At 64.2% G+C, this 51,583-nt stretch carries 56 protein-coding genes; 41 read left to right on the plus strand and 15 right to left on the minus strand.

Features of this window, described 5'->3' with window-relative positions:
• Nucleotides 1-103: 103 nt before the first annotated feature.
• Nucleotides 104-961 (minus strand): helix-turn-helix transcriptional regulator, encoded by an 858-nt coding sequence (locus tag AC1DVS_RS25935; RefSeq protein WP_478027394.1) that lies wholly within the window; start codon nucleotides 959-961, stop codon nucleotides 104-106.
• Between the two features lie 249 nt (nucleotides 962-1,210).
• Here AC1DVS_RS25935 and AC1DVS_RS25940 point away from each other — a divergent pair, with 249 nt between their 5' ends.
• The 3 genes from AC1DVS_RS25940 to AC1DVS_RS25950 all read left to right on the plus strand — a co-directional run bounded on the left by AC1DVS_RS25940 (nucleotide 1,211) and on the right by AC1DVS_RS25950 (nucleotide 5,855).
• Nucleotides 1,211-2,257: a quinone-dependent dihydroorotate dehydrogenase gene (locus AC1DVS_RS25940; protein WP_478027395.1), complete on the plus strand. Its 1,047-nt coding sequence runs from the start codon at nucleotides 1,211-1,213 to the stop codon at nucleotides 2,255-2,257.
• A 32-nt stretch (nucleotides 2,258-2,289) separates the two neighbouring features.
• Nucleotides 2,290-4,005 carry a gamma-glutamyltransferase gene (gene ggt / locus AC1DVS_RS25945; RefSeq protein WP_478027396.1) on the plus strand — a complete coding sequence of 572 codons (1,716 nt, stop codon included), beginning with the start codon at nucleotides 2,290-2,292 and terminating at the stop codon, nucleotides 4,003-4,005.
• A gap of 65 nt (nucleotides 4,006-4,070) precedes the next feature.
• Nucleotides 4,071-5,855, plus strand: coding sequence for an AMP-dependent synthetase/ligase (locus AC1DVS_RS25950; RefSeq protein WP_478027397.1), 1,785 nt, complete (start codon nucleotides 4,071-4,073; stop codon nucleotides 5,853-5,855).
• A 207-nt stretch (nucleotides 5,856-6,062) separates the two neighbouring features.
• Here the strand turns inward: AC1DVS_RS25950 and AC1DVS_RS25955 are convergent, their stop codons facing one another.
• Nucleotides 6,063-8,969, minus strand: coding sequence for a M16 family metallopeptidase (locus AC1DVS_RS25955; protein WP_478027398.1), 2,907 nt, complete (start codon nucleotides 8,967-8,969; stop codon nucleotides 6,063-6,065).
• A 237-nt stretch (nucleotides 8,970-9,206) separates the two neighbouring features.
• On the opposite strand from AC1DVS_RS25955, the gene AC1DVS_RS25960 reads away from it, so the two are divergent.
• Nucleotides 9,207-10,082, plus strand: a complete 876-nt coding sequence (locus AC1DVS_RS25960; RefSeq protein ID WP_478027399.1) for an aspartyl/asparaginyl beta-hydroxylase domain-containing protein — start codon at nucleotides 9,207-9,209, stop codon at nucleotides 10,080-10,082.
• 28 nt (nucleotides 10,083-10,110) lie between these two features.
• Here the strand turns inward: AC1DVS_RS25960 and AC1DVS_RS25965 are convergent, their stop codons facing one another.
• On the minus strand, nucleotides 10,111-10,626 hold the full coding sequence (locus AC1DVS_RS25965; protein WP_478027400.1) for a helix-turn-helix domain-containing protein: 516 nt from the start codon (nucleotides 10,624-10,626) through the stop codon (nucleotides 10,111-10,113).
• A gap of 343 nt (nucleotides 10,627-10,969) precedes the next feature.
• Between AC1DVS_RS25965 and AC1DVS_RS25970 the strand changes: the two genes are divergently transcribed.
• The 26 genes from AC1DVS_RS25970 to AC1DVS_RS26095 all read left to right on the plus strand — a co-directional run bounded on the left by AC1DVS_RS25970 (nucleotide 10,970) and on the right by AC1DVS_RS26095 (nucleotide 30,945).
• Complete coding sequence (locus AC1DVS_RS25970) at nucleotides 10,970-12,205, plus strand: trypsin-like serine peptidase (protein ID WP_478027401.1); 1,236 nt, start codon at nucleotides 10,970-10,972, stop codon at nucleotides 12,203-12,205.
• A 28-nt stretch (nucleotides 12,206-12,233) separates the two neighbouring features.
• Nucleotides 12,234-13,664: a hypothetical protein gene (locus AC1DVS_RS25975; protein WP_478027402.1), complete on the plus strand. Its 1,431-nt coding sequence runs from the start codon at nucleotides 12,234-12,236 to the stop codon at nucleotides 13,662-13,664.
• A 274-nt stretch (nucleotides 13,665-13,938) separates the two neighbouring features.
• Nucleotides 13,939-14,895, plus strand: a complete 957-nt coding sequence (locus AC1DVS_RS25980) for an SMP-30/gluconolactonase/LRE family protein (RefSeq protein WP_478027403.1) — start codon at nucleotides 13,939-13,941, stop codon at nucleotides 14,893-14,895.
• Nucleotides 14,896-15,371: 476 nt separating this feature from the next.
• Complete coding sequence (locus tag AC1DVS_RS25985; RefSeq protein WP_478027404.1) at nucleotides 15,372-15,896, plus strand: hypothetical protein; 525 nt, start codon at nucleotides 15,372-15,374, stop codon at nucleotides 15,894-15,896.
• Between the two features lie 14 nt (nucleotides 15,897-15,910).
• Entirely contained in the window at nucleotides 15,911-16,639 is a 729-nt protein-coding gene (locus AC1DVS_RS25990; RefSeq protein ID WP_478027405.1) for a hypothetical protein, read from the plus strand.
• On the plus strand, nucleotides 16,636-17,607 hold the full coding sequence (locus AC1DVS_RS25995; RefSeq protein WP_478027406.1) for an ATP-grasp domain-containing protein: 972 nt from the start codon (nucleotides 16,636-16,638) through the stop codon (nucleotides 17,605-17,607). Before AC1DVS_RS25990 ends, AC1DVS_RS25995 begins: the two co-directional genes overlap by 4 nt.
• Before the next feature lie 101 nt (nucleotides 17,608-17,708).
• The gene (locus tag AC1DVS_RS26000) at nucleotides 17,709-17,897 is read left to right on the plus strand and encodes a hypothetical protein (RefSeq protein ID WP_478027407.1); all 189 of its coding nucleotides are present in this window, start codon (nucleotides 17,709-17,711) and stop codon (nucleotides 17,895-17,897) included.
• Nucleotides 17,898-17,952: 55 nt separating this feature from the next.
• The gene (locus AC1DVS_RS26005) at nucleotides 17,953-18,159 is read left to right on the plus strand and encodes a hypothetical protein (protein ID WP_478027408.1); all 207 of its coding nucleotides are present in this window, start codon (nucleotides 17,953-17,955) and stop codon (nucleotides 18,157-18,159) included.
• Nucleotides 18,160-18,318: 159 nt separating this feature from the next.
• Nucleotides 18,319-18,894, plus strand: coding sequence for a NifU family protein (locus tag AC1DVS_RS26010; RefSeq protein ID WP_478027409.1), 576 nt, complete (start codon nucleotides 18,319-18,321; stop codon nucleotides 18,892-18,894).
• A 38-nt stretch (nucleotides 18,895-18,932) separates the two neighbouring features.
• Nucleotides 18,933-19,529 carry a malonic semialdehyde reductase gene (locus tag AC1DVS_RS26015; RefSeq protein WP_478027410.1) on the plus strand — a complete coding sequence of 199 codons (597 nt, stop codon included), beginning with the start codon at nucleotides 18,933-18,935 and terminating at the stop codon, nucleotides 19,527-19,529.
• A gap of 43 nt (nucleotides 19,530-19,572) precedes the next feature.
• Entirely contained in the window at nucleotides 19,573-20,196 is a 624-nt protein-coding gene (gene tsaB / locus AC1DVS_RS26020; RefSeq protein WP_478027411.1) for a tRNA (adenosine(37)-N6)-threonylcarbamoyltransferase complex dimerization subunit type 1 TsaB, read from the plus strand.
• Nucleotides 20,193-20,669 (plus strand): GNAT family N-acetyltransferase, encoded by a 477-nt coding sequence (locus AC1DVS_RS26025; protein WP_478027412.1) that lies wholly within the window; start codon nucleotides 20,193-20,195, stop codon nucleotides 20,667-20,669. The genes tsaB and AC1DVS_RS26025 overlap by 4 nt, the downstream gene beginning before the upstream one ends.
• 108 nt (nucleotides 20,670-20,777) lie before the next feature.
• Nucleotides 20,778-21,194: a Ros/MucR family transcriptional regulator gene (locus AC1DVS_RS26030; protein ID WP_478027413.1), complete on the plus strand. Its 417-nt coding sequence runs from the start codon at nucleotides 20,778-20,780 to the stop codon at nucleotides 21,192-21,194.
• A gap of 164 nt (nucleotides 21,195-21,358) precedes the next feature.
• Complete coding sequence (locus tag AC1DVS_RS26035; RefSeq protein WP_478027414.1) at nucleotides 21,359-21,781, plus strand: Fur family transcriptional regulator; 423 nt, start codon at nucleotides 21,359-21,361, stop codon at nucleotides 21,779-21,781.
• A gap of 3 nt (nucleotides 21,782-21,784) precedes the next feature.
• Complete coding sequence (locus AC1DVS_RS26040) at nucleotides 21,785-22,672, plus strand: lysophospholipid acyltransferase family protein (protein WP_478027415.1); 888 nt, start codon at nucleotides 21,785-21,787, stop codon at nucleotides 22,670-22,672.
• Between the two features lie 66 nt (nucleotides 22,673-22,738).
• Complete coding sequence (miaB, locus tag AC1DVS_RS26045; protein WP_478027416.1) at nucleotides 22,739-24,058, plus strand: tRNA (N6-isopentenyl adenosine(37)-C2)-methylthiotransferase MiaB; 1,320 nt, start codon at nucleotides 22,739-22,741, stop codon at nucleotides 24,056-24,058.
• A gap of 21 nt (nucleotides 24,059-24,079) precedes the next feature.
• On the plus strand, nucleotides 24,080-24,415 hold the full coding sequence (locus tag AC1DVS_RS26050) for a hypothetical protein (protein ID WP_478027417.1): 336 nt from the start codon (nucleotides 24,080-24,082) through the stop codon (nucleotides 24,413-24,415).
• A gap of 225 nt (nucleotides 24,416-24,640) precedes the next feature.
• Entirely contained in the window at nucleotides 24,641-25,639 is a 999-nt protein-coding gene (locus AC1DVS_RS26055; RefSeq protein ID WP_478027418.1) for a PhoH family protein, read from the plus strand.
• Nucleotides 25,640-25,813: 174 nt separating this feature from the next.
• Nucleotides 25,814-26,326: an rRNA maturation RNase YbeY gene (gene ybeY, locus AC1DVS_RS26060; protein ID WP_478027419.1), complete on the plus strand. Its 513-nt coding sequence runs from the start codon at nucleotides 25,814-25,816 to the stop codon at nucleotides 26,324-26,326.
• 9 nt (nucleotides 26,327-26,335) lie between these two features.
• Nucleotides 26,336-27,262, plus strand: a complete 927-nt coding sequence (locus AC1DVS_RS26065; RefSeq protein WP_478027420.1) for a hemolysin family protein — start codon at nucleotides 26,336-26,338, stop codon at nucleotides 27,260-27,262.
• A 122-nt stretch (nucleotides 27,263-27,384) separates the two neighbouring features.
• The gene (locus tag AC1DVS_RS26070) at nucleotides 27,385-27,720 is read left to right on the plus strand and encodes a hypothetical protein (protein WP_478027421.1); all 336 of its coding nucleotides are present in this window, start codon (nucleotides 27,385-27,387) and stop codon (nucleotides 27,718-27,720) included.
• A 625-nt stretch (nucleotides 27,721-28,345) separates the two neighbouring features.
• Complete coding sequence (locus AC1DVS_RS26075) at nucleotides 28,346-28,756, plus strand: low affinity iron permease family protein (protein WP_478027422.1); 411 nt, start codon at nucleotides 28,346-28,348, stop codon at nucleotides 28,754-28,756.
• Between the two features lie 2 nt (nucleotides 28,757-28,758).
• Complete coding sequence (locus tag AC1DVS_RS26080) at nucleotides 28,759-28,929, plus strand: hypothetical protein (RefSeq protein WP_478027423.1); 171 nt, start codon at nucleotides 28,759-28,761, stop codon at nucleotides 28,927-28,929.
• 354 nt (nucleotides 28,930-29,283) lie between these two features.
• On the plus strand, nucleotides 29,284-29,514 hold the full coding sequence (locus AC1DVS_RS26085; RefSeq protein WP_478027424.1) for a hypothetical protein: 231 nt from the start codon (nucleotides 29,284-29,286) through the stop codon (nucleotides 29,512-29,514).
• Nucleotides 29,511-30,728 (plus strand): radical SAM protein, encoded by a 1,218-nt coding sequence (locus AC1DVS_RS26090; protein WP_478027425.1) that lies wholly within the window; start codon nucleotides 29,511-29,513, stop codon nucleotides 30,726-30,728. Before AC1DVS_RS26085 ends, AC1DVS_RS26090 begins: the two co-directional genes overlap by 4 nt.
• Complete coding sequence (locus AC1DVS_RS26095) at nucleotides 30,706-30,945, plus strand: hypothetical protein (RefSeq protein WP_478027426.1); 240 nt, start codon at nucleotides 30,706-30,708, stop codon at nucleotides 30,943-30,945. The genes AC1DVS_RS26090 and AC1DVS_RS26095 overlap by 23 nt, the downstream gene beginning before the upstream one ends.
• Here AC1DVS_RS26095 and AC1DVS_RS26100 read toward each other — a convergent pair whose 3' ends face one another.
• Both AC1DVS_RS26100 and AC1DVS_RS26105 read right to left on the minus strand, forming a co-directional pair.
• The gene (locus tag AC1DVS_RS26100; RefSeq protein WP_478027427.1) at nucleotides 30,946-31,410 is read right to left on the minus strand and encodes an arsenate reductase/protein-tyrosine-phosphatase family protein; all 465 of its coding nucleotides are present in this window, start codon (nucleotides 31,408-31,410) and stop codon (nucleotides 30,946-30,948) included. It abuts the gene before it with no gap.
• Between the two features lie 275 nt (nucleotides 31,411-31,685).
• Nucleotides 31,686-32,609, minus strand: a complete 924-nt coding sequence (locus tag AC1DVS_RS26105) for a LysR substrate-binding domain-containing protein (protein ID WP_478027428.1) — start codon at nucleotides 32,607-32,609, stop codon at nucleotides 31,686-31,688.
• 112 nt (nucleotides 32,610-32,721) lie between these two features.
• On the opposite strand from AC1DVS_RS26105, the gene AC1DVS_RS26110 reads away from it, so the two are divergent.
• From AC1DVS_RS26110 to katG, 5 genes are all read left to right on the plus strand, one after another.
• Entirely contained in the window at nucleotides 32,722-33,051 is a 330-nt protein-coding gene (locus AC1DVS_RS26110; protein WP_478027429.1) for a UrcA family protein, read from the plus strand.
• 194 nt (nucleotides 33,052-33,245) lie between these two features.
• The gene (locus tag AC1DVS_RS26115) at nucleotides 33,246-34,034 is read left to right on the plus strand and encodes an isocitrate lyase/PEP mutase family protein (protein WP_478027430.1); all 789 of its coding nucleotides are present in this window, start codon (nucleotides 33,246-33,248) and stop codon (nucleotides 34,032-34,034) included.
• A 195-nt stretch (nucleotides 34,035-34,229) separates the two neighbouring features.
• A complete protein-coding gene (locus AC1DVS_RS26120) occupies nucleotides 34,230-34,745 on the plus strand; it encodes a hypothetical protein (RefSeq protein ID WP_478027431.1) in 516 nt (171 codons plus the stop codon).
• Between the two features lie 83 nt (nucleotides 34,746-34,828).
• The gene (locus AC1DVS_RS26125; RefSeq protein WP_478027432.1) at nucleotides 34,829-35,179 is read left to right on the plus strand and encodes a hypothetical protein; all 351 of its coding nucleotides are present in this window, start codon (nucleotides 34,829-34,831) and stop codon (nucleotides 35,177-35,179) included.
• A 302-nt stretch (nucleotides 35,180-35,481) separates the two neighbouring features.
• Nucleotides 35,482-37,707: a catalase/peroxidase HPI gene (gene katG, locus AC1DVS_RS26130; RefSeq protein WP_478027433.1), complete on the plus strand. Its 2,226-nt coding sequence runs from the start codon at nucleotides 35,482-35,484 to the stop codon at nucleotides 37,705-37,707.
• 94 nt (nucleotides 37,708-37,801) lie between these two features.
• Here the strand turns inward: katG and AC1DVS_RS26135 are convergent, their stop codons facing one another.
• From AC1DVS_RS26135 to AC1DVS_RS26165, 7 genes are all read right to left on the minus strand, one after another.
• Nucleotides 37,802-38,260 (minus strand): MaoC family dehydratase, encoded by a 459-nt coding sequence (locus AC1DVS_RS26135; RefSeq protein ID WP_478027434.1) that lies wholly within the window; start codon nucleotides 38,258-38,260, stop codon nucleotides 37,802-37,804.
• Nucleotides 38,260-39,039, minus strand: coding sequence for an SDR family oxidoreductase (locus AC1DVS_RS26140; protein ID WP_478027435.1), 780 nt, complete (start codon nucleotides 39,037-39,039; stop codon nucleotides 38,260-38,262). Before AC1DVS_RS26140 ends, AC1DVS_RS26135 begins: the two co-directional genes overlap by 1 nt.
• A gap of 11 nt (nucleotides 39,040-39,050) precedes the next feature.
• Nucleotides 39,051-39,518 (minus strand): N-acetyltransferase family protein, encoded by a 468-nt coding sequence (locus tag AC1DVS_RS26145; protein ID WP_478027436.1) that lies wholly within the window; start codon nucleotides 39,516-39,518, stop codon nucleotides 39,051-39,053.
• The gene (locus tag AC1DVS_RS26150; protein ID WP_478027437.1) at nucleotides 39,515-41,458 is read right to left on the minus strand and encodes an acetyl/propionyl/methylcrotonyl-CoA carboxylase subunit alpha; all 1,944 of its coding nucleotides are present in this window, start codon (nucleotides 41,456-41,458) and stop codon (nucleotides 39,515-39,517) included. The genes AC1DVS_RS26145 and AC1DVS_RS26150 overlap by 4 nt, the downstream gene beginning before the upstream one ends.
• Before the next feature lies 1 nt (nucleotide 41,459).
• On the minus strand, nucleotides 41,460-41,939 hold the full coding sequence (locus tag AC1DVS_RS26155) for a nuclear transport factor 2 family protein (protein WP_478027438.1): 480 nt from the start codon (nucleotides 41,937-41,939) through the stop codon (nucleotides 41,460-41,462).
• Nucleotides 41,930-42,358, minus strand: a complete 429-nt coding sequence (locus AC1DVS_RS26160) for an endonuclease domain-containing protein (protein WP_478027439.1) — start codon at nucleotides 42,356-42,358, stop codon at nucleotides 41,930-41,932. The genes AC1DVS_RS26155 and AC1DVS_RS26160 overlap by 10 nt, the downstream gene beginning before the upstream one ends.
• Nucleotides 42,359-42,434: 76 nt before the next feature.
• The gene (locus tag AC1DVS_RS26165; RefSeq protein WP_478027440.1) at nucleotides 42,435-44,036 is read right to left on the minus strand and encodes a carboxyl transferase domain-containing protein; all 1,602 of its coding nucleotides are present in this window, start codon (nucleotides 44,034-44,036) and stop codon (nucleotides 42,435-42,437) included.
• Nucleotides 44,037-44,203: 167 nt separating this feature from the next.
• Between AC1DVS_RS26165 and AC1DVS_RS26170 the strand changes: the two genes are divergently transcribed.
• The 6 genes from AC1DVS_RS26170 to AC1DVS_RS26195 all read left to right on the plus strand — a co-directional run bounded on the left by AC1DVS_RS26170 (nucleotide 44,204) and on the right by AC1DVS_RS26195 (nucleotide 49,770).
• A complete protein-coding gene (locus AC1DVS_RS26170; protein WP_478027441.1) occupies nucleotides 44,204-46,258 on the plus strand; it encodes a M13 family metallopeptidase in 2,055 nt (684 codons plus the stop codon).
• A gap of 19 nt (nucleotides 46,259-46,277) precedes the next feature.
• Nucleotides 46,278-46,913 carry a glutathione S-transferase family protein gene (locus AC1DVS_RS26175; protein WP_478027442.1) on the plus strand — a complete coding sequence of 212 codons (636 nt, stop codon included), beginning with the start codon at nucleotides 46,278-46,280 and terminating at the stop codon, nucleotides 46,911-46,913.
• 79 nt (nucleotides 46,914-46,992) lie between these two features.
• On the plus strand, nucleotides 46,993-47,415 hold the full coding sequence (locus tag AC1DVS_RS26180; RefSeq protein ID WP_478027443.1) for a hypothetical protein: 423 nt from the start codon (nucleotides 46,993-46,995) through the stop codon (nucleotides 47,413-47,415).
• A 73-nt stretch (nucleotides 47,416-47,488) separates the two neighbouring features.
• Nucleotides 47,489-48,379, plus strand: coding sequence for an alpha/beta fold hydrolase (locus tag AC1DVS_RS26185; RefSeq protein WP_478027444.1), 891 nt, complete (start codon nucleotides 47,489-47,491; stop codon nucleotides 48,377-48,379).
• 210 nt (nucleotides 48,380-48,589) lie between these two features.
• Nucleotides 48,590-48,892, plus strand: a complete 303-nt coding sequence (locus AC1DVS_RS26190) for a hypothetical protein (protein ID WP_478027445.1) — start codon at nucleotides 48,590-48,592, stop codon at nucleotides 48,890-48,892.
• A 92-nt stretch (nucleotides 48,893-48,984) separates the two neighbouring features.
• The gene (locus AC1DVS_RS26195) at nucleotides 48,985-49,770 is read left to right on the plus strand and encodes a hypothetical protein (RefSeq protein ID WP_478027446.1); all 786 of its coding nucleotides are present in this window, start codon (nucleotides 48,985-48,987) and stop codon (nucleotides 49,768-49,770) included.
• 16 nt (nucleotides 49,771-49,786) lie between these two features.
• Here AC1DVS_RS26195 and AC1DVS_RS26200 read toward each other — a convergent pair whose 3' ends face one another.
• The 3 genes from AC1DVS_RS26200 to AC1DVS_RS26210 form a co-directional block, all read right to left on the minus strand.
• On the minus strand, nucleotides 49,787-49,975 hold the full coding sequence (locus AC1DVS_RS26200; protein ID WP_478027447.1) for a hypothetical protein: 189 nt from the start codon (nucleotides 49,973-49,975) through the stop codon (nucleotides 49,787-49,789).
• Between the two features lie 33 nt (nucleotides 49,976-50,008).
• The gene (locus tag AC1DVS_RS26205) at nucleotides 50,009-51,082 is read right to left on the minus strand and encodes a hemerythrin domain-containing protein (protein WP_478027448.1); all 1,074 of its coding nucleotides are present in this window, start codon (nucleotides 51,080-51,082) and stop codon (nucleotides 50,009-50,011) included.
• Nucleotides 51,083-51,163: 81 nt separating this feature from the next.
• Nucleotides 51,164-51,583: M10 family metallopeptidase C-terminal domain-containing protein (locus tag AC1DVS_RS26210; RefSeq protein WP_478027449.1), on the minus strand; the 420-nt coding region annotated here is incomplete at its 5' end.

A 51,583-nucleotide genomic window follows, 5' to 3' on the forward strand; every position in this document is an offset into this window, starting at 1 on the left:
CGGCACGGTTGCCTCGCTCCGGCACGGTTGCCTCGCTCCAAGCCCCTCCACCATTCGCCGGAAGAGGCGAATGGTCCCCCTCCCCGTTCCGGGGAGGAATGAGTCAGGTATCGCTGATCAGCGGGCTTACCATTCCGCCGAGCGCCGCTCGGCGCTCGATCGTCAGTTGCGAGAGCAGCGACGGTTCGGCCTTGATCTGGCGGGGTGTGTGGCCGGTGAATTGCTTCACTTCGCGGATCAGGTGCGACTGGTCGTAAAAGCCGCGGGCGATGAGATCGTCCACTGATTCGCTGTCGGTGACGAGGGCGACCGCTGCTCGCAAGGCGCGGTATTTGCGGGCGAGCAGCTTGGGCGGCGCGCCGTACAGTGCCTTGCACTTGCGCTCGACCTGGCGGCGGGAGAGTCCGGTCGCGTCGACCAATTCCTCCATCTCGGGCGACGGACTGCCGGCGAGCCACGCATCGACCTTGCGGACAAAAGCTGTCGCGCCGCGATCGCCGCCTCCGATCAGCTCGCGGATCAATTCCTCGGCGACTGCCACACGCTCGGTGAGATTGGAGGCCATACGCAAGGCGCTGGCCGCCGCGCGCAGCCGCGGCGCGCCGAACAGGCCGCTCGCATCGATCACCCGGTTGAGCATGCTCGACGCGTCGATGCCGATCAAAGCGGACCAGCCCGGTGGCGTGAGCCCCATGCCGAACACCATGACCGGCCCCTGGCATCGAGTCCGCACCGCGCCGCTGGTCGGCCCGACGATGTGAGTCTCGGCCGCCTGCTGCAGATTGCCATCGGGGAAACAATAGTCTGAACCGCCCGGCGAGAGGCGGAACCGGAACTGCGCGTGGTCGGCGCGCTCGGTATCCTCAAACAGAGGTATATTTGCGCGGAAGTCGTAGAAAAGCGTGACGTATTCGCCCAAGTCCGCGGCCGGGACCGCGTAGTCCAGCTGGATATCCGACAATGTGCGCGCCCCTTGTTCTCTTTCGGAACGGGCAAGGGGTACCCCGTTGGCGCGACAAATAAAAGGGGCCCGAACGGCGTGCCGCTCGGGCCCAAGTGAAAGAGACCCCTGTAAGGAGCTCTTCGGGTCGCGAGGAGGCTTACAGCATTCAATGCGCGCCGTGTATTGGATGAATGCGCCAGATTGGACCGATTTGGATATATTCTGGCTTTTTTTGACCGCTGCGCGACGCAATGCCAAAGCGTGGCGATGGTTTTCCCACTCCTCCGCCCCGCCCTGTTCGCCTTCGAGCCGGAGCGCGCGCACGAACTCACGATCGCAGCGCTCGATGCATGGGGTCGTGCCGGTGCGCCGCTGGCCGCGGGCACGGGCGATCCCAGCTTGAGGACTGATGTCGCGGGGCTCAACTTTGCCAACCCGGTCGGGCTGGCCGCCGGACTCGACAAGGACGGCCGGGCGATCCCCGGACTGTTCGGGCTCGGCTTTGGCAGCGTCGAGATCGGCACGCTCACGCCGCTGCCCCAGGCGGGCAATCCCCGGCCCCGCCTGTTCCGCCTCGCTGAGGATCGCGCGGTGATCAATCGGATGGGCTTCAACAATGGCGGGCTCGACGCGGCGCTGCCGCGCGCGATCGCGGCGAAGCGAAGGGGACTGCTCGGCATCAATGTCGGCGCGAACAAGGATGCTGCCGATCGCATCGCCGATTATGCGCATGGCGTCCGGCTGGCGGCCGACGTCGCCGATTATATCACCATCAATATCAGCTCGCCCAACACGCCGGGGCTGCGCGACCTGCAGCATGGCAGCGCGCTCGCCGAGCTGCTGGCCGCTGCCGATGAGGCGCGGCGCGGGCCGATCGCCCGCCCGCCCTTGTTCCTGAAGGTCGCGCCCGATCTCGAGCCGGCGGACGTGGACGCAATCGCCCGTGCCGCGATCGAAGCGCGGATCGGCGCGCTGATCGTCAGCAACACGACGATTTCGCGACCGGCATTGCGATCCGCGCATGCGGGGGAGACAGGCGGCCTGTCGGGTGCGCCGCTTGCAACACTCGCGCGCCAGCGACTCAGTGATTTTCGCGAGGCGACCGGCGGCGCGCTGCCGCTGATCTCGGTGGGGGGGATCGACGGCGCCGACGAAGCCTATGCGCGGATCCGCGCCGGGGCGAGCCTGGTCCAGATCTACAGCGCTCTGGTCTATGAGGGCCCAGGCCTGCCGCGCCGGATCACGCGCGGCCTTGCCCGGCTGCTCAAGCGCGACGGCATCGCCCATATCGCTGAAGCAGTCGGAGCCGGTTGACGTAGCGTCGCCCACCGTTACCGTCCCTCCCCATGAAAAAACTGCTCCTCGCCCTTTTCCTGCTCATTGGCCCCGCCGTCGCTTCGGCGCAGGGGATGGTATCCGCAGCCGATCCAAGAGCGGCCGCCGCCGGGGTCCAGATCCTGCGCGAGGGCGGGAGCGCGACCGATGCGGCGATCGCGACGATGCTGGCGCTGAATGTCGTCGAGCCGCAGAATTCCGGGATCGGCGGCGGCAGCTTTCTGGTCCATCACGATGCCAAAAGCGGCCGAACGGCGAGCTTCGATGGGCGCGAGACAGCGCCGATGGCAGCGGATCCACACTGGTTCTACGCAGCCGACGGCAATCCGTTGAAGCATTTCGCGGCTGTGCCCGGCGGGCGGAGTGTCGGCGTGCCGGGCAATCTGCGGATGATGGCGCTGGCGCATCGGCGTTACGGCCGGCTGCCCTGGGCCCGTCTGTTCGCGCCGGCGATCGCGCTGGCGCGCGACGGCTTCGCGGTCACGCCGAGATTGCATAACGGGCTGGTCAATGGCGGCAGCCATGTCGACGCCTGGGCGCGGGGCCATTTCTTCGGTGCGGACGGAAGCGCGGTTGCCGTCGGGGCGATCCTGAAGAGTCCCGAACAGGCGGCCTTGTTTGAACAGATCGCGAAGCTTGGCGCGGATTATTTCTATGTCGGCCCGCCGGCGCAGCGGCTGGTTGCCGCCGTCAATGGCGCTGCGCGCAACCCATCCAAAATGACGCTCGGCGATCTTGCCAGCTATGATGCCAAGGAACGGCCGCCGGTTTGCGGCACCTATCGCACCTATCGCATCTGTGGGATGGGCCCGCCTTCGTCCGGCGGGACGATGGTGCTGATGATCCTGAAGCAGCTCGAGCGCTTCGATATGGCGAAGCTCGGCAAGGACAGCCCGGTTGCCTGGCATCTCTTCGCTGAATCCGAGCGGCTCGCTTATGCCGATCGCGACATGTATCTGGCCGACAGCGACTATGTGAAGGTGCCGGTCCAGGGCCTGCTCGATCCATCCTATATCGCCGCGCGCTCGGCGCTGATCTCGCCGGACCACAGCATGGCGACGATCGCGCCGGGGGTGCCGAAGGGCGCGCCGCCGCGGATTCGGGTTGCGCCGAGCGAGGTTCCCGGCACCAGCGATCTGGTCGCGGTGGACCGGCAGGGCAATGTCGCCGAGGTCACGACCACCATCGAGGGCTATTTCGGCTCGGGCCTTTCGGTCGACGGGACGATGCTGAACAACGAGCTGACCGATTTCGACATCGTGCCGGAGCGCGATGGCTCTCTCGTCGCCAACCGGGTCGAGGGCGGCAAAAGGCCGCGCAGCTCGATGGCGCCGACCATCGTCTATGACGCGAAAGGCAAGGTACGGATTGCACTCGGCGCGGCCGGCGGATCGACGATCATCGCCCAGATCGCGAAGGCTCTGGTCGCGGTGCTCGACTGGCACATGCCGGCGCAGGACGCGATCGCGCTCGGCCTGCTCTATGCGCCTGGTCCTAACGCGATTGCCGAGAAAGGGACTCAGCTGGATGCGATGGTTCCGGCGCTCAAGGCGCTCGGCGAGCGGGTCCAGGTGGCGCCGCTCGGCCTGAAGGCGAATGCCATCGAGCGGGTGAATGGCCGCTGGGTCGGTGCGGCCGACCCGCGTAGCGAAGGCGTCGCGATGGGCGAGGATGGCAGCGTCACGCAGATCGTGCGGGCCGGCGCCGTGCAGCGGCCGCCCGAGTGATGCCTGGTCGAGATTTATCAACTGAATAACCACGCAGCCGAACACGGCGCGCCTCGGGAGAGACAATGCGAACGCTCGAACATTTCCCCAATCTCGTGACGATGTTCTTCACGCGTGCCCGCGAGAAAGGCGACAAGCCATTCCTGTGGCACAAGGAGGGCGGCGCCTGGGTGTCGCTCAGCTGGCGTGACAGCGCACAGAAGGTCGCGAGCCTCGCCACCGCGCTGAAGGCGATCGGCCTGGTGCCGGGCGACCGGGTGATGCTGGTGGCGGAGAACCGGCCGGAATGGTGCATCAGCGACCTTGCGATCATGGCCGCGGGCTGCATCACGGTGCCGACCTACACGACCAATACCGAGCGCGACCACACGCATATCATCGAGAATTCGGGGGCCAAGGCGGTGATCGTCTCGACCTCGAAGCTCGCCAAAACGCTGCTCCCGGCCGCGATCCGCGCCACCGAGGCGAAGATCGTGATCGGCATCGACGATATCCGGGTTGGCCAGTCGGGCGAACTCGAAGTCTATAGCTGGCCCAAGCTGATCGCCGATCACGCGACAGACCCGTCCGAGATGGTGATCACCGCGACCCGCGAGGACACTGCCTGCATCATCTACACCAGCGGCACCGGCGGCGCGCCGCGCGGCGTGAAGCAGCATCACGGCGCGATCCTCCACAATGTCGATGGCTGCTGCACCGTCATCAGCGAGGATTTCGGCTGGGAGGATGAGGTGTTCCTCTCCTTCCTTCCGTTGAGCCACGCCTATGAACATAGCGCCGGGCAGCATTTCCCGATCGGGCTCGGCGCCGAAATCTATTACTCCGAAGGCCTCGACAAGCTCGCCTCCAATATCGAGGAGACGCGGCCCACCATCATGGTCGTGGTGCCGCGGCTGTTCGAGGTGCTGCGGACGCGCATCTCCAAGACGATCGAGAAGCAGGGGAAGCTCTCGACCTATCTGCTCAACCGCAGCCAGCAGATCGGCACGCGCGAATATGAGAAGAAGCTCAGGCTGATCGACCAGCCGATGAACCTGATCCTGAAGGCGACGCTCAAGCCCAAGATCCAGCAGCGTTTCGGCGGACGGCTGAAGGCGATGGTGTCGGGCGGTGCGCCGCTCACGCCCGAGGTCGGCATCTTCTTCCATTCGCTCGGGCTGACCTTCCTGCAGGGTTACGGCCAGACAGAGGCGGCGCCGGTGATCTCGTGCAACAGACCGTCGGTCGGTCTCAGGATGGACACTGTCGGGCCGCCGCTGAAGAACACCGAGGTGCGCATCGCCGATGACGGCGAGATCCTGGTGCGTGGCGAGCTCGTCATGCACGGCTATTGGCGGAACGACGCCGAGACGGCGCGGGTGCTGAAGGACGGGTGGCTGCACACCGGCGATATCGGGCTGATCGACGACAAGGGCCGGATCAAGATCACCGACCGCAAGAAGGACATCATCGTCAACGACAAGGGCGACAATGTCGCGCCGCAGAAGATCGAGGGGATGCTGACGCTTCAGCCCGAGATCGTCCAGGCGATGATCTATGGCGACCGCAAGCCCTATATGGTCGCGGTGCTGGTGCCCGATCCGGAATGGACCCAGGAATGGTGCGCGAAGAATGGCGACGCCTGCGATTTCTCCCGGCTCGAGCAGAACAGCGAATATCGCACCGCGCTTGGGGCCGCGGTGGAGCGGGTGAACAAGGACCTTTCGGTGACCGAGCGGGTCAGGCGGTTCATCCTTGCCGATGGCGGTTTCACGATCGAGAATGAGCAGCTGACGCCTTCGCTGAAGATCCGTAGGCATGTGCTGAAGGAGGTTTACGGGCCTCGGCTGGATGCTTTGTACAAGGGGTAGCTTTTCACACAAACAGGCGACTTGTTGAATCACTTGTTCCTCCCCGGCACGGGGAGGGGGACCATTCGCCTCTTTCGGCGAATGGTGGAGGGGCTTGGAGCGCGGTGCAAGCGTTCCGCGCTCCAAGCCCCTCCACCACCCCGCTGAAGAAGCGGGGCGGTCCCCCTCCCCGTTCCGGGGAGGAACTAAGGAACTAGGAACTGAAGATTAGTTGGCCGCGATCGTACCGCTGGCGGCTTTCGGGACCACTTGCAGCGTCCAGTCCTTGTCGGGGCGGAGATATTTGCGGGCGGTTTCCTGGAGCTCGGCAGCCGTCATCGTCGCGATCGATGAATAGAGGCGGCGGAAGGCCTCGATCCGGCGGGGATCATAGCTCGCGCCGCCAAGCTGGATCAGCCAGAACTGGTCGCCGGTCGACTGGCGGATGATCGCCTGGGTCATCGGCCCGATCGTCCGCTTGAGCTCATCATCGCTGACCGGATTGGCGACCAGATCGGCCGCGATCTCGCGCGACAGGCGGAAGAACAGCGGCAGGTTGGCGGGCGCGACCTGGCCGATCGCTACCAATCGCCCGCCGCCAGACAGGCCGACCGGCCATTGGCTGGATACGCTCGGGCTGTAGCTTGCCCCGGAATCGGAGCGGAGCCGATCGAACAACCGGTCGCTGAAGATCGCAGCAAGCACGTCGAGCCGGCGGCTTTCCTGGATATTCTCGATGCCGCCACCAGTCGGCCAGGCGATCACCGCGGCGGCCTGGTTGGCGGGGCCGTCATGGGTGAGGACCATGGGCGTCGCATTATGCGCCGGGAAGCGGATCGGCGCCGGCGTCGGATCGACTGCCGCGCGCGGCTTGAGCGCGCCGAGGCTTTGCGTGACTGCCTTGATCGCAGCGTCAGTGCTGATGTCGCCGAACACCTGGACTTCGATCGGCCCGGTCGCGAGCAGCGGCTCCCAAAAGGCGCGGAACGCCTCGGGGGTTGTACCGCTGATCTGATCGCGGGTCGGCGTCCCCCAGCGCGGATCGCCACCGCGCAGCAGGCCATCGAGATCGCGCGAGATCACGCCGTCGGGCGACGCGTTGAGCCCGGCATAATTGGCAAGCACCAGCGTCTTGGCGCGCGCCAGCGGGCTCGGATCCCAGGCCGGCGCGGCGAGCTTGGCGGCCATCAGGCGGAGCTGATCGGGAAGATCGTGCGGCGAGGTCATCGCGGTCAGCTGAAAGGCATCGTCATCGACACCGAAATCGAGGCCGATCCGCCGCCCGGCGGTGAGCTGCTCGATATCCCCCTGGCGGAGCTGGCCGATGCCAGCCGCGACCAGCGCGAAATCGCCCGACCAGGCAGGCGTCGGCCGATCGGCCGGCAGCGCATTATAGCCGCCGCCGAACCGCACCCGGACATAGACCCGGTCAGCCTCCGATGTGGTCGAATAGACCATCAGCCGAACGCCGTTGGACAGGACGATCTTGTCGAGCCCGAATTCCGACACCTTCTCGCGGCTGACCACCGTGGCGGGCGGCCCCAGCTTGGGCAGCTTCGAGAAGCTGACCGCAGCCTGGGCGGTGCGCGCGCCGGCCAGACCCTTCACATCGCTGGAGAGCGCGGAGGCGAGCTTGGTCGCAGCGCCATCTTCGGGCTTTTGCGTGCTGACGATGGCGCGGGTGGCGACACCCTGGAAGATGCGCTTGGTCGACGCGAACACCCGCGCCGGCGAGAACATGCCCTTGCGCTTGGCGTCGAGGAAAACGCTCTGGATCACGGCCGCCGTGGTGGTCGTCTCGCGGATATCCACCGCCTGGACCATGTCGTCGGCAAGCTTGCTGCCGGCATCGGCGCGCGCGGTATCGACCATCGTCTTGTAGGTGACGGCCTGATCGGCGAGTTCGCGCTCGATCTCGGCCTGGGAGGGCGGGGTCGCCTGGGCGTCGGCGATCACGGCGCGGACATCCTTCAGCGCCGCCTGCCAATCGTCGCCGACCGGCATGACCTGCAGGAAGGTGCCGTTCGCCGATCGCGCCGGATCATCGAGATAGACTCGCGCCAGCACATAGCTGCCGCCAGCCCGCGCGCGGGTCTCGAGCCGGCGGTTGATCACCTGAGTCGCGATCATGTCGACCAGCCGCTGCTGGTTGAAGATCACGGTATCGTTGTTGAAATGCCAGGGGCGGAGCACCGCCATCTGAACCGAGGCGGGCATACCGGGCTCGACGATCGCAGCGGTGGTCGGCTGCTTGGGATCGGGAGCGCCGAAATCGGGCTCGGCCGGCGCCGGGCCGGTGCCGCGCCATTTGCCGAAATATTTGGCCACCAGCCGCTCGAAGATCGCCGGATCGAAATCGCCCGCGACGACAACTACGGCGCGTTCGGGGCGATACCAGCGATCGTGAAAGGCCTGGACGGTCGCAGGCGTCGCCGCCTCGAGCTCCTTGACGTGGCCGATCGGCGAGCGATCCGCAAAGGGCTGGCCGGCGAAGAACACAGCGCTGGTCGCATCGGCGAGGCGGACCTGCGGCCCGGGCTGCTCGCGCTGCTCGGCGAGGACCGCGGGGCGTTCGCCGTCGAGCGCGGCCTGGGTAATCTTCGGCTTGTCGGCCATCCCGGCAAGGATCTTCATCGCCTCGTCAAGGCTTGCCTCGGTGGCGGCGGGCAGATCGAGCTTGTAGACCGTCTGGGTCGGCGTGGTCTGGGCATTGCTGTCCGACCCGAAGGTCGCGCCGAGACGCTGCCAGATGCGCTTGGTCTCGCCGTCCGGCACATATTCGGAGCCGCGGAAGGAGAGGTGCTCGATGAGATGGGCATAGCCGCGCTCAGCATCAGTCTCCATCAGCGAGCCGGCATCGATCCGGATGCGGACCGAGACCTGGCCCGGCGGCACGCCATTCTTGCGCACCGCATAGCGCAGCCCGTTGGTGAGCGTGCCGAAATGCCAGGCCGCATCGGGGACAATGTCGCTGCCCTTGTACAGCCAGGCATCGCGACTTGCGATATTGCCCGCGGGCGAGGCGTCGGCAGCCGGGACATTCTGCCCGGTGGCCGTCTGCAGCCCGACCAGCGGCAGGCCGAGAATTAGGGGGAGGAGGAGCGAAAGGCGCACCGCGCGCGGGAAAGCATACATGTGTGTGATATTAGCGGCCAAATCCCGCCACCGCCAGCATTGCCGCGCCGTGCCGTTCTCCGGCGCAGGTTCAATGGTGCGCGTGCCTCGAAACCAAACGGCTGTCGCCATGTTTTTGACCCAGATTCGAAATAGCCGAGTCACGTGTCCACCTGGGAGAGCGGACAGATAGCCGCACCGCATCAAGGGCCAATCCGGCCCGGCAGCGCGGCATGGTTTGCGTAAACGGAGGGACATGTGCGCGTTGAGACTATGCCGGCCGAGGCTGATTTGCGGCAGGAATCGGGCAGTGCGCCCGGTCCGGCACGGGATTCGCGCGCCAGCCATACCTCCGCGCTGACGCTGATTCCGGGTACGCCGCCGCCCGGCGCGCCGTTGCAGGCGGAGCGCAACCGTCCTTTCGTCATCCGAGTCGGCAAGCATCTGCGCGGTTTTTTCGACCGGCTGATCGCATCCTCCTCGCTGGTCTCGAACGCGCCGGTGCTCGATATGCGCGATTTCGCCTGGACCGCTGTGCTGCGCGCCAATTGGCGAACGATCCGCGACGAGGCGATCGAGGTCGCGTTGCGCCGTGGGACAGCGCCGAGTCTCGCGGCGATCTCGCCCGACCACCGCGCGATTGCCGAGGTCGACAAATGGCGCTCCTTCTTCCTGTGGGGATACAGCTTCCCGATCGACGAGAATCTGGAGCGCTGCCCGAAGACGGCGGCGATCGTCGAGCAGATCCCGGGACTGAACAGCGCCTTTTTCTCGATCCTCGCGCCGGGCACGCACATCCCGGCGCATCGTGGAGTGACCAAGGGGCTGGTGACCTGCCATCTCGGGCTGATCGTGCCGCGCGACGGCGATGTGCGGATGCGCGTCGGCAACCGCGTGGTGCGCTGGGCCGAGGGCGAGACCCTGGTGTTCGACGACACCTATGACCATGAGGTGTGGAACGAGACGAGCGGCACGCGCGTGGTGCTGCTGATCCAGTTCGAGCGGCCGCTGCGCCGGCCGGGCAAATGGATCGCCGATGCGTTCCTGAAGGCGGTGCGGCGATCGGCTTTCGTTCAGGAAGCGCGGCGGAATATCCATATCTGGAACCAGACTATTCGTCAGATGGATGTCTGACGGCACGGGCGCGGTGGCTGGTTAGCGACTAGCCGGATCGGGCACGGGCGCGGGCCCTGTCTGGCTCATAGAAGGGCGCTGGCACTTTCGCCTTTGGGCGGAATGGGATCACCGGCGGCTGGTGATCAGCGACACGGGCAAGCGCTCTCTCGATCATCTCCTTGGCGGTCGGATCGCTTCTCTCCTCCTCGCGGATCCGCCATTTGCGCGGCTGGCGGACGCGGAGCCATTGCAGCGCTGCGTTGGGATCGGGTGCGAGCTGGTGCTTGTAGTGCGCATAGACCGGATCGGGGTCGCCGGCGTGCTTGAAGACCTTGGTGCGCTCTACGCTGCACCCGACGGCACGGGCATAGAGCGAGCGCTCCACGCGGGCATCCGCGTGTTCCTTGCCGCAGACGACCGCCTTGGCGAATTCCTCATGGGTATTGCGCCAGCGATAGATGGTGCGGACGCACACCTTGAAATGCTCGGCGAGCTCTTCGTCGGTGGCGCCCAGGCGGCAGAGTTCGGCTGCCTGCTCAGCATATTCGGGTTGGTAGATCATGGTGGCGGAATAGCGCGGGTGCGGGACGGTTTGAATCAACCTCGCGGGTCGTGCTGATCGCGGAGCGCGTGTTGGGAATGTCAGGAGGGTTCTGACTTTTCTGACGAAGCGAAGAACATGAATTCATGTATTATCATATAGTTATAGTGCTGCGCCAGGTTGAACAATTATTATATAAAACGGCTGAAAGTCTTTCCGAAATTTCTTTTCTCAGGAGTTCTGGCTATAATCCTACTCTCAGTCCAGTGCAATTGAAGCAAATCGGTTGTATATCGAGTTGACAATATTCCGAATGCAATAGCCTCTACGCTTGATGCGGTCTATCTGATGAGGGGGCTGACACGTGGAATTTAATCACATTGGCAAGTTCTCACTGTTGATTTTCCTGCTTGCAGTGCCTGCGCACGCGCAGGAGCTGGGTCAACGTGATCTCGAAACCACGTTCAGCTTACCAGGCCTGAAGAAGAACTTCGAACTACCCAAGAATCTTCAACTTCCACAGCCACACCCTTCCAAGGGAGGCTTGCTGGTTGAGCCAGAGGCGTTGATACCAAAGCTGGAGTCGGAGACCTTACTCGATGCCTTGAAGCGCAAACAGATTGAGGTCCAAATTCCCTCAGATCCGGAGGCAATCGCGACGGCGCTGACGATTCGAGCGAAGACGTACGGGCTGGATTGTCCAAAACGCGCTTATGCATGTGCACAACAAGATCAGTTAACTAAAGTCGCCGAAGGTTTGCGACTCGGCAGCTCAATGGCGATGGGCTGCGCGGCTGCCGCTCTTGAATTCCAGAAGAGCTACACGGACGGCGATCCACCTCCTGCGGTGGCGCGGAACTACGACATGGCTTGCCTCCGTAGCATTGAGCGTCGATCGGTCAACGGCGTGCCGGAGGAGCTGGTCGCTCCTCCGGCGCTGTTCGGGCCCGAGGTTCACGGCGCACTCTCTGCGATCGGCATCCTTGAGGAGAAAGGTAGCCGCCCTTTTTGCGGGGGTCTCATTCGAAATGACCGAACCGTCGTCACAGCCCATCACTGCTACGAAGGCAAACGACAAGCATTCCTTCAAGGTGCGATTACGGTTCGTCCAGCCGACGGGAGACATGGTCCGTGGAGACTTGCGGCCGAGCCAGTTGCAGAACCAGCCTCCCAAGGCGACGCGGTGAAAGACGACTGGGTCGTGCTGCGTATCGACACTCTCGACTCTATTGACGCGCACGAGGCTTCACTCCAGCCTTTATCGGCCTTGGGCGAGGTAACAGTTCTCGGCCACTACGCCTATTTTCCTGAGGTCGACTATGTGCCTGGTACCCCTGCCGAAAATTGGCGGCGAGGGCTTCGATATCCGAAACCCGGCCTCTGCCAAGCTGTGAAGGTGGTAGGGTATTGCCTCCAAATCGCTTGCCAGACGGTTCGCGGTTTCTCCGGCACTCCTGTTTTCAGCGCCTCCGCAAGCAAGCCAGACAGCCCGCTGCGAGTCGTCGGTTTTGTTAGTCAGCCAGACCAGGATGCGGGGCAGTGCAATGGGTTCGTTCTGAATGGATCCACCTACGCGGTGTCAGCGGATGCTGTGAAATAATAGAAACAAGTCAAAGGAGGTGAGTGCAATGCGGCAAGTAGTTACGACCGCAGCTTTGTTGAGCTTAGCGCTTTCACCGCTCTCGGCCGGTTCAGCTTATGCGGAAGAACGAGCAGAATCCACGAAGCTCGCGAGGATGTTTAGCGCGCCAGATTGTCCGATAACTCCGGACGGGGTGCTAAAAGGAGAGCAAGGCGCAACCAAGGAAATCCTTCCACTATTGATCGCTACACTTATCGCGGGTGTTGCCGGGCAGCTCGCAACTGGAGGAATTAATGCTGCGGGAGATGCGCTCGAGCAAGCCTCAAAGGAAAAGGGAATCGTCTCCGAGGGAACAACCAGCTTCTACATGTCGCGTCTAGTGCTAGCGGACAAAAAGTCGAAGGTCGCGCGCATCGAGCCTCAGGCGATTTGCCTGGTACTTTTCAGCGAAGGATCCGGTGATCTCGATGACCTCGTAAATGAGCGCGCGTTGATCAACCTCAAAGACGTGGCGATCGCTAGTGGCACGCCTCCGCTAAAGCTCTTTGGCAAAGACAGCGAACGGGAAGATGTCCTTGGCGTTCTCCGCAAGCACGGACTCGGCCATATCCCTTCAATCTACACTGAAGTGAGAATTCTCTCTACCGATGAAGGGCTCTACCTTCGCCCGGTCCTGATCTGGTATCGCGACAAATTGGCCGGAGCCCCGCCGGGCTCCGCAAACGCGGAATATCACCTGAACTTAGCGACGCCCGGTTCAGGAACGGGGGCTGGTGACATCGGAACAACGTTTGCTGGCGCTCGAATGATCCTGCCAAAGATACGCCCCGGCCAGATTCTGAGTTGGGTCGAGCTAAAGTCGGCTACGTCTGTAATGGTGCCACTTCGACCGTCAGCGGGCTTTGTGGATACGAAGCTTGCTGCAACCAACACGATCTACGCGCAATTCGCCACACGGAATAAGGAACTCGCTGTCGCGAACAGTGCGTTTCTAGCGGCTCAGACTAAGGACAAAGCCAAATCGACACCCGAGACACGCGATGCGCTCCGGACTACTGGCGAAGCATTGAAGGAGGCGACAGCTGAACAGAAGGCAGCGGCCGAGCAGGTAACCGCACTTACGGGAAGCGACGTGGGCGCGACAAATGCGAAAGGCCGATTTGTAGTGGTGAAAGACGCTAACCAGTTCGGCCTCGCGCTTGCCAAGGCGCTCAAGGGTCAAGCGGACGCCGCGGGCAAAGCGGTTACAAGCGCGTTGACGCCAGAGCCGACCTGGGCGGCGAGTGACACCGCATATGTAACCGCGAAATCCGATCTTGACGGGGCGCAGAGGGACTATGATGCCGCCTTAACTAGCGGAGACAGTGGGAACATCGCGAAGGCTGGCGACGCACTATTGTTGAAAAAGGCAAAGCTTAATGAAGCTGCTGCAGGTCTAAATCGAGCGCTCCCCTATCCGAATCTAATCAATCAATAGTAAAAGGCTGATCCTATCTGAGGGTGAATAGCCCAAAATGACAATGTGCATGTTTCTTTCAATCGAGCGTTAGTTTTCACCAACAACGAGCAGTGCGAATGCCGGGAAGCCGCTCCGGGGTGGACGGATCGTGCGAGTGCTGCGATGACAACGATATCATCAGCGAACCGGAGAGATCGCGACCGTGGCAGAGGAGCAAGTTCAGCAGTTGGCCGGTAGCGGTCCGGCGATCAGCCGTCGCGGGTTTATTGCTATGGCGGGCGCATGTGCTGTTGTGCCCAGTTGGGCAGCGGCTGCGGAGACGCCAGTCACGATCCGGATCCTGTCGCCCAAGGGCGCCGCGATGATCGATCCGGCGGCTGTGGTCGAGACGATCGCTACGGGCATCCAATGGGCCGAGGGGCCGGTTTGGGTGCCCAAGGCCAAGGCGCTGTTCTTTTCCGATCCGCCGGCCAATATCATGCGGCGCTGGTCGCGGAAGGACGGGGTTTCCGTTTTCCTGAAGCCTTCGGGCGCGGCGGTGTTCGATCCGAAGCTGGTGCGCGAGGCCGGTTCGAACGGGCTCGGCCTATCCGTCGATGGGGCGTTGCTGATCGCCGATAGCGGCAGCCGGGGGATCGAGCGGTTCGACCTCGCAACCCGGCAGCGAACCACGCTGGTCGATCGGTACCGCGGCAAAAGGTTCAACAGCCCGAACGACATGCATGTGGCGCGATCGGGCGCGATCTATTTCACGGATCCGCCTTATGGTTTTGCCGATGGCGATGCCTCGCCGCTCAAAGAGGTGGAGCAGAATGGCGTCTATCGCTGGACGCCCGGGGGGGAGGCAGTGCTGGTCGACGGCTCGCTGACGCGCCCCAATGGCGTTGCGCTCTCGCCCGATGAGCGGCGGCTCTATGTGTCGGTGTCGGACGAGAAGGCGCGGCGGATCATGGTCTATGATCTCGACGCGCGCGGCATGCCGCTGCGCAGTCGGGTGTTCTTCGACGCGGGCGCGCTGCAAGGCCCCGGCAATCCGGACGGCATGAAGGTGGCGGCCAATGGCACCCTGTTCTGCAGCGGGCCGGGGGGCATGTATCTGATGTCGCCCGAGGCCGAGCTGCTCGCGCTGATCTCGCATGGCGCGCCGATCGCCAATTGCGTGTTCGGCGAGGATGGCTCGACCCTGTTCATGACCGCGAACGACCGCGTGCTGCGGGTCCGGCTGCGGATCAATGGTTTGCACCGCTGAGGCGGGCTGCCGGTTCGATCGCGAATCTTCGATCCGGGGAATAGTCGCGCGCACCTGACTGCGGTCGCGGCAAGGCCCGGCCGCCTGCAGCGCGCGCACCGATAATTAAATATAGTGTCCCCGAAATAAGGATTGCCGCTGTCGGCCCTGAATCCTTGTCGGGCCGGTCGCGCGGGGACTCGGGCCCGTACGGCCGGCTTTCCGTTCGCCGTACGACGCGATGCACGGCATTTGCGACCAAGCGACCAAGTTAAGACCAAATCCACCCTGAAAACGCACCGAATGTCGGTTTCATGCAATGATCGACCGATCGACATTGCTAAATACGACTCACTCGATGCGCCTGAGAACGCAAAGCATATGGCATGCTATATGCTTTTGGGAGCTGTGCCTCGGCGAGATTTGAGTACAATCAGAACAATATTCCGGGCCGCGATGTTAGGAAACCTGACTCTTAATCTGACTGGAGACTTGAAATGGCACGCCCACCCAAACAAACCGACAAAAATGTTGATAAGACGATCGAAAAGCAGGTCGAGAAGACGCTGATCGCGGACAAGAATCATCATAAGGAATTCAAGATCGAGAAGATCGAGAAGCCCGAGGTCAAGGAACACAAGGACCTGAAGCACGAGAAGGTCGAGAAGAACGAAGCCAAGGAGCACAAGGACCACAAGATCGAGAAGCTCGAGAAGAACGAGGCGAAAGAGCACAAGGACCAGAAGGTCGAGAAGCTCGAGAAGAACGAAGCCAAGGAGCACAAGGACCACAAGTTCGAGAAGATCGAGCACAAGGAGCTCACCAAGGTCGAACATGGCGAGAAGCACATCGGCAAGGAGAAGGATGGCAAGGAGATCTTCGAGGGCCCGGGCGGCGACCCGCTCGGCGATCCGCTCGCCCAAGGCGCCGGCGGCGCCGCGCACTTCATCCAGCCCGAGGAACGCCCGGACCTGAGCCGCGGCGCACTTTCTGGCGAAGCTGACGCGAAGCCGAAGGGCTGATCTGACCCATGGTCATGATCCTGTGTGAAATCGGTGATGGTGCCGCGCTCTGGGCAGCCGGAAGGCTGCAGGAGCGCGGCATCCGCGCCGACCTGGTGACCGCCGCCGCGCTCGGCGCGGTGCGGCGCTGGGAACACCGCATCACCGGGACCGACGTCCGCACGTCCATCACGCTGCCCGACGGGCGCGTGCTGGACAGTGCGGGCGCCGAGCCCATCCTCAACCGGCTGAGCTATATCCCGACTGAAAGGCTGCGCGCCGTTTCGGGCGCGGATTACGGCTACGCGATGCAAGAGCTGTACGCGCTTTATCTGAGCTGGCTCGCGGGCTGGCCGGGGCGGGTGATCAATCGGCCGGTGCCGCAGGGGCTGTGCGGCAATTTCCGTCATCCGTCCGAATGGGCGACACTGGCGGCGCGCGCCGGGCTGCCCACCACGCCGTGGAAGCAGGGATCGGGCGACGCGCCGGATCAGGCCTGGCTGCCGCGGCCGGCCGAGCTCAGCGTCTATGTGTGCGGCGACGAGGTCGTGGCACCGATCGCGCTCTCCGACGCGTTGACTGAGGGGTGCCGGGCGCTGGCACGTCTTGCGAACTGCGACTTGCTCGGCGTGGATTTCGAGCGGGTCCCTAATGATGCGGCGAATGGCGGCGAGTGGCGCCTGACCGGTGCCTCGCCCCTTCCCGATCTGATCCGCGGCGGCGATGCGCTTGCCGACGCGCTGGCAAAGGCGTTCACGACATGATCCTGCTGGCTGGAATCCCCTCCGAAACCCCGCTCGCAATGGTCGGCGGGGCGCTCGACGCGCTCGGGGCTGACTATCGCTTCGTCAACCAGCGGCACGTCGCGAGCGCGGCGATCGACTGGACCTCCGACGAGACGGGCGTTTCGGGCACGCTGCGGATGGGGGACGAGACGATCGATCTCGCCACCGTGACCGGCGCTTATATGCGGCTGATGGACGACCGGATGCTGCCCGAGCTGGAGGGTCTCGCGCCCGACGATCCGGCGCGGACTCACTCGCGCGCGTTCCATGAGGCGTTGTTCCGGTGGAGCGAGGTCTCGCCCGCGCGGATCGTCAATCGTGCTGAACCGCAGGGGTCGAACGGATCGAAACCCTATCAGGCGCAGCTGATCGCGCGGCACGGGCTGTTGCCGCCGCCGACGCTGATCACCAACGATCCGGCGGCGGTGCTCGCCTTCCGGGAGGAGCATGGCACGATTATCTACAAATCGATCAGTGCCGTGCGATCGATCGTGAAGACGCTCGATGACGAGGATATGGCGCGGCTCGAGCGGATCGGCTGGTGCCCGGTCCAGTTCCAGGCGGCAATCCCGGGGACCAATATCCGGGTCCATGTCATCGGCGATGCGGTGTTTCCGACCTGGATCGAAAGCACGCATGTCGATTACCGTTATGCCAAGAGGCAGGGCGGATCGACTGAGCTGTCGGCGCATGAATTGCCCGAGGAGATCGCGGCGCGGTGCGTAAAGCTGACCGCCGATCTCGGCCTCGCCTTTGCCGGCATCGACCTGAAGCTGACGCCCGATGGCGATTATTATTGCTTCGAGGTGAATCCCTCGCCCGCCTTTTCCTATTTCGAGGCGAATACCGGTCAGCCGATTGCCGCCGCTGTGGCGCGCTATCTGGCGGGGATGGACCAGGCCGTGCCGAAAGCCAGGCGCGCGGCGGGGAAGAGAAGGAAGGGATGAGCGCGCGCCGGCCTATTCCGGGCTGACCGTTTTGGGTGCGCGGGGTTTTCGCTGCCTTGGGGGCTTCTCGGCGCCGGTGACCTCCTGCTTGGCCGCGCGGCGTGGCTTTTTTTCCGCTGCCGGAGCAGGCGGTTTCTGTGCCGCTGCCGGAGCGGGCGGTTTCTTTGCCGCTGCCGGAGCGGGCGGTTTCTTTGCCGCTGCCGGCCGGGGAGCCTTCTTTGCCGCTGACCGTGCGCGCGGTTTCTTTGCCTTCGGCGGGGACGCGTCGTCCTCCCGTTTTGGCCATGTGAATGGCTCCAGCGGCGGTTTGGGCGCAACGACGGGTTCGACCTTCGGTGGCGGCAGATGGTCGGCGATGGTCGCGAGCCGCCATCGCTCTCCGGGCTTCTGGATCATGTTGAGCTTGCAGCCGCGACACCGCGCGCGCTGATATTCGGGTGCGGGAATGCGCAGGCGGCCGCGTCGGTGAAAACCCAAACGGCAAAGCAGAGGCTGAAGTCGATCGAAATTCATCTGTCCGTCAATCTCTCCGCAACCGCCGGCCGGCGCTGACATCATCCTTGCGCACGCGCGTCAACCCGGCATTTTACGAAAAGATCCCCAAATCAGCTGGCCGGAATCACGTCGGCCGTGTCGATACCGGCGTTTCACAAGTGATCGGTTTCCACTTCACGGCTTGATCCGGGCGCCCGCCGGGGCCACATGCCCCTGATGCTGATCGAAACCGAAACCACGCCCAACCCCGCGACCMTTAAATTCCTGCCCGGACGGACAGTGATGGAGGCAGGCACGCGCGATTTCGCGACGCCCGAGGAGGCGGAAGCGTCTCCACTGGCCGAGGCGCTGTTCGGGCTGGGTGACGTGACCGGCGTGTTCTTCGGGCGCGACTTCATTTCGGTGACTGCGGCGCCGGGCGTGGCATGGGAGGGGCTGAAGCCCGACGTGCTCGGCCTGTTGCTTGACCATTTCAGCGCCAATATGCCGCTGTTCCGTGCCGGCAACGCCGGCGGGATCTCAGTGCCCTCGGACGACATGATGTTCGCCGAAGACCCGGAAGACGCCGATATCGTCGTCCAGATCAAGGATCTGATCGAGACGCGCGTCCGCCCGGCGGTTGCCAATGATGGCGGCGATATCGTTTATCGCGGCTTCGACAAGGGCAAGGTCTATCTGCAGATGCAGGGCGCCTGTTCGGGCTGCCCTTCGTCAGCTGCGACGCTGAAGAACGGCATCGAGCAGTTGCTCAAATATTATGTGCCTGAAGTCACCGAGGTCCGTGCGGTCTGAGGGCCGGCCGCCATCGTCCACATACAAGGGGTCCTGCCATGACCGAGAAGCTGTCCGACGCGGCGCTCGATACGATCTTCCGCGCCGCGCGCACCTATAATGGCTATACCAGCGAGCCCGTCTCGGAAGCCGAGCTGCGCGCGATCTGGGACCTGATGAAATGGGGCCCGACCTCGGCCAACCAGCTGCCGGCGCGCCTGATCTGGTGCGTGAGTGACGCCGCCAAGCAGAAGCTCGCCGCCTGCGCGAGCGCGCAGAATGCACCCAAGATCCTGGCGGCGCCCGTGTCGGTGATCATCGGCATGGACACCAATTTCCACGAGCATCTGCCCGAGCTGTTCCCGCACAACAAGACCGCGAAGAGCTGGTTCGACGGCAATGCCGAGCTGCGCGAAGCCTCGGCGATGCGCAATTCGTCGCTGCAGGGTGCCTATTTCATTATCGCCGCGCGCGCGCTCGGGCTCGATACCGGGCCGATGTCGGGCTTCGACAATGGCAAAGTGGACGCGGCCTTTTTCGCGGACACGCCTGCGGTGCGATCCAACTTCATCTCTACGCTCGGCCACGGCGATCCGAGTACGATCTTCGACCGCTCGCCGCGGCCCGAGTTCGAGAAGTTCAATCACATTGCCTAGCCTCTATTCTCTCCCGGCCTTTTTCCGAAAAGGGGAGGGGTAGGTGAGAACCTTGGTGATCGAAACCGCCACCGCCGCCTGTTCGGTCGCGCTGATCGACGGGGGCGTAGTGATTGCCGCAGCACATGAAGTGGTCGGGCGCGGCCATGCCGAGCGATTGGTGCCGATGATCGCCGAACTGCCCGAGGGTGGTCGCGCGCCGCGCATCCTGGTTGATTGCGGGCCTGGCAGTTTCACCGGCGTGCGGGTCGGCATTGCCGCCGCGCGCGGGCTGGCGCTTGGCTGGGGAGCGGAGGCTTGCGGCTTTTCTTCGCTGGCGCTGCTTGCCGCGAGCGGATTTGCCGCCAATCCCGGCTGGACCAGCCTTGCCGTCGTGCTGGAAGGCGGGCATGGCGAGGTCTTCATGCAGGCCTTTGACGCTCCGCTCACGCCGCTTGGCGCGCTCGCTTCGCTGAAGCCCGAAGCGGCGCTCGCTGGTCTCGCCGGCTGGCCGGCGATCGGCAACGGCGTTCGCTTCCTGAGATCGCTCGGCGGTGACGCATTGCTCACCGAAGCACTGCCTTGCGCAGCCGACGCGGTCCTGCTGCCGTCGGCGCTTGCCGCGCTGCCGCCACGCCCGATCTATGGCCGCGCGCCCGATGCCAGGCCGCTCGCGGCGCCAGTGTGAGTACAGTGCTGCAGATGATCGAGCTTCGTACCGGCGGTGTGGCCGACCTTGCCCTTGTCGATTCGATCATGAAGGCGGCGTTCGATCCCCGCTTCGGCGAGGCATGGACGCGCAATCAGTGCCTCGGCATTCTCGCCTTGCCGGGCGTGTCGCTGACGATGGCGGCGCTCGACGGGGTGCCTGCGGGATTCGCGCTCTGCCGACTCGTTGCCGACGAGGCAGAGCTCCTGCTGCTCGCGACAGTGCCCGCGCTGCGACGCCGCGGCGTCGCCTCTGCATTACTGCGATCCGTCATCGCCGATTCCATCGCCGAAGGTGCGCGCAAGCTCCATCTTGAGGTGCGTGAAGGCAATGATGCGATCAAGCTCTATCAGGGTACAGCTTTCATTAAGGTTGGCGAACGCCGCGATTACTATCGCGGCACGACGGGGCAGTCTTTTCACGCCTTCACCTATAGCCGCGAACTTCCCTAAAATCTCTCTTCACTGCAATTGTTACTTGCACGAGGCGAACCAAAGGACGATAGCGCGACGCATGGTTTGCTGGAAAAAGCAACCACAGTTAGGGTCGAAAGGAATATAATGGATACTCAAAGCGAGCTTCAGGAAACGCTGATCACGCTCACCGCCGATATTGTCGCCGCGCATGTCAGCAACAACAGCGTCGCGGTCTCTGATCTGCCGGTGTTGATCGCGAATGTTCATGGCGCGCTCAGCGGCCTTGGCGGCGCCCCGGTGGTGCCTGAGGTCAAGCAGGAGCCGGCGGTTTCGATCCGCTCTTCAATCAAGCCGGACTTCATTGTCTGTCTCGAGGACGGCAAGAAACTCAAGATGTTGAAGCGCCACCTGATGACCCATTATCAGATGACGCCGGAGCAGTACCGCGCCAAGTGGAACCTGCCTGCCGACTACCCGATGGTCGCACCCAACTATGCCGAGCAGCGCCGCACGCTCGCCAAGAAGATCGGTCTCGGCACGAAGCGCCGCAAGACGCGTTAATTCTATCGCGGTGCCGGCCCGCTCCCCCTCCCGACATCCCATTCAGTATAAATTCTGTGGGAGGCCGGGAGCGAGTGCGGGCCGGCGGCGCATGTCGCAAGCAATGCGCTTATTGCGAGTCGGTCGCTCTTTATCGATCGCCGCAAAGTCACTACATCGGCGCCATGGCGCGCAAGATAGACCTCGAAGCCCTTTGTAATGAAAGAGGCCTCCGTATCACCGACCAGCGTCGCGTGATCGCGCGAGTCCTGTCGGATGCAGAAGACCATCCCGATGTGGAGAAGGTCTATGCGCGGGCATCCGCGATCGACCCCGGCATTTCGATTGCAACGGTCTACCGCACTGTCCGGCTGTTCGAGGAAGCCGGTATTCTCGACCGGCATGATTTCGGCGATGGCCGCTCGCGCTACGAGCCTGCCCCCGAATCGCATCACGACCATCTGATCGACGTCGAGACCGGCAAGGTGATCGAATTCGTCGACCCCGAACTCGAGCAATTGCAGAAGGCGATCGCCGAGCGGCTCGGCTTCCGCCTCGTCGACCACCGCATGGAACTGTACGGCGTCGCGCTCGACCGCAAGGCTTAGGCCTTGGCCGACGCCGCCCAGAGGCGCGCCGACGCGGCGGCCGGCAAGCCGGCACCGATCGATACGCTGGGCTGGATGCGGATCGGCCTGCGCGCAACCGGGCTGATACTCGCGCTCCTCCTCACCGTGCCGCTCCATTATCTCTGGCGGCTGCTGCGGATCGGATCGCCCTGGCCGCGGATCTTCCTCGGTTGGGCGGCGCGGATTGTCGGGGCGAGAGTGGAGCGGATCGGTGTGCCGCTGAAGCGCGACGTCTTCTATATCTCCAACCATTTGAGCTGGATTGATATCCTCGCCATCGCCGGGAAGAGCGGCACCGCATTCGTCGCCAAGGAGGAGATCCGCGCGGCGCCGGTGGTCGGGTGGCTCTCGACGCTCAACCGCACCGTTTATGTGAAGCGCGAGAACCGGCTGGGCGTGGCCGAACAGATCAACCAGCTGCGCGATGCGCTGGCGGACAATTGGTCGGTCACCGTGTTTCCGGAAGGGACGACGACTGACGGCCAGTCGCTGCTGCCGTTCAAGACGCCGATGCTCCGCGTGCTCGAGCCGCCGCCGCCGGGCGTGATGGTGCAGCCGGTGCTGCTCGATTATGGCGCGGCCGCCGAGGAGATCGGCTGGGTCGGGGAGGAGAGCGGGATCGACAATGCCAAGCGGATATTGTCGCGACCCGGCTCTTTCCGGATGCGGGTGGAATTCCTCGAACCCTTTCTTCCGCAGGATTTCCCGGGGCGTAAGGCGATTGCCGCCGAGAGCCGGCGACGGATCGAGGAAGCGCTGGTCGCGCGGCTGGGCAGGCCGCTCAGGCACTTTGCCTATGATGTCGGATCGGTGCGGTATGAAGCGCCCGCTCCTGCACCCAATGGCGAGGAACCTCCGCCACCGGCGTAGTGCCTGTGGTCCCCTAAAGAACTGAGGTTTGTGCAGCAGCGCCCTTCCGCCTATAGGCGCGGCATCATGAAACCTGCCCCCAAAACCTTCCACGTCAAGTCGTTCGGCTGTCAGATGAACGTCTATGACGGCGACCGCATGAGCGAGCTGATGAGCGCGCAGGGGCTGACGCCGGCAGAGGCGGGCGAGGCTGATCTGGTCGTGCTCAATACCTGCCACATCCGCGAAAAGGCGACCGAGAAGGTCTATTCGGATATCGGGCGCCTCAGGAAACATGGCCGCGCGCCGATGATCGCCGTCGCCGGCTGCGTCGCGCAGGCCGAGGGCGCGGAGATCGTCCGGCGGGCGAAGGTGGATGTGGTGGTGGGCCCGCAGGCCTATCACAACCTGCCCGATCTGGTCGCGCGGGCGGCGCGGGGCGAATCGGCGCTCGATACCGATATGCCGGTGGAGACGAAATTCGGCGCCCTGCCCGCGCGTCGCCGGGTGCCGCCATCGGCTTTCCTGACCGTGCAGGAAGGCTGCGACAAGTTCTGCACCTATTGCGTGGTGCCCTATACCCGCGGCGCGGAGGTCTCGCGGCCGTGGAGCGCGATCGTCGATGAGGCGAAGGCGCTGGTCGATGCGGGCGCGAAGGAGATCACTCTGCTGGGTCAGAACGTCAACGCCTGGGAGGGCGAGGACATGGCCGGCAATGTGCAGGGGCTCGACGGGCTGATCCGTGCGCTCGACCGGATCGAGGGGCTTAAGCGGATCCGCTATACGACCAGCCACCCCAACGACATGCGCGAGGGGCTGATCGTGGCGCATGCCGAGGTCGAGAAGCTGATGCCCTTCCTGCATCTGCCGGTGCAATCGGGCAGCGACCGGATCCTCAAAGCCATGAACCGCAGCCACAGCCGCGATTCCTATCTGCGCATCCTCGACCGGGTGCGCGCAGCGCGGCCCGACATCGCGCTGTCGGGCGACTTCATCGTCGGCTTTCCCGGCGAGACCGAGGCGGACTTCGCCGATACGCTGAGCCTGGTCGACGCAGTCGGCTATGCCCAGGCCTTCACCTTCAACTACAGCCCGCGCCCCGGCACGCCGGCCGCCGATATGGCTGACCAGGTGTCGCGCGAGGTGATGGACGAGCGGCTGCAGCGGCTTCAGGCGGCGATCAATCGCGACCAGGAGGCGTTCAACGTGGCGAGCGTCGGACGGACCTGTGACATCTTGCTTGAGCGCAAGGGCAAGCTGCCCGGCCAGCTGATCGGGAAGAGCCCGTGGCTGCAATCGGTGCATCTGGTGGCGGACGCGGCGATCGGCGATATGGTAGAAGTCGAGATCGCGGCGGCGTGGCCGAACTCGGTTTCGGGCGTGGAGCGGGTGCGCGAAGCCGCCTGATATTGGGAAGGCGGGGACTTCATGGCTCTTTTGCTGCTGGCTCTTCAGATCATGGTGATGGCGCCGCCCGCCTCAGGTCCGGTGCCGGTGTGCCCTCATCATGATGGTCTGATCGATGGGCCTGTCGTTCCTACGGCCGAGGTTGCACGCGGGATCTTCGCTGCGGTGGCCAAGCCTTTGCAGAGTGAGCAGGCGGCGAGCAAATATGTGCTTACTATTGCCGATCAGGGTGCGGACTGGGCGGTCTATCAGGCGCTTCCGAAACCCCCGGGGACGATCACTGTGGGTGGTGGCGGGCTCGAGATGCGGATCGACAAATGCACCGGCGCGATCAGCGAGATGCATTATTCGCGCTGAGCGCATACCCCTGCGATTTGCCGGGTAAGGTTTGGAGGTGAGACGGAAGAGATAGCGGAAAGATCGGGAGTGTTGCCCGTTTCCCTCTGTCCTCTGCGCTTGGGACCTGCCATCTTGGCCTTGGATGCAGCAGACTCGCCCCTCCGCCGGAACACCGCCTCGCGCGGGCCGTTCGGGTGAATTGCTCTCCCTCCACGACATATCCCTCCTGCTCGAAGGAACCGCATGAGCCGCAAGCCTGTCCCAGCCCAGTCCGGTGATCGCAGCCGCGCCGAGGTCGTGTTCGACAAGCCCCAGCTCATGGCCCAGCTCTTCGGGGAGTATGACCAGAATTTGCTGCTGCTCGAGAACCGGCTCGGCGTGTACATCACCGCGCGGGGCAATCGGGTTGGCCTCGAAGGCAATGCCGAATCGGTCGCGGCGGCGCGGGATGTGCTACAGGGGCTGTACAACCGGATCGTGCGCGGCGAGCGGGTCGATCCCGGTCTCGTCGAGGCGGTGATCACCATGTCGTCCGAGCCGACGCTCGACGGGATCATCCGCGCCGACATCGCCGGCACGCCGCAGATCATGATCCGCACGCGCAAGAAGACGATCGTGCCGCGCACCCTCGCGCAACAGCATTATATGCGCGAGCTGCTCAACAACGACATCATCTTCGCGCTCGGGCCGGCAGGCACCGGCAAGACCTATATCGCGGTCGCGCAAGCCGTGGCGCAGCTGATCACCGGGAGCGTGCAGCGGCTGATCCTGTCGCGGCCGGCGGTGGAGGCGGGCGAGAAGCTCGGTTTCCTGCCCGGCGACATGAAGGACAAGGTCGATCCCTATCTGCGGCCGCTCTACGATGCGCTCAATGATTGCCTGCCGGCCGAGCAGGTCGAGCGGCGGATCCTGTCGGGCGAGATCGAGATCGCGCCGATCGCCTTCATGCGCGGGCGTACGCTGGCCGATGCCTTCATCATCCTCGACGAAGCGCAGAACACCACGCCGGCGCAGATGAAGATGTTCCTCACCCGCTTCGGCGAGAACAGCCGGATGGTGGTGTGCGGCGACCCCAAGCAGACCGACCTTCCCGGAGGGATGAATGCCTCGGGGTTGAACGATGCGGTCGGGCGGCTCGAGGGGATCGAGGGGATGTCGATCTGCCGTTTTGGTGCCGGGGATGTGGTGCGGCATCCGATCGTCGGGCGGATTGTCGAGGCTTATGAGGGCAAGGATGCTTAGTCGGGGCTTCAACCCCTCCCCTTTAGGGGAGGGGCAAGGGGTGGGGCAGCGACGAGCGGGGCTCGATGCCCCGATCGACGCTTCGGTGCTCGACGCCAGGAGTCTTTTTGAGCGTGCAGACGCACGCCCCCACCCCTTAGCCCCTCCCCTAAAGGGGAGGGGCGAGTAAGAAGCATGCTTGAGACCGCCCTTTCCGTTGAATCTCCCTGGCCGGACTCCACCGACTGGGAGGCGCTTGCTCACCGTGCAGCCACCGCCGCGATGGAGCGGACGCCGCATGGGGAGATGCTGACCTTCCCGTCGATGATCGAGATCTCGGTCCGGCTTGCGACCGATGACGAAGTCCAGACGCTCAACAAGCAGTATCGCCACAAGGACAAGCCGACCAACGTCCTCAGCTTCCCGATGGTGCAGGCCGATCTGCTCGACACGATCGACCAGAATTCGGACGATGGCGAAGTGTTGCTCGGCGATATCGTGCTCGCTTACGGGGTCTGTGCGCGCGAGGCCGAGGAACGGAATATTCCGATCGCCGACCATGCCACACATTTGATCGTGCATGGCACGCTCCACCTGCTAGGATATGATCACCTGGAGGAACGCGAGGCTGAAGCGATGGAGGCGATCGAGATCGATGCGCTCGCCTCGCTCGGCCTGGCAGACCCCTATCTGATACAAGAGGACTGAACGACCGCCATGGCCGACGGCCCCAGTACCACCGGCACCGGCTCGACCCATGCCGGCGCCGACAGCAATGAAGGGAGCATCTGGCGCTCCTTCCGCTCCTTCATCTTCGGCGGCCCGGGCGACGATTCGCTCCGCGCGCAGCTCGAGGAGGCGATCGATGCGCATGAGGACGATCCGGAGCCCGACGCGGCCGGCGACCTTTCGCCGCTCGAACGCCAGATGGTGCGCAACCTGCTCCATTTCGGCGAGCGCGACGCGGGCGATGTCGGCGTGCCGCGGGCGGACATCGTCGCGGTCGAGGAGCAGACCAGCTTCGCCGACCTCGTCACCCTGTTCGCCGAGGCCGGGCACAGCCGGCTGCCGGTGTACCGCGAGAAGCTCGATACGATTATCGGCATGGTCCACATCAAGGACGTGTTCGCCATCCTCGCGACCGCGGCGCCGCACCCGGAGACGCTAACCGCGCTGATCCGCGAGCCGCTGTACGTGCCGATGTCGCGCGGGGCGCTCGATCTGCTGGCCGACATGCGCCAGAAAAGAGTGCATCTCGCGATCGTGCTCGATGAATATTTCGGCACCGAGGGGCTCGTCACCATCGAGGACCTGATCGAGGAGATCGTCGGCGATATCGAGGACGAACATGACGACGCGCCCGAGGCGCTGCTCGTGCCGCTCGATGGCGGCGCCTGGGATGCGGATGCGCGCGCCGAGCTCGAGGATGTCGGCACGGAGATCGACGAGCGGCTGGCCGAGGTTGACGGCGATATCGACACGCTCGGCGGGCTCGCCGCGGTGCTGGCGGGCCATGTGCCGCAAAAGGGCGAGTGCATCGTCCATGAGAGCGGCTGGACGCTTGAGATCGTCGCGGCGGATTCGCGCCGGGTCGAACGGCTGCGGCTGCATCCGCCGGTGAAGCAGGCGGCTGAAGAGAGCTGAGCCTGGCCTGATTCCGGAACAGGTGGCCGCGCGGCAGATGGCGCCGGACGGGGCGTACGCGACCTGGCGGGCGCGGCGGAGCGGCAGCGCTTTCCGAGCTCACCCCATTTCTCCGGCCGGCGGTGGCGCAGCCAGAACATCGCCGCGCCGACATGGGCCGGCACCTCTTCGCGCCAGCTTACCGTGATCGGCACATCGGCATGGGCCGGGGTGAAGGCCCTGGTCCGCTTGCGCTGATAGCCGGTGGCGCGGCGATAGAGCGACTGTTCGACCCGGGCGTCAGCGATCCGGCTGCCCTTGGCGATGGCGGCTGCGAAATCGGGATAACGGCGGCGCCAGTCCTTGAGGGTTGCTATGTCGATCTCGAAGAAACCGGCGATATCGCGCGGCTCGGCACCGAGACAGCAGAGCTTGAGCGCCTGGGTGGCGAACACGGGGTCGTAGGATGGCGGGGCTGACTCTGCAGCGGCGGTCGCGGGAGCGGCGCTCGGCGGCGGAAATTCCCTGTTATCGGCCACTTTTATTTTTTTAGGGCCGTTCTCGGCCGTTTTGTACTGTTTTCCGGATTTAGAATCAGCGGCTTGCGGGCAAATTCCCTGATAATCCGGAACAGGGAATTCTCCGGTGCGGAACAGGGAATTCTGTTGGACGGAACAGGGAATTCGGCGTGGCCGGTTGCGGGCATTGACCGGAGCGAGCGCTCGGGCTGGCGCATCGCGCTCGGCCAGGCAGAGGGCAGCGTATAGCAGGGGGAGCGCGGACGCGAGTGCCTGCCAGACTATAGGGGTTTGGAGCAATGTCATTGGGGAACGGTAGCGTAGCTTCGGTTGCGGTTGAATCGCGCCCGCCTGGTGGAGTGGTGACCTCCAACTCAAGGGAAAGTCGCTGTAATTTTACGCTTCGTGCGTCGATCGAGATCGCTCGTTCGTTGTCCAGCCGAGCACCGGGAGGGCGCGCCGTGCCCCGCGAAAAGCGGGGCAGGAGTGATCGGGGAACATTGAGCCACGGTGAACGGCTGCTTCAGGCCATGGTCAAGTAACATGGATTAATTTGCCATGATAATAGACGGTTGAGGATGCTATCATGGACCGCTTGTTCACCAGTATTGCGTCGCGCAGCGCGAACATCATGGGGCAGCCCTGGGCTTTCCTCCTGTCCGTGTTCCTGTGTGTCGCCTGGGCCGTCAGCGGGCCGCTATTCCACTATTCGGACACGTGGCAGCTCGTCATCAACACAGCGACGACGGTGCTCACCTTCCTTGCCGTGTTCCTGATCCAGAACAGCCAGAACCGGGACGGCGCGGCGATCCAGGCCAAGCTCGACGAAGTGCTCCGTGCGCTGGTGGACGCGCGAGCCGAGTTCGTCGGCATCGAACATCTGACCGACGCGCAGATCTGCGCGATCCGCACCGCGCTCGAGCATGAAGTGAATGGCAGCGACGGCGAGGCGGAGAGCGCCGAAGAGAGCGTCGACGAGCTGCTGAGGCGTCGATGATCATGACCATTCAGGATGAGGAAGGGCCGCCGCTACCGCCGCCCGCCGCGCTGGGCGAGATCCTGCGGCGGGCCTATGAAGACGACTATCATGCCGATTTGCGGTTCGAGCTGATCAGCCTGTTGCTGGTGCTTGCGCATGATGCGCGGGAGGGGGAGCTGCGGCTGCTGTGAGGTGCGCGTGCGGACGATTGTGGTGTGGCGTCATGACGTCAGCAAGTTCGGGGGGAAAGGCGGAACTGCGTATCTCCTGAATTCTGATAGGAATTCAGGGCGCGCCACAAGTATCACCAAAACGGTGACATCAAAATTCATTACGATCCCGGAATAAACTTCGACATCATGTCAAGTTTTATGAAGTACAATTATTTCAGTCAATTACCAATTCCACTCTCTATCCAGCAATTGGCGTGCTCTTCCGCAACCCTTTGAGCGATTTGTGGATATTCGTCCCCAAACAACTTCTCGTGACCGTGAGCCTATAGTATGAAGGACTTGCGACTCGATGTCGCGAGTAGGAGACAATTGATGGCGATTCCAAAAGTGCAGCGCCAGGCGCTGACGCTCGAACGGCTCCACCTTTTGCTTGATCCGGGCCGCGTCTATTACCGGCCAGTCGTGTTCGACATCCTGCAGCGCGCCGATGTCGCCGAGCTCAAGGCGCTCGTGGTTGGCGCAAAGGAACTCAAGGCCGAATATGGCGACCTGGACGGCATCATCAAAGCTGCCGAAGGGGCGATGCGAAAAGCTTCGACGTGATCACCGAACGGGCCGATCTATCGCTGCCCGTTCGCTATTCCGGTCTCGACGACATCCTGAAGCGGGTTCCAGTGAGCGTGGTCTGGGAGATCACGCTCGCCTGCGACCTTGCCTGTCAGCATTGCGGCTCGCGCGCCGGTCGGCGGCGGCGCGATGAGCTGACGACGGCCGAGGCGCTCGATCTGGTCGATCAGATCGCCGAGCTTGGCGCGCGCAGTGTCGGCCTGATCGGCGGTGAGGCGTATCTCCGCAAGGACTGGCTGCAGATCATCGCTGCGATCCGCGCCGCCGGCATGGAGTGCGATCTCCAGACCGGCGGGCGCAACCTGAGCGACGAACGCGTGGCGCAAGCCGCCGCGGCTGGCCTTAACGCGGTCGGGATTTCCATCGACGGGATCGGCGCGACGCATGACCGGCTGCGCGGCGTTATCGGCTCGTTCGAGATGGCGCTCGCGGCGATGCGCAATGTTCGGGCGCATGGGCTCGAAGTCGGCGTCAACACCCAGATCAATGCGCTCACTCTGCACGAGTTGCGCCCGCTGATGGACATCATCATCGAAGCCGGCTGCCATAACTGGCAACTCGCAATCACTACGGCGATGGGCAATGCCGCCGATCATCCCGACATGCTGCTTCAGCCCTGGCAGATGATGGAGGTTTTGCCGCTGCTTGCCGAGCTTGCCAGCGAGGGCCGGGAGCGGGGGCTGTTCCTCCAGCCGGCGAGCAATATCGGCTATTTCGGGCCGCATGAATCCCGCCTTCGCAATGTGATGAACGAGGAAATCCATTTCCACGGCTGCAACGCCGGCGACACGGTGATGGGGATCGAGGCCGATGGCACGATCAAATCCTGCCCGGGCCTGCCGAGCCCCTATGCGGGCGGCAATATCCGCGACCGGCGGCTGCGCGACATCTGGGAGAATGCCGAGCCGATGGCGTTCAACCGGCGGCGCACGGTTGAGGATCTGTGGGGCTATTGCCGGACCTGCTATTATGCCGAGACGTGCCTGGCCGGTTGCACCTGGACGGCACATGCGTTGATGGGGCGCGCCGGCAACAACCCGATGTGCCACCATCGCGCCCTTGATTTCGACGCCCGCGGGCTGCGCGAGCGGCTGGTGAAGGTGAAGGACGCCGAGGGGCGATCCTTCGACCATGGCGAATTCGAAATCATTGTCGAGCCAGTCGACCATGCGGCGCTCGCCGATGGCTGAGGCTGGACGAATCCCGGTTCCGCTGCGCCTGTGTCGGGGGTGCCGCCACTTTGTCCGTATCGAAAACGAGCTGTGCGATTTCTGCGGTGGCGATCTGGCGGCGCTGGAAGCCGCCCATGCGGAGACCGTTGCCGAAATTCGCGCGGCGACGGCGGCGTTGCGCGCGGCGATCGCGGCGAAGAGGGTTGAGATGGGGGGCGCTGCCGAGGCGCGCTGATCATTGCTTCTTCGGCAGCTTCGCGATCTCATCGAGCAAAGCGTCGATGCGCCGCTCGAGCTCCGGTCGTGCGTTCGGATAGTCGTCGTTGACCGAAGGGGTCGCCTCCCAATCCCGTGTCGGCCGGGTTGCAAGCTTCACCGGCAGCGGATTGAAGATGACGACGATGTCAGCCTTTCGGAGATCCGCCGGCGCCAGTTTGCGCAGCGGATCGCGCGCGGGGTCGATGCCATCGGTGGTCATGCTCGCTCGCGCAGCTGCTGAAAGATGCTCGGCCGGTGTGATGCCGCGCGAGAATGCGATTGCCGGGATGTGCCGCTCCGCGGCGCGTTTGCGGAAAAGCTCCCGCGCGAGTGCGCTTTTGACTGTGCCATATTGGCAGACGAACAGCACCCGGACCGGCGCTGGTTGGACTTTCGCGCTGCTGCTGCTCGACAGGCCGGCAAGTGCCAGGACAATCAACAACTTCGAAGCAAGGCCACGGCGCGTGAGTGTCGAAGCGGATCGAGGCGATTTCGAAATGGGCATGCGGCGTCCTTGGGGAAAGCGGACGCGATACTTCGGCATGTCGCCTCATGGGGTGATCGCGGTCCCCATCGGGCGATACAATCGTCTTTGCGGTTCGCTGTCAACGATATCGCGGCTTGTGGGCACCCTCCTTCCCCACTCCTCTCAGGAGAGGGGCAAGCTGCGCAGCAGCGCGGGGTGAGGTTGAGGTGGGGACCGCTCGTGCTCGCGCTTTACGCCGCCGGCAGCGGCTCCAATATCCCATAAGGATCATCCCCCGCCGCGCGCCTGACTTCTTCGATCAGCCAGTCGCGGAAGGCGCGGACCTTGGGGAGGTTGCGCTTGTGCTCCGGGTAGACCAGCCAGAAGGCGTTGCCGTAGTTCGCCACGTGCTCAAAGGGCTGCACCAGAAGGCCGGCGTCGATCGCCGGCTGGAACATGGGCGGGCTGAGGATCGCGATGCCGTGGCCGGCGATCGCCGCGTGCCCGTCAAGCACCTGCGATTCGAAGCGGATTCCGGTGCGGGTGGGGCCGCGGCCGTCGACGGCCAGGGACTCGAACCAGAGATCCCACCAGTCATCCTCGGGCGAGATGCGGACGGCGGCGTGCAGATCGGCGGGGGCCTCGAGCTTGTGGGTCGCCAGGAAGCTGGGGTTCGCCAGCGGCGTCACCGGCATGCGCATGAGGAAATGCGACACCAGGCCAGGCGCCGGAGCGGCCAGGCCGCGAATGCCGACATCGAATTCGCTCGAGGCGAGATCGACCATCTGGTCGGTCACGTCGAGGCGCACGGCGAGATCGGGGCGAATGATGTGGAAATCGCCCAGCCTGCCGGCGAGCCAGTTGGTCGCGAAGGTGCGCGGCGCGGTGATGGCGAGCACCGAGGCATTCTCGGCCCGCGCGATGGCGAAGGCTTCGCCGAGCGCGGCGAACGCATCCGTGACTCGCGGCGCGATGCGGCGGCCGAGATCGGTCAGCTCCATGCAGCGCCCTTTCCGGATGAACAAGGGCGCGCCCAGACGCTCCTCGAGCAGCTTCATCTGATAGCTCACCCCGGCCTGGGTCATGCCCAGCTCCTCGGCGGCGCGGCTGAAATTCTCATGGCGCGCGGCTGCCTCAAAAGCGCGGACGGCAGATAGCGGTGGGATCGGTGGCATGGGCAATATATAAGTACAGCTTGTAAGTTGCGTCCATCGCTTTGTTGGTAACTCAGGCCGCGCCGCGTCAAAAAAGCGTTGTCGATCCCGACAAGCAAAGGATGCCAAGGCCATGTTGAAATTGATGATCCCCGCGCTTCTGCTGAGCGCTTTTGTTCCGACCGTCGCGGTTGCGCAGGAGAAGGGCGACGTCGCTATCCACGTCGCCTATCGCGACCTCGACCTGCGGAGCCCGGCCGGCGTGAAGCAGCTGGACCGGCGACTCCAGCACGCCATTGCCGAGGTCTGCCCCGACTACCCCATGACCGACCTGACCCGCCAGCGCGTGGTCGAGACGTGCCGGGCGGAGAAATGGGCGGCCGTCGCGGATCAGCGCGCCACGGTGTTGCTGTATAGCGGGCGCGGCGATGCCCAAGCGGCAACGATAAGCGCCGCCCGATAATGATTGGAGGACGCGCGACCCTGCGGACGGGCTTGTTACCCGGACGCGGGTCGTCGCTCCAAACCGCAAGCCAGGCTGATATATGGCGAGGCCGCCCGGCTGGCCTGGAAGGCTCTGCCGGCAGGCGGGCCGGTTCAAATCGGGCGCGGGATGGTTTAGCCGCCGCGAGCCTGACCCCCAACAGGAGAAGCAATATGCCCAGCACAGCGGAAAAGCGCGCCAGTTTTCGTGCGCTCCATGCCCAAGGGTTTTTCATCCTTCCCAACGCTTGGGACGGCGGGAGCACGCGGCGCCTGACCGCGCTCGGCTTCAAGGCGATCGCCTCGACCAGCGCCGGTGCGGCATGGGCAGCGGGCGTGAACGATGGCGAGCTCAGCCGCGACGCGGTGCTGGAGCATCTTCGCCTGCTCGTCGCGGCAACCGATCTGCCGATCAATGCGGATTTCGAGAATGGTTTCGCCGATGCGCCCGAGCAGGTCGCCGCCAATGTCGCACTGGCGATCGATACCGGCGTTGCTGGCATCTCGATCGAGGACTGGTCCGGTAGTGCGATGTACGACACAAGCCTTTCGGTCGAGCGCCTGGCGGCTGCCCGTGCGGCGATCGACGCGGTCGACCCCGCCGTGATGCTGATCGGCCGCAACGAGAATTTCCGCGTGCCCGACATGCCGGTCGCGGAGAGTATCAGGCGGGCGGTCGCCTATGCCGAGGCCGGTGCGGACTGCCTGTTCGTCCCCTTCATCCTCGACCGCGGCGCCGTGGCCGAGCTGGTCGCGGCGGTGGCACCCAAGCCGGTGAACGTGGTGGTGCATCGCTATGACGAGAGCATCGCTGAGTATGCGGCGCTGGGGGTGAGGCGGTGCAGCCTTGGTGGGAGTTTGGCGAAGATTGTGTGGGATGCTTTTGATGTGGCGGCGCGGGCGGTGAAGGCTTGCGAGAGCGGTGCCGCGGCCATGACCGCAGTGATATCCGAAGACAAATAGACTCGACGAAGTTCCAGCCGGATCGTGCCAAGCTTCCATTGGCGTGGCGGCCCAAGAACCGGTTGCGACCGTCCATGACCGGAGTAGAGTCCACGTGATGAATGAAGCTCGATTATCCTGGTCCAGCCACCACGTTGCGCTGGAACGCCTGTTCTCCTGTACCGAGCCCCTCAACGCAGTGGCCCGCGGGAGGTGTTGATTGGCCTGATCCTGTTGCCGCAGGCCATTCAGGTAGCGCAAATGCCTCGGTTCATGCCGCCCGTGACACAAAGCATCAGATGTTTGGGGGTGGACGAGCACGATCGCCCACAGACGCTGATTCTCGTCTCACGATGGATTGAAGCTGAGGACCGGACGGCGGTTTTCGTCCAGGAGGATTCGAGTGGGACGTTGAAAGAGGGTGACTGGATCGAGAACCAGAGTTCAGCCTACAAGGATAGCGACCGCAAATACGGGATCGCCTTGGCTTGGGACGACACCCAATTTTCCAAGCATGTCGGCGACCAATATGTCCGTATTACTCTTCAAGAGCATGGGATCGATTCAGCTTCTGTGCTTTATGTATCCCGTCGTTATTCKGATTACGAGCAGACGACCGAGCGATATTCCAATAAGGGTTTTATCAATTTAGTGGGGCACTGCACTTTGTTCGTTGGCAGCGAAAAGCGAAATTCCCAGAATATGCCGCAATTGGGCCCTGTGCCTAGGTAAGTCGGATATCGTGGCATTTCCGTTGGAGCCCGACGCCCACATCATGCGATTGTAGACGATCGGGAAGCAGGGGGACGACACGCATGCTGAAGACAATCGATCGCAGCCTGGCAGGCCTGCTTCTCCTCGGCGCTATAGGCCACACCTTCGGGGTGATGCAGTTCTATGCGGGGCAGCCGATGATCCTGTTCTGGTCGCTCGCGGCCGGCGCACTCACCTTCCTGCTTGCGGCGCTGAATTTCCTGCGCGCGGGGCGGCCCGGGGATCGGGCGCTCGCCTGGGTGACGCTGACGGGGACGCTTTGCCAGTTGGTGATCACGCTTCGGTTCGGGGTGTTGATCGGCGACATGCTCGATCCGCGGGTGATCTTCTTTTCGGTCGTGTGTGTTGGGTTGGGGGTGTTCGGGTTGCGGAGTGCGTTCGGGCGGGCGTGAGTGTGGCTGCCGTGCCTGCCGTGTCGGGATTGGTGGTGATCGAGATGGCATCGGTGGGGCCAGGGCTTCCCGCTCCAAGCCCCTCTACCACCCGCTGAAGAAGCGGGCGGTCCCCCTCCCCGAGCGAGCTCGGGGAGGAACTGGAAGGATCGCGGCTGCGCCTCTCTCGCGATGCCAGGAGGAAGGCGCCCAACCCGTCGCAAATATCACCCGATCGATCACTGATCGCGGTTTAATGCATTTCCTCGATTTGAGTGGGCGTGGCATGAAGCGCCAACACCAAAAAGCGAGGAGATACTGAAATGGACGCAAAGACGAGCGGCGATCCGCTGAGCTGCCCGATGAAGGACCCCGCTGCGCTCCGATCGCTGCTTGGGCGGACCAATCGGGATTGGTGGCCGAACCAGCTTTCGCTCGAGATTCTCCAGCAAAATGGCCTGTCGTCGAATCCGATGGGCGACGATTTCGATTATGCGGCCGAGTTCAAGACGCTCGATTATGCCGCGATGAAGCGCGACCTGACTGCGCTGATGACCGACAGCCAGCCCTGGTGGCCGGCCGATTATGGGCATTACGGCCCCTTCTTCATCCGCATGGCGTGGCACAGCGCCGGCACCTATCGCACCGGCGACGGGCGCGGCGGGGCCTCTTCGGGATCGCAGCGGTTCGCGCCGCTCAACAGCTGGCCGGACAATGCCAATCTCGACAAGGCGCGGCGGCTGCTCTGGCCGATCAAGCAGAAATATGGCCGCAAGCTGAGCTGGGCCGATCTGCTGATTCTCGCGGGCAATGTCGCGATCGAGTCGATGGGCGGGCCGGTGTTCGGTTTCGGCGGCGGCCGCGAGGATGTGTTCGAGCCTGAGAAGGACATTTACTGGGGCACCGAGGAACAATGGGTCGGCCATCCCGAGAACCAGACCCGCATTCAGCCCGAGCGCGAGATGGTGCTGGAGAATCCGCTCGCCGCGATCCAGATGGGGCTGATCTACGTCAATCCCGAGGGGCCGGGCGGCAACCCCGATGCACTCCAGTCGGGCCGCGACATTCGCGAGACCTTTGCGCGGATGGGGATGAACGACGAGGAGACAGTCGCGCTGGTCGCGGGCGGGCATACGTTCGGCAAGGCGCATGGCGCCGGCGATGCGTCGAAGGTCGGCGCCGAGCCCGAGGGTGCGGATATCGCGCAGCAGGGGCTTGGCTGGCAGAGCGGGCACGAATCGGGGATCGGCGACCATACCATCACCAGCGGCATCGAGGGCGCGTGGACGCCGACGCCGGTGAAGTGGGACATGAGCTTTTTCCACATGCTGCTCGACTATGAATATGAGCTGGTGCGGAGCCCGGCTGGCGCCAAGCAGTGGCAGCCGGTCAACCAGAGCCCTGAGGATCTGGCGCCCGGCGCGCACAGCCCCGAACGGCGGCTGCCGACGATGATGACGACCGCCGACATGGCGATGAAGGTCGACCCGGCCTACCGCGCGATCACTGAGCGGTTCCGGAACGATCCGGCTGCGTTCGGCGATGCCTTTGCGCGGGCGTGGTTCAAATTGTGCCACCGCGATATGGGGCCGAAGGCGCGCTATCTCGGGCCCGAGGTGCCGGCTGAGGACCTGATCTGGCAGGACCCGATCCCCAAGGCCGATTATGCGACGATCGATAGCGGCGATGTGGCTGGGTTGAAGGCCAAGATCCTGGATTCGGGGCTGAGCGTTGGCGAGCTGGTGTCGACTGCTTGGGCCTCCGCTTCGACCTATCGCGGATCGGATCATCGCGGTGGGGCGAATGGCGGGCGGATCCGGCTTGCGCCGCAAAAGGACTGGGACGTCAATGAGCCGGCGAAGCTGGCGCGGGTGCTCGAGGTGTATGAGGGCATCAAGCGGGACTTCGATGGGGCTGGCGGCAAGAAGGTGAGCATTGCCGACCTGATCGTGCTGGGCGGATCGGCTGCAGTCGAGAAGGCGGCGAAGGATGCCGGCCAGGAGGTGACGGTGCCGTTCACGCCGGGGCGGACCGACGCGAGCGCCGAGCAGACCGATGTGGCCAATTTCGAGGTGCTCGAGCCCAAGGCTGACGGGTTCCGCAATTATCTGTCGGTGCGGTTCAGCGTGCCGACCGAGGAGCTGCTGCTGGATCGGGCTCAGCTGCTCGGGCTGAGCGTGCCTGAGATGACCGTGCTGGTGGGCGGCCTGCGGGTGCTGGGCGCCAATCACGGCGGATCGAAGCACGGCGTGCTGACGGATCGGCCGGGGCAGCTGACCAACGACTTCTTCGTCAACCTGCTCGATATGGGCACGGCGTGGAAGGAAGTGGACGAGGCCGGCGACGAGGAGTTCGTCGGCACCGACCGCCGCAGCAACGAGCAGAAATGGACGGCGACGCGGACTGACCTGGTGTTCGGCTCGAACTCGCAGCTTCGGGCGGTGTCCGAAGTCTATGCGGCGAGCGATGCCGGCGGGAAATTCGTCAGGGATTTCGCCGCCGCCTGGACCAAGGTGATGGACGCGGACCGGTTCGACCTGCGCGGCTGACACCCTCGACTTCCCCGAGCGCACGCGCTCGAAGGCCGCCGGCGTTCCCCCTTCGCCGGCGGCCTTTTTCTTTGCAGCGGGCGGGCGCGCCGAATTAGAGGGTGGCAGGCCTTCGCTTCAGCAACGCGGTCCGCAGGCACGAGCAGACTTCCTCGTCCCGCTGGTTGAGCATGCGGTGGCGGAAGGTCACCAGCCCGGCGTCGGGGCGGGACTTGCTGTCGCGCAACTCCACCACATCGGTCTCGCCGCGCAGGGTGTCGCCGATAAAGACGGGCTTCGGCATCACCAGCTTGTCGTAACCGAGGTTCGCCACCAGCGTGCCCAGCGTCGTCTCGCCGACCGAGATCCCCACCATCAGCGCGAAGGTGAAAGTGCCGTTGACGACGATCCGGCCGAACTCGGTGCCAGCGGCGTATTCGGCATCGAGATGCAGCGGCTGCGGATTATGGGTGAGCGTCGACATCAGCAGATTGTCGGTCTCCGTCACCGTGCGGCGGAGTTCGTGGACGATCCGGTCGCCGACCTGCCACTCGTCATAATAGCGGCCGGCCATCAGCCGATCCCGCCCAGGCTGCGGCCGGCGGTCCAGCCCCCATCGGCGGGCAGGACGACGCCCGACACATAGCGCGCATAAGGCGAGGCGAGGAACAGGCAGACGTCCGCCACATCGTCCACCGTGCCCATCCGCCCGAGCGGCACCGCTTTGGCCGAGCGCGCCTTGGCCTCGGGCGTTGGTGCGAGCCGCTCCATCCCTTCGGTCCCCTCGATCGGCCCCGGCGACACCGAGTTCACCCGAATCCCTTCCGGCCCCCATTCGATCGCCAGCGTCTTGGTGATCATGTCGACCCCGGCCTTGGCCGCGCAGACATGGACCTGCATTGCCGTCGCGATAAAGGCCTGGGGCGCCGAGATGTTGATGATGCTCGCGCCGGGTTTGGTGAGGTGCTCATAGGCGGCGCGCATGACGTGGAAGGTGCCGAGCGTGTCGATCTCGGTAACCGCCTTGAAGCCGTTCGAGCTCAGCATTGCGGCAGGCACGGGGAAGTTGCCCGCAGCGCCTGAGACCAGCACGTCGATCGTGCCGCGCTTCTCGCGGAAATCGTCGATCGCCGCCTTCACCGCATCATAGTTGCGCACGTCGAGGCTGTAGCCGAGCGCCGGCGTCTCGCCCGAAAGCGCGGCGACGGCGGCGTCGACCTTGTCCTGGCTGCGGCTGGCGACCGCCAGCTTGGCGCCGTGCCGCGCAAAGGCCTTGGCGATGCCGAGGTTGATCCCGCTCGTCCCGCCAAAGACCATTACGGTCTTGCCGGTGAAATCGAAGCCGTCGGCCATTGCCCTCTCCCTTATTCTTGTTCGAGCTGCAGCTTGAACCCGGTATGGCTCTTGTTCCAGCCCATCCGTTCATAGAAGCGATGGGCATCGAGCCGGGTCGCCTTCGACGTCAGCTGCGCCATATGGCAGCCACGCTCGCGGCAGCGCTCGACCGCCCATTCGATCATCTGACGGCCAATGCCCTGGCTGCGCAGATCGCTGGCAACGCGAACCGCCTCGATCTGCCCGCGCCAGCCGCCGCGAAAGGCGATCCCGGGCAGGAAGCTGAGCTGCATCGTGCCGACCACACGGCCGTCCAGCTCGGCGACGATCTGCAGCTGGTTGGGATCGGCGGAGATGGTCTCGAATGCGGCGAGATAGCGCGGATCGAGCGGCAGGCGCGCATCTTCGCGGTCCTTGCCATACTCGTCATCCGCCAGCATCGCGACGATGGCCGGGAGATCGGCGGCGGTCGCCTCGCGGAAGATCAGGTCGCTCATTCGGCCCGCTCGATCTTGGCGAGAACGGCGCCCTCATTCACCTGGCCGCCGGTCTCCGCGTTCAGTTCAGCGACAACGCCGTCGAACGGCGCGACAAGGCTGTGCTCCATCTTCATCGCCTCGAGCGTAAGCAGCTTCTGGCCCTTGGTGACCGTAGCGCCTGTCGCGACATCGACGGCGATGATGCGGCCCGGCATCGGGGAGAGGATAGCGCCGTCGGCGGTTGCAGCGGTCGCGCCCGCCCCAGCCGAACCCATATACCGCACATAATGCGGCCCAAAGCTCGAGTCGTCCGATACCCAGATGGCGTCGCCCTCCACGTCATAATATTCCGGCTCCACCGGCCCGGTTTTATCCAGGTCGATGTCKGTCGGTTCGCCATCGACCGCGAGCCTCACGACCCTTTTCGCAGCGCCGTTGAGGCGAAAGCCGAACAACGGATTCCATTGAGTCGAGGAGCTCGCGACCCATTCGCGGCGGCCCGTGCCGGACAATATCGGCCGCTCCATGGGCGGGTCGTCCGGGCGGGCGAGCCACAAAAGGGCACCCGCCGAGAGAAGGCGGTCATCCGGTTCGTCGCGAGAAACGAGGCTTTCGAGGTGACGGTCGATAAAGCCTGTATCCAGCTTCGCTTCGGCGAACGCCGCCGTTGAAAGCGCGCGTGCGAGAAATACGGCGTTGGTTTTCACCGGCCGGATTTGGATTTTAGCGCATCCTCTAGCGAGCTTCTCTCTCGCATCGTCGCGCGTGGACCCGTGCGCGATGATCTTGGCGATCATGGGGTCGTAGAAGGGGCTGATCGTCGCCCCCTCTCCGACACCGGTTTCGACACGCAGGTCATACGGCAGGGAAAATGATTCAAGTTTCCCGATCGACGGCAGAAATCCTGCCGCGGGATCCTCGGCGTACAGCCGGGCCTCGATTGCCCAGCCACGGATAAAGAGCTCATCCTGCCGCCTTGGCAACGGCTCGCCTGACGCAACCCGCAATTGCCACTCGACCAGGTCCTGCAGCGTGATCTCCTCGGTAACCGGATGCTCGACCTGGAGCCGGGTGTTCATCTCCATGAACCAGATGCGATCCGCCCTCAGGCCCTCGCTCGCATCGGCAATGAACTCGATCGTGCCGGCACCGACATAATCCACCGCCTTCGCCGCCTTCACTGCAGCCGCGCAGATCGCTTCCCGCGTCGCCTCGTCCATGCCCGGGGCAGGGGCCTCCTCGATCACCTTCTGGTGGCGGCGCTGCAGCGAACAGTCGCGCTCGAACAGATGGACGACATTGCCGTGGGTGTCGCCGAACACCTGCACCTCGATATGGCGCGGCGAGAGGATGTATTTCTCGATCAGCACCTGGCTGTTGCCGAACGACGAAGCCGCTTCGCGCTGGCACGAGAGCAGCGCATCGGCAAAATCGGCGGGATCGTCGACCCGCCGCATGCCCTTGCCGCCACCGCCCGCAACCGCCTTGATCAGCACCGGGTAACCAACCTTCGCAGCTTCGGCGGCGAGGCGCTCGGGTGCCTGATCTGCGCCGAGATAGCCCGGCGTCACCGGCACGCCGGCCGCTATCATCCGCTCCTTGGCTGCGTCCTTCAGGCCCATCGCGCGGATGCTGGAAGGGTTGGGGCCGACCCAGATAATCCCGGCGTCGATCACTGCCTGCGCGAAATCGGCATTTTCGGAGAGGAAGCCATAGCCTGGGTGGATCGCCTCGGCCCCGGTTGCCTTGGCCGCGGCGATGATCTTCTCGCCCACCAGATAGCTCTCGCGCGCCGGGCTCGGGCCGATATGCACTGCCTCATCGGCCTGGCGAACATGCAGCGCCTTGGCGTCCGCATCCGAGTAGACCGCGACCGTGCGGATGCCGAGCTCGCGGGCAGTGCGGATGATCCGGCACGCGATCTCGCCGCGATTGGCGATGAGGAGGGATTTCAGCAAGTCAGGCTCCGCAACCTATGGTCCGCTGCGACCAGGTGATGTTGAGGATCTTCCAGCTGCCATTCTCCCGGACGAGATCGAAATGGTCGACGCCGCAATGCTGCGCCTTGCCGTCGACAAAGAAGGTGTAGGCGCCCCAGACCATGGCGATGTCGCCATCGACCTCGACCGCGGGGTCAGTCAGCCGCTCCTCATATTTCTCCGGGCCTGGCTTGATGCCGGCGGTGAATTCGGCCCAGCTCAGATGACGGACGGCATGGCTGCCATCGGCCTTCTCGACAGCGATGGTCGCGCCGCCATCAGTGCGAAGCTGCGCGCTGATCGCCGCCGCGTCCCGTGCGGCGAGCCCCGCGAACAGGCGATCGACTGGCGCCATCACCGCTGCCGTGTCGACGTCCGCAAGGGGGAGGCCGGTTCCCTTGGGCATCGGCTGCATCGGGGTAATCTGCGCGGCGAGAAGAAGCGAAAGGATCAGGGACATTGAGTATCTCCATCTAAATCCTCCCCGGAACGGGGAGGGGGACCATCCGAAGGATGGTGGAGGGGCTGGTCAGGCGCGACCCTAGCAACGATGTAGGCGATCACGGCCGCCACATCCTTAAGAACCGCAGTTGCCGGAATCCGGATGACACGAACGCCTTCCCGATTCAGCCAGGCATCTCGCACCCGATCTTTCTCAGGCTGGTCCCCACGCCCATGCACCTCTCCGTCGATCTCAACGGCGAGCTTCGCGCTCGCGCAGAAGAAATCGACGACATATTTCCCTGCCGGATGCTGGTTGCGAAACTTCAATCCGGCTGGGCGTTTCCGCAACTCCCTCCACAGGATGACCTCAGGCAGCGTCATCTCCTGGCGGAGACGCCGGGCAAGGCGGACGGTCTGAGCAGGCCCGGTCAGCACGTCCCAAGCCCCTCCACCATGCTTCGCATGGTCCCCCTCCCCGTTCCGGGGAGGACCAGAAACGTCACGCTCTGCATCACATCCGGAACACACCGAACTGCGGCCGTTCCGGCACCGGTGCGTTGAGCGCCGCCGCAAAGGCTAGCCCCAGCACATCGCGCGTCTGTACCGGATCGATAATCCCATCATCCCAGAGCCGCGCGGTGGCGTGCCAGGGATTGCCCTCATCCTCATATTTCTGGCGGATCGGCGCCTTGAAGGCTTCGGCCTGTTCCTCGGTCCAGCTCTCCGCATCGCGGTGGACCGTAGCGAGCACCGAGGCGGCCTGCTCGCCGCCCATCACGCTGATCCGGCTGTTGGGCCACGAGAACAGGAAGCGCGGCGAATAGGCCCGCCCGCACATGCCGTAATTGCCGGCGCCGAAGCTGCCGCCGATCAGCACGGTGATCTTGGGCACGCTCGCGGTCGCGACCGCAGTGACGAGCTTGGCGCCGTGCTTGGCGATGCCCTCCGCTTCGTAGCGGCCGCCTACCATGAAGCCCGAGATGTTCTGGAGGAACAGCAGCGGAATGCGCCGCTGGCAGGCGAGCTCAATAAAGTGCGCGCCCTTCACGGCGCTCTCGCTGAACAGCACGCCGTTATTGGCGAGGATCGCGACCGGAATGCCCCAGATATGCGCGAAGCCACAGACCAGCGAGCTGCCGTAAAGCGCCTTGAACTCATGAAACTCGCTGCCATCCACCAGACGCGCAATCACCTCATGCACATCATAGGGCGCCCGAACATCGCTCGGCACGATGCCGTACAGGTCCTCCGCATCGAACTTCGGCGGGCGCGGCTCCTTGAGGTTCACGTCAGCCATCACCTGGGGCGCCAGCGTCGAGACGATATCGCGCACGATCGTCAGCGCATGCTCGTCATTCTCCGCGACATGATCGACCACGCCCGATTTGCGGCCATGCGTGTCGGCACCGCCAAGCTCCTCCGCCGAGATCACCTCGCCAGTGGCAGCCTTCACGAGGGGCGGGCCAGCGAGGAAGATCGTGCCCTGGTTGCGCACGATCACGCTCTCGTCGGACATTGCCGGCACATAGGCGCCGCCCGCGGTGCAGCTTCCCATCACACAGGCGATCTGCGGGATGCCCTTGGCTGACATGGTCGCCTGGTTGAAGAAGATCCGCCCGAAATGGTCGCGGTCGGGGAAGACCTCATCCTGGTGCGGCAGGTTCGCGCCGCCGCTGTCCACCAGATAGATGCAGGGCAGGTGATTGGCCTCGGCGATCTCCTGCGCGCGCAGATGCTTCTTCACCGTAAGCGGATAATAGGTCCCGCCCTTCACCGTCGCATCGTTGCAGACGATCATGCACTGCCGCCCGGAAACCCGACCGATGCCGGCGATCATCCCCGCGCCCGGCACCTCGCCGTCATACAGGTCGAACGCTGCTAGCTGGCCGATCTCCAGGAATGGCGAGCCGGGGTCGAGCAGCCGCTCAACCCGGCCGCGGGGCAGCAGTTTGTTGCGCGAGACGTGTCGTTCGCGACTTTTCTCGGTCCCGCCCAGAGCCGCCCTGGCGACGTCGGCGCGCAGTCGCTCGGCAAGGGCACGGTTATGCGCTGCGTTGGCACGGAAGGTGTCGCTCTCGGCGACCAGCTTGGTGTCGAGCACAGGCGCGCTCATGATTGCATCCTCATCCCGGCACTGCCTAACCAGCGTCGCCGCGAATGGGAAGCGAAGCAGCCGCCCATTGGCTTCGCCCAACGATGCTCAACGCGGCAGACAGGTATCTGGCGTTACCAAAAACGCAAGTGTATTCCACGCGCCATACACCCTTGAGAGGTCATTCCATGAAGCGTTCCACGATCCTGCTCGCTGCCTTGCTCGCCACCACCGCCTGTACGCAATCGACCAGCAGCCAGCCGGCCGGGAGCCTGGCTGGGGTGGATCAGAGCCTGATCGACAAGTCCGTGAAGCCGGGCGACGATTTCAACGCCTATGCGAGCGGCGCCTGGGCCGCGAAGACCGAGATTCCCGCGGACCGTTCATCCGTCGGCGTTGGCTTTGACGTGTTCAAGGTTGCCGAGGCGCGCAACCGTGAGCTGATCGAGGGCGCGGCCAAGGCCAATGCGGCGGCTGGAACCGATCAGCGCCGGATCGCCGACTATTATGCGGCCTATACCGATACCGCCGGCATCGAGAAGCGCGGCATGGCGCCGATCAAGCCTCAGCTCGATCAGATCGCGGCGTTGAAGGACAAGGCGGCGCTTTCCGCATTGTTGGGCGCCACCATGCGTGCCGACACCGATCCGCTCAATGCGAGCAACTTCCAGACCGAGAATCTGTTCGGCCTGTTCGTCACTCAGGACCTGAACCGGCCCGACGTGACGATCCCCTATCTCATGCAGGGCGGCCTCGGCCTGCCTGATCGCGACTATTACGTGTCGGCCAAGCCCGAAATGGCGGAACTGCGCACGGCCTATCGGGCTTATGTCGAGAAGCTTCTCACGCTCGCGGGCATTCCTGATGCGGCAGCGCGCGCTGACCGGATCATGGCGCTCGAGATGAAGATCGCAAACGCCCATTACGACATCATCGCGAGCCAGGACGCGCATAAGGCGCAGAGCTGGAAGCGCGGCGATTTCGCGAAGAAGGCGCCCGGGATCGACTGGAACGCCTATTGGAACGCAGCCGGCCTGCCGGCGCAGCAGGATTTCTCGGTCTGGCAGCCAGAGGCGATTACGAAGCTGGCGTCGCTGGTCGCGAGTGAGCCGATGCAGTCCTGGCAGGACTGGCTGACCTTCCACCAGATCAACCAGGTCACCTCTGTGTTGCCCAAGGCGATCGACGATGCCGCCTTCGCTTTCTACGGCACCACGGTGAATGGCACGCCGGCACAACAGCCACGCGACAAGCGGGCTATCGCCGCGGTCAACGGCGCGCTCGGCGACGCGGTCGGCAAGATCTACGTCGAGAAATTCTTCCCCGCCTCCTCGAAGACCGAGATTCAGGGGATGGTGAAGAACATCGTCGCTGCGTTCGACACGCGCCTCGCGGCGCTGCCGTGGCTCGCCCCGGCGACCAAGGAGGAGGCGCGCAAGAAGCTGAAGGTGCTGATCGTCGGCGTCGGCTATCCCGACACATGGCGGGACTATAGCAGCCTGGAGGTCCGCGCGGACGATCCGGTCGGCAATCTCCAGCGCGCGCGCCTCGCCGAATATCGCCACCAGATCGGCAAGATCGGCAAGCCGGTCGATCGCAATGAGTGGTGGATGACGCCGCAGACGGTGAATGCCGTCAACCTGCCGGTGCAGAATGCGCTCAACTTCCCGGCCGCGATCCTCGAGACGCCCTATTTCAATCCGAAGTTCGATGCGGCGTCGAATTATGGCGCGATCGGCGCGGTGATCGGCCACGAGATCAGCCACAGCTTCGACAATCTCGGCGCCGATTTCGATTCAGCCGGCAGGCTGCACAATTGGTGGACGGCCGCGGATCTCAAGCATTTCGAGGAAGCCGGCGCTGCGCTGGCTGCGCAATATGACGGCTATGAAGCGTTTCCCGGCCTGCATCTCAACGGCAAGCAGGAGCTTGGCGAGAATATCGCCGACGTCGCCGGCCTGACCGCGGCCTATGAGGCCTATCGCAAATCGCTCAACGGCAAGGAAGCGCCGGTGATTGACGGGCTGACCGGGGATCAGCGCTTCTTCCTCGCCTTCGCCCAAAGCTGGCGTACCAAGATGCGCGACAAGGCGCTGCGAGCCCGGGTCGCGACCGACGTGCACGCGCCGGCCATGTGGCGCGTGCAGACGGTGCGTAACCTTGACGCCTGGTATTCCGCGTTCAACGTGCAGGCAGGACAGAAACTCTATCTCGCGCCCGATAAGCGCGTACACGTCTGGTGAATCAAACGGAGGGCGAATCATGCTGCTGATCGGACAATATGATTCGCCCTTCGTCCGCCGCGTCGCGGTGACGCTCAAGCTATATGGCTTTGCCTATGAGCATGCGCCGCTGTCGACCTTTGGCGATGCCAACGAGATCGCGCGCCACAATCCGCTGCGGCGCGTGCCCACGCTCGTGTTCGATGACGGCGTGGTGATGGTCGACAGCGGCGCGATCATCGAAATTCTCGACGAGATGGTCGGCCCGGACAAGGCGTTCCTCGGCCGGCACGGCGACGATCGGCGCGCGATGCTCAGATGGTGCGGCTTTGCATGCGGCGCTGCCGAAAAGGGCGTGAGCCTGGTCTATGAAGGCGCCTTTCGCGAAGGCCTGCCGATGTGGGTGGAGCGGTGCAGGGCTCAGGTGATCGATACGCTCGACCTGCTCGAACGCGAACGCGCCGCCGCAAAAGGTCCGTGGCTGCTCGGTGAGACGATGTGCCATGCCGATATCCTGCTCGGTACGATGGTGCGCTTCATCTCGGAAGCGCTGGCCGGGCAGTTCGTGATGGACGGCTGGGCGGCACTCTCCCGCCACTCCGAAGCTTGCGAAGCGCTGCCGGAATTCGCGGCGGCATACCAGGCATTTGGCCTTACACCGCCAGGGCAGAACTGACCCCGATTTACGCGGAATTGGCGGGGCCGGCGCTTGCGATCGCAAGGGGTTAAGCCTATCTTTCGCCAATCGGTCGTCCATGAGAGTCGCGCCCATGTACCGCGTTGCCGCCACAGCCCTTCTCATCATCGCCGCCACGCCTGCCGCCGCGGCACCGCCCAGGGACGATGCGCGTGCGGCGCTCGCGGTCGCGGGCAATCCGATGGTCGACAAGATGGTCGCTGACCGGCTCGCCGCCGTCACCCATGCGCTGCTGGATCTGCGCGTTGACGGCGTCCTCCGCGCCGCCGATCCGGTTCATGCCGGCGATCCCGGCGCGCCTCGCACTCTCCGCGATATGGTGACACGGGACGATCCGGATGCTGAACGGCGCATGGTGGAGCAAACCGATCGCGCAGTCGCGACAGTCGGCCGTGCCGCGCGCGCAACCGACAAGCTGATCCCGCAGATCGAGGCCCTACGCGATACGTTCGTGGAAGCCCTCAACGACGATCCGCACTGATCGCCGGCATTGCGAGCCCCCGCCGGACGCGTGGATTAGGCAGCAGTATCGGAACCGCGTACTGACTCGCGTCATGAAGGATCATGAGAGCGATGCAGGAGGCACCGGCGAGCCGGTGTCACAACGGCAGGTCAAGGCGGCCGGTATAAACTTCCGCATCAATGAGGCGGGGCCGCGCGACGGACCGGCCATCATCCTGCTGCATGGATTCCCCGAATCCGCGCGCGCCTGGCGCAAGCTGATGGACCCGCTCGCGCGAAAGGGTTTTCGGGTCATCGCCCCCGATATGCGTGGCTATGGCGGGAGCGATGCTCCGGAGGGCATCGAGCCGTACGCCCTCGGCACGCTGGCGGCCGACATCCCGGCGCTTGCCGACGCGCTCGGCATCGCGGGCTTCGTGCTGGTCGGTCATGACTGGGGCGGCATCATTGCCTGGGCGGTCGCCGCTGCTTACCCGGATCGCGTCGACCGGCTGATCATCCTCAATGCGCCGAATCCCGGCATTTTCGGCCGAACGGCGCGCCGCTATCCGTTGCAATTGTTGCGCAGCTTCTATGTCGGCGTCTTTCAGCTTCCCCGCCTGCCTGAGCGCCTTCTCTCCGCGAACAATTTCAGCCGCTTGCGAAAGACGCTGATCCGCTCCGCCCGGCCGCTCATATTCAGCGAGAGCGAGCTGGCCGCCTATGTCGAGGAGTGGTCCCAGCGGGGGCGGCTCATCGCGATGCTCAATTACTATCGCGCGCTGCGCCTGCCGCAGCCTCGGCCCGGCCCGATCTCGATGCCGACCCTGATCCTGTGGGGCCGACGGGATTCCTTCCTCCTGCCGGCCCTGGCGGACGAATCCGCCCGCACCTGCCTCGACGGTCGCATCCGATGGTTCAACGACGCCACGCACTGGCTGCATCACGAGCAGCCGCGTCAGGTCGCAACCGAGATCGCCGCCTTCGCGTCCGGCGGGAAATAGCGGCATTTCCCACTCCTGGCGCGCCCAGGATAGCGCTGATCGCCGCTCGTCCAGAGGCCCTGCGCGAGCCCTCAAGGCGGCCATAAGCGACTGCGTCGCGATTCCAGGGTTGCATCGATTCACCGGAACAGATGCACAGCCCAACAGAAAGGCGGGAACGGGAAAGCACCATTTTGGTTGCACCTGTCGTCAATCATAAGGGAGAACCTGATGTCGCCGTCTTTAACGAAACTTGCCCCCATGGCCGTGATCATGGTCGGAGCGCTTGGCCTGGGTGGCTGTGCCACCAAGAGCTATGTGCGCGAGCAGATCGCTCCCGTGAGCCAGCGCGTCGATACGCTTGAGACGAGATTGGCGGAGACCGACAGCACGGCGAAGTCGGCATTGGCACAGGCGCAGGCAGCATCAGGCGCGGCGCAGAATAACGGTCAGCGTCTGGATCAGCTCAGCGCCCGTGTGGACGGCGTCGAGCAGCGCATGGTGGAAAATCAGCGGAAGCGGCCTCGCAATTGACGCCGCACATTGGTAAATGCTGATCCTATTGTGATTTCCAGCATCGGCCGCTTCTCAGGGCGACGACTGCTTAATGTCGAGCCCTACAAGCGATGATCAATGTCCTTCTGGCGATTGCCGGACTCGCGTTGCCCGTGCCCGTACAGGCGCAGGTTGCTGTTCCCACGCACGCGCCAGCCAAGAAGCATGTTCAGGAAAAGCGCGCTCAACGGCCAAAACCCAAGCCGTCAAAGCCGAAAAGCGTGGAAGCTGATGCAATGGTCCAATCGGCGGCGGCAATGCGCGTCGCCGATTGGATCGCCGCATCGGGGGACAATGGTCCGCTGCCCTATATCATCATCGACAAACCCAATGCTGCGCTCTTCCTGTTCGACGCGAAGGGGAAACTGCTCGGCACGGCGCCGGTTCTGATCGGCGTCGCCGTCGGAGACGAGGCAACGCCGGGCGTCGGCAGCAAGAACCTCGCCGAGATCGGTCCCGCTGAGAAGACCACGCCTGCCGGCCGCTTCCTTGCAAAATTTGGATTGGCCGCCGGAAAGCAGAAAGTGCTCTGGGTCGATTACGCCACGTCCGTTGCGCTCCACGGGATCCCGCCAGGGGCCAGCAAGAAGGAGCGACGCCGTCAGCGGATGCTGTCGCCGACCAGCGAAGACAACCGCATTACCTTTGGCTGCATCAACGTGCCCGACAGTTTTTACAGCAAGAGCGTGGCGCCGCGTTTCCAGAGGAAGGGCGGATATGTCTATATCCTGCCCGACACCAAACCGATCGAGACGGTCTTCCCGAGCCTGTTCGCCCAGCCCCAACAAATGGCCGCCCGCCCTGAAAGCGCGGAGCCGGTGGCGCAGGCGGACAGCGGTCAGACGGCGAACCCATAGGCGCTAAGCTGCCGGGTCAGCCGCGATAGGGCGATCCATCCGGATATTTATAGTCACGCTCGGGCGCCTCGGCCTCGCTCGGTGCGTCGCCTGGCGAGTCTTCGCCCTTATCGCGCTCGTCCTCGACGCTTTCCGGGATGAGATCGTGTCTCGCCCGTTCATCACTGGGCAGCGGATGATGGCCGGCCTTGGCTTTGTCCTGCATCGGATCCTCCTCTCGACCGCCTGAGCCTGACGATCAGGCGAGCTTGAAGCCTTCCTTGTTCGCCTGCGCGGTCAGTTTTGCATTGCCGGCTTCGCCAAGAGCCGCGTGGAGCGGCGGGAAGATCGCATCCTCCTCCTCGCGGATATGGTCCTCGATCTGGGCACGAAACTCCTCGACCTTTTCCAGGAACGCGGGCGTGCCATTATCCATCTCTTCCAGATCATAGAGATACTGCTTCACATACCCGTGATCGTGGTTGAGCTTGTCGGCATCCGCTTTGTCGCCCCAGGCGCGAAGCGCGGCGTAGATGACATTTTCCTCAGTGAAGGCGTGCTTGCCCAAAGCGTGTTTCAGCTGGGTCAGCAGCGCACTGCGCTTCGCCGTCTCGCTGTCTTCAGTTGCCTGGATCTGATCGAACAGCGCCAGCGCAAGCTTGTGCTCGACCTTCAGGCCTTCCAGCCAGTCTCCGGCAAGGGCGGTAGGCGCCTGCACCACCACCTTTCGTCCGAAATTGACGGCAAGTCCCGTCACCAGGCCGGCGGCAGCCGCGCCCACCAGAGATGCGGCGCGCCCAGTAACCGCTGACTTGGCGGAGTCGAGCGCAGCGCCGGCGCCTTTACGCACCGTCTTTGGCGCGCCGGCCGCGATGCTGCGCGTCGAGGCAGTCCCGCTACGCACCGCACTCGCAACCCGTCGCCGCAGGCCCGCCGCGGGACGCGTTGCCGGCGCGGCGGCCTTGGCGATCGGCTCGATCACGGTTGCCGCGGCTGCCTCGACTGCTTCCGTCACGGGGGCGGCGGTCTCGGCAACTTTTCTCGCGACTGAGCTACGCGACGCGGAAGCGCGCTTCGGCGCGGCCGCGGGAGCGCTCGCTCCGTCGGACTTGCCGGTGGAAGCCCGGCGCCGCGGCTTGGGTGCGGAATTCTTCGCCTTTTCAGCAACCGCTGCATCGAGCTTCGCTCGGTCATTGCCCACACGCTCGATCAGCGCCTGCGCCTCCTTGCTGGTGATCCCGTGCCGCTCGGCGAAATACTCGACCTCATAAGTCTCATCGGCTGAAACCCGCGCACGATCGCGAGCACCGCGCTTGCTCTTGCTGTCAGGCATGATCCATCTCCCAGGCGTTTGCGACACAAAGCACGATGGAGAGGAGAGTTCCGTTAGCCGTACGCGGCAAAAAAGCGCGCGTTACAGCATATGCCACTCGAACATTGCGTGTGACGTCTGGATGTGGGCGTGGAGCATATCGTCCCTGCCACCATCCCACATGTCGGATTGGAGGGTGTTGCTGAGAATGTTGCCGCCCAGCAGGAAGTCGCTCGCGCTCAGCGATGCCTCGGACACCCCAGCGAAGATCACCGAATCGCCGCCGCCCAGGGTGAGGATGGTGTTGCCGTTGCTTTCGGTCATCGCGGCCTGCACATCCTGCCAGGTCAGGCCGAACGCTGTGAGGTCGACCTTGTCGGTCCCCACGGCAAAGTCGACGATCTGGTCCATCTGGCCGCCATGTTCGAACACGAACGTGTCGGCGCCGAGCCCACCGGTCAGCTTGTCCAACCCGGTGCCGCCCTTGAGCGTATCGTCACCGCCTCCGGCGATGATCACGTC

It is taken from the genome of Sphingomonas sp. P3_C5 (assembly GCF_056402635.1).

Coding starts and splice junctions, on each gene's coding strand:
- AC1DVS_RS25940 (WP_478027395.1), top strand. CDS start 1,211: ATGGTTTTCCCACTCCTCCGCCCCGCCCTGTTCGCCTTCGAGCCGGAG.
- ggt (WP_478027396.1), top strand. CDS start 2,290: ATGAAAAAACTGCTCCTCGCCCTTTTCCTGCTCATTGGCCCCGCCGTC.
- AC1DVS_RS25950 (WP_478027397.1), top strand. CDS start 4,071: ATGCGAACGCTCGAACATTTCCCCAATCTCGTGACGATGTTCTTCACG.
- AC1DVS_RS25955 (WP_478027398.1), bottom strand. CDS start 8,969: ATGTATGCTTTCCCGCGCGCGGTGCGCCTTTCGCTCCTCCTCCCCCTA.
- AC1DVS_RS25965 (WP_478027400.1), bottom strand. CDS start 10,626: ATGATCTACCAACCCGAATATGCTGAGCAGGCAGCCGAACTCTGCCGC.
- AC1DVS_RS25975 (WP_478027402.1), top strand. CDS start 12,234: ATGCGGCAAGTAGTTACGACCGCAGCTTTGTTGAGCTTAGCGCTTTCA.
- AC1DVS_RS25985 (WP_478027404.1), top strand. CDS start 15,372: ATGGCACGCCCACCCAAACAAACCGACAAAAATGTTGATAAGACGATC.
- AC1DVS_RS25990 (WP_478027405.1), top strand. CDS start 15,911: ATGATCCTGTGTGAAATCGGTGATGGTGCCGCGCTCTGGGCAGCCGGA.
- AC1DVS_RS25995 (WP_478027406.1), top strand. CDS start 16,636: ATGATCCTGCTGGCTGGAATCCCCTCCGAAACCCCGCTCGCAATGGTC.
- AC1DVS_RS26005 (WP_478027408.1), top strand. CDS start 17,953: ATGGTCGGCGATGGTCGCGAGCCGCCATCGCTCTCCGGGCTTCTGGAT.
- AC1DVS_RS26015 (WP_478027410.1), top strand. CDS start 18,933: ATGACCGAGAAGCTGTCCGACGCGGCGCTCGATACGATCTTCCGCGCC.
- AC1DVS_RS26030 (WP_478027413.1), top strand. CDS start 20,778: ATGGATACTCAAAGCGAGCTTCAGGAAACGCTGATCACGCTCACCGCC.
- AC1DVS_RS26035 (WP_478027414.1), top strand. CDS start 21,359: ATGGCGCGCAAGATAGACCTCGAAGCCCTTTGTAATGAAAGAGGCCTC.
- miaB (WP_478027416.1), top strand. CDS start 22,739: ATGAAACCTGCCCCCAAAACCTTCCACGTCAAGTCGTTCGGCTGTCAG.
- AC1DVS_RS26050 (WP_478027417.1), top strand. CDS start 24,080: ATGGCTCTTTTGCTGCTGGCTCTTCAGATCATGGTGATGGCGCCGCCC.
- AC1DVS_RS26055 (WP_478027418.1), top strand. CDS start 24,641: ATGAGCCGCAAGCCTGTCCCAGCCCAGTCCGGTGATCGCAGCCGCGCC.
- ybeY (WP_478027419.1), top strand. CDS start 25,814: ATGCTTGAGACCGCCCTTTCCGTTGAATCTCCCTGGCCGGACTCCACC.
- AC1DVS_RS26065 (WP_478027420.1), top strand. CDS start 26,336: ATGGCCGACGGCCCCAGTACCACCGGCACCGGCTCGACCCATGCCGGC.
- AC1DVS_RS26075 (WP_478027422.1), top strand. CDS start 28,346: ATGGACCGCTTGTTCACCAGTATTGCGTCGCGCAGCGCGAACATCATG.
- AC1DVS_RS26080 (WP_478027423.1), top strand. CDS start 28,759: ATGACCATTCAGGATGAGGAAGGGCCGCCGCTACCGCCGCCCGCCGCG.
- AC1DVS_RS26085 (WP_478027424.1), top strand. CDS start 29,284: ATGGCGATTCCAAAAGTGCAGCGCCAGGCGCTGACGCTCGAACGGCTC.
- AC1DVS_RS26095 (WP_478027426.1), top strand. CDS start 30,706: ATGCGGCGCTCGCCGATGGCTGAGGCTGGACGAATCCCGGTTCCGCTG.
- AC1DVS_RS26105 (WP_478027428.1), bottom strand. CDS start 32,609: ATGCCACCGATCCCACCGCTATCTGCCGTCCGCGCTTTTGAGGCAGCC.
- AC1DVS_RS26110 (WP_478027429.1), top strand. CDS start 32,722: ATGTTGAAATTGATGATCCCCGCGCTTCTGCTGAGCGCTTTTGTTCCG.
- AC1DVS_RS26115 (WP_478027430.1), top strand. CDS start 33,246: ATGCCCAGCACAGCGGAAAAGCGCGCCAGTTTTCGTGCGCTCCATGCC.
- AC1DVS_RS26125 (WP_478027432.1), top strand. CDS start 34,829: ATGCTGAAGACAATCGATCGCAGCCTGGCAGGCCTGCTTCTCCTCGGC.
- katG (WP_478027433.1), top strand. CDS start 35,482: ATGGACGCAAAGACGAGCGGCGATCCGCTGAGCTGCCCGATGAAGGAC.
- AC1DVS_RS26135 (WP_478027434.1), bottom strand. CDS start 38,260: ATGGCCGGCCGCTATTATGACGAGTGGCAGGTCGGCGACCGGATCGTC.
- AC1DVS_RS26140 (WP_478027435.1), bottom strand. CDS start 39,039: ATGGCCGACGGCTTCGATTTCACCGGCAAGACCGTAATGGTCTTTGGC.
- AC1DVS_RS26145 (WP_478027436.1), bottom strand. CDS start 39,518: ATGAGCGACCTGATCTTCCGCGAGGCGACCGCCGCCGATCTCCCGGCC.
- AC1DVS_RS26155 (WP_478027438.1), bottom strand. CDS start 41,939: ATGTCCCTGATCCTTTCGCTTCTTCTCGCCGCGCAGATTACCCCGATG.
- AC1DVS_RS26165 (WP_478027440.1), bottom strand. CDS start 44,036: ATGAGCGCGCCTGTGCTCGACACCAAGCTGGTCGCCGAGAGCGACACC.
- AC1DVS_RS26170 (WP_478027441.1), top strand. CDS start 44,204: ATGAAGCGTTCCACGATCCTGCTCGCTGCCTTGCTCGCCACCACCGCC.
- AC1DVS_RS26175 (WP_478027442.1), top strand. CDS start 46,278: ATGCTGCTGATCGGACAATATGATTCGCCCTTCGTCCGCCGCGTCGCG.
- AC1DVS_RS26180 (WP_478027443.1), top strand. CDS start 46,993: ATGAGAGTCGCGCCCATGTACCGCGTTGCCGCCACAGCCCTTCTCATC.
- AC1DVS_RS26185 (WP_478027444.1), top strand. CDS start 47,489: ATGAAGGATCATGAGAGCGATGCAGGAGGCACCGGCGAGCCGGTGTCA.
- AC1DVS_RS26190 (WP_478027445.1), top strand. CDS start 48,590: ATGTCGCCGTCTTTAACGAAACTTGCCCCCATGGCCGTGATCATGGTC.
- AC1DVS_RS26195 (WP_478027446.1), top strand. CDS start 48,985: ATGATCAATGTCCTTCTGGCGATTGCCGGACTCGCGTTGCCCGTGCCC.
- AC1DVS_RS26200 (WP_478027447.1), bottom strand. CDS start 49,975: ATGCAGGACAAAGCCAAGGCCGGCCATCATCCGCTGCCCAGTGATGAA.
- AC1DVS_RS26205 (WP_478027448.1), bottom strand. CDS start 51,082: ATGCCTGACAGCAAGAGCAAGCGCGGTGCTCGCGATCGTGCGCGGGTT.